We start from the raw sequence: 57,671 nt of genomic DNA, 5'->3' as shown, positions 1-57,671 counted from the left end.
CGAGGGAAGCCGCCTCTTCAGGGCCGAGGTAGGCGCGAGTTCGCTGTTCGTCGACTTGGAAGGCATCGCAACCTTGAGGGGCGGGCACAATGCGCAGAACGCGGCGGCGGCAATCGCGGCCTGCCTTGCGGTCGGGGTCGATGCTGATGCGATCCGCGAGGGGCTGAGGTCGTTTCCGGGACTGAAGCACCGCATGCAGCCGGTTGCGCGCCGCGGGAACGTGCTGTTCGTCAATGATTCCAAGGCAACCAATGCTGAAGCCGCTGCGCCGGCTCTGTCGAGCTATGACCGCATCTACTGGATTGCCGGCGGGTTACCCAAGGAAGGCGGCATCGCAAGCCTCGCACCACTCTTCCCGCATATCGTCAAAGCCTTTCTGATTGGAGAGGCGGCTCCGGCCTTTGCCGCCACGCTTGGGCAGGCTGTTCCCTACGAGATTTCCGGGACGCTCGAGCGTGCGGTCGCCCATGCCGCTGCGGAGGCTGAGGCGGAGGGCAATTCGGCTGCTGTCATGTTGTCGCCGGCTTGCGCCAGCTTCGATCAGTACAGGAATTTTGAGGTCCGCGGAGATGCATTCGTGAGCCATGTTGCCGAACTCGACGGCGTCACCATGCTGGTCGAGACGAAGAAGGGGATTTGACCATGGTAAGCCGCGCCGACCGGGGGCCACTGGCGGATTGGTTCTGGACGATCGACCGCTATTTCCTTGCGGCGTTCATCCTTCTGATGGGGATCGGCTTCATGCTGTCCTTCGCCGCATCGCCGCCGGTCGCCGAACGGCTCGGCCTCGACAGCTTTCATTTCGTGGAGCGACATGCCGTCTTCATCGTCCCGTCGCTGATGGTGATGATCGGGTTGTCATTCATGACGCCGCGCCAGGTGCGTCGAGCCGCCATCATTCTGCTGGCCGTCTCCCTGCTGATGATGGTGATGGCGCTGTTCTTCGGCGTGGAAGTGAAGGGCTCGCGCCGGTGGGTCTCCATCGGCAGCTTCTCCATCCAGCCCTCGGAGTTCATGAAGCCCGCCTTTGTGGTGGTGTGCGCATGGCTGTTTGCCGAGCATGCCCGCCAGCCGGAAATCCCCGGCAATCTCTTCGCGATCATCCTGTTCGGCATTGTGGCCGCCCTGCTCGTTGCCCAGCCCGACCTGGGGCAGACGATTCTGACCGCGGTCGTCTGGGGCGGCATGTTCTTCATGGCCGGCATGCCGTGGCTCTGGATCATGGTTCTCGGGGCAGTCGGTATCGTCGGCTTTGCCTCGGCATATTACATGTTGCCGCACGTGACCGGGCGTATCGACAGGTTCTTGACCGGCGAGGGCGACACGTTCCAGGTGGACACCGCCCGCGATGCGATCGTCCGCGGCGACTGGTTCGGGCAGGGCCCGGGCGAAGGCATCGTCAAGCGCATCATTCCCGACAGCCATACGGACTTCATCTTCTCAGTGGCGGCGGAGGAGTTCGGAATCCTGTTCTGCATGCTGCTGGTGCTCATCTTCGCCTTCATCGTGCTGCGCGGCCTCGGTCACTCGTTCAAGGAGCGCAATGATTTTGCACGCTTTGCCGTCGCGGGCCTCGTGCTGCAGATCGGCATCCAGTCGATGATCAACATCGGCGTCAATCTCGAACTCCTGCCCGCGAAGGGAATGACCCTGCCACTGATCTCCTATGGCGGCTCCTCGATGATCGCGATCTGCGTGACGGCCGGCTTCATCCTTGCGCTGACCCGGCACCGCCCGGAAAAGCGGGCGCAGGAGCGTAGCCTCTTCCGCATTGCCGGCGTTCCGGCGGAGTAGACAATGGCCAGTGGCATCATCCTTCTTGCCGCCGGTGGGACCGGCGGGCACCTTTTCCCTGCCGAGGCCCTCGGGCACGAGCTGAAGGCACGTGGCTACACCGTCCACCTCGTAACCGACAGGCGCGCCGAACGCTTCGCCGGAAGCTTTCCCGCGGACGAGATCCACGTCGTCCCCTCGGCGACCTTCGGATCGAAGAATCCCATCGCGGTGCTGCGCACGGCGTGGACCTTGTGGACAGGCCTGCGGGCCGCCCGCCGGCTCATCGGGCGGCTGAAGCCGGCCGCCGTCATTGGATTCGGAGGGTATCCGACCGTTCCGCCCCTGCTTGCTGCGACATCAATGGGCGTGCCGTCGCTGATCCACGAGCAGAATGCCGTGATGGGCCGCGCCAACAAGGCGCTCGCCTCGCGGGTACAGGCAATTGCAGGTGGCTTCCTGCCGGATGATCACGGAGCCCATGCAGCAAAGACGGTGACGACCGGCAATCCGGTGCGCCCCGCCGTCCTGCAGGCCGCCGGTTCGCCGTACCTCGCATCCCGGAGTTCGGAAGAATTCCGCCTACTCGTCTTCGGCGGCAGCCAGGGCGCACAGTTCTTTTCCTCCGCAGTACCCGCGGCGATCGCACGTCTCGACGGTGTGGATCGAAGCAGGCTTAGGGTAACGCAGCAGGCACGGGCGGAGGACCAGCAGGCGGTCGCCGATCACTATCGTGCGCTCCAGGTTCCGGCGGAGGTGTCGCCCTTCTTCGCCGACATGGCCGAACGTCTTCGCTCGGCGCATCTGGTCATCTGTCGGTCCGGAGCCTCCACGGTGTCGGAAGTTGCCGTCATCGGCCGTCCGGCCATCTTTGTTCCCTATCCCCACGCCCTTGACCAAGACCAGGCAGCCAATGCTGCTGCGCTCGTCGGGAAGGGCGGGGCAGAGGTCGTGGCGCAGGCGGAGCTCTCACCCGAATGGCTTGCACAGATGATTTCGTCGGCAATGAAGGAGCCGGAGCGGCTTGAAACTATGGCGGCTGCCGCCCGGCACGCGGGGCATCCGGATGCGTCGGCCTTGCTCGCGGACCTGGTTGTAGCTATTTCCGGGCGGAAATCGGTCGCGGAATTCAAAGGAGTGCATTCATGAAGATGCCGAAGGCCATCGGGCTCGTTCATTTCGTCGGCATCGGCGGCATCGGCATGAGCGGTATTGCGGAAGTGCTCCACAATCTGGGCCATCGTGTGCAGGGCTCGGACCAGTCCGACGGTGCCAATGTCCAGCGATTGCGCGAGAAGGGCATACCTGTCTTCGTCGGCCATCGGGCGGAAAACCTTGGAGAGGCAGAAGTCGTGGTCGTGTCGACCGCGATCAGGAAGGACAACCCGGAACTGATCGCCGCACGCGAGCGCTTCCTGCCGATCGTCCGGCGTGCGGAGATGCTTGCTGAGCTGATGCGTTTCCGAAATGCGATCGCGATCGGCGGGACGCACGGCAAGACGACGACGACGTCGATGGTCGCGACGCTCCTCGAAGCCGGAAACCTCGATCCTACCGTCATCAATGGTGGCATCATCAACGCCTATGGGACCAATGCCCGCATGGGTGAAGGCGAGTGGATGGTGGTCGAGGCGGACGAATCGGACGGGACCTTCCTCAAGCTTCCTGCGGACGTCGCAGTGGTCACCAATATCGATCCGGAGCATCTCGACCACTACGGCAGCTTCGACGCCGTCCGCGCGGCCTTCCGGCAGTTCGTCGAGAACGTCCCGTTCTACGGCTTCGGCGTGCTGTGCATCGATCATCCGGAAGTGCAGGCGCTTGCGGCGCGGATCGAAGATCGCAAGATCATCACCTATGGCGAGAACCCGCAGGCCGACGCCCGCTTTGCCAATGTTCGCATGGAAGGGACGAAAGCCATCTTCGACGTCGAGATCCGCCGCCGTCGCACCGGCCGGGTCTTCAGTTTCAAGGACCTGACCCTGCCGATGCCTGGACGGCACAATATTTCGAACGCCACGGCGGCAATCGCCGTCGCCAATCGGCTTGGCATTTCCGAGGAAGACATCCGCAAGGGGCTGGCGGCTTTCGGTGGCGTCAAGCGGCGCTTCACGCTGACGGGGACCTGGAACGGCGTTTCCGTCTTCGACGACTACGGCCATCATCCGGTGGAGATCAGGGCGGTCCTGAAGGCGGCAAGGGAATCCTGCTCGGGGCGGATCATCGCGGTCCACCAACCGCATCGTTACACGCGTCTTTCCAGTCTCTTCCAGGAGTTCGCGACCTGCTTCAATGATGCCGATAGCGTCATGCTGGCGCCGGTCTACGCTGCTGGAGAGGATCCGATCGAAGGCGTGGATTCGGAAGTCCTGGTCGGCAAGATCCGGGCCGCCGGCCACCGCAATGCGCGCTACATCTCCGGCCCTGGCGAACTTGCGCCAATCGTTGCCGGCATTGCGAAGCCGGGTGATTTCGTGGTTCTTCTGGGGGCTGGTAGTATCACGCAATGGGCGGCAGCGCTGCCCAGGGAACTGGAAAGCGTATCGGGACAGTCGTAATGAAGCAGGTGCATGGTGAAAAGCTGCTGGCCTCACTCGGTGAGGGCGTCAAGGACCTTCGTGGACGGTTGACGCCGGATGCGCCGATGGACCGGGTGACCTGGTTCCAGGCCGGCGGACTGGCAGAACTGATGTTCCAGCCGCATGACGTGGACGACCTCGTCACGTTTCTGAAGATCCTCCCGGCTGACGTGCCGCTGACGGTCGTTGGCGTTGGCTCCAACCTGCTCGTTCGCGATGGGGGTATCCCGGGCGTGGTCCTGCGCCTGTCGGCAAAGGGGTTCGGGCAGGTCGACCTTGCAGGGGACAATCGCATCCGCGCCGGCAGCATATGTCCCGACAAGCATGTCGCGGCGATGGCAATGGATCACGGCATTGGCGGTTTTGCGTTCTACTACGGCATCCCGGGCTCCATCGGCGGCGCGCTTCGCATGAATGCGGGGGCGAACGGCACGGAGACGGCGGATCGGGTGGTGGAAGTCCATGCCGTCGACCGGCAGGGCAATATCCATGTCCTGGACAAGGCGCAGATGGGCTACGGCTATCGCAAGTCGAGCGCTCCGGGCGACCTGATCTTTACCCATGCGATCTTCGAAGGCTATCCGGACGATCGTGCCAAGATTCGGCATGAGATGGATGCGGTGCGCCAGCACCGCGAAACGGTCCAGCCGGTCAAGGAGAAGACCGGCGGCTCGACCTTCAAGAATCCCGAGGGCCATTCCGCCTGGAAGCTGATCGACGAGGCGGGGTGCCGCGGGCTTGTCTGCGGCGGCGCTCAGATGTCCTCGCTCCATTGCAACTTCATGATCAATACCGGCAATGCCAGCGGCTACGATCTCGAATATCTCGGCGAAACGGTTCGCCAGCGGGTCTTCGAGCATTCAGGAATCAAGCTGGAATGGGAGATCAAGCGGCTCGGGATCTTCATGCCCGGTCGGGAAGTGAAGCCATTCCAGGGCGTCGCCACCGAATAGAGCAGCATTAGAAGTTTCTGAAAAAAAAGGCTGTCAGCCCATGCGGTTGGCGGCCTTTTTTGATGTCTTGAATCAGATTCACGATGTGGGGTGGAGCGATTGAAATTCCACGTCTTTTTCGCCTCGGTTAACGAAAGTAAACGGTTTGTTAACCATATGCCGGCAGTATGAACCTGCGCGGCGGGATCCGGAATTGCATCGGGAACAGGTCGGCGCAAGCAAGGCTGTGCAAGGATGCGTACTTTTTCCGGAGGTCGTTCGATGAGTGACAAGCATGTGGCTGTTCTGATGGGAGGGTTTTCCTCCGAACGGCCCGTGAGCCTGTCTTCCGGGGCGGCTTGCGCCCAAGCCCTCGAAGCCGAAGGCTACCGTGTCACGCGCGTCGATGTTGATCGCAACGTCTCCGGTGTTCTTTCCGATCTTCGTCCGGACGTCGCTTTCAATGCCCTCCACGGTCCTTTCGGCGAGGACGGCACGATCCAAGGCGTCCTGGAGTATTTGCAGATCCCCTACACGCACTCCGGTGTCCTCGCGTCGGCGCTCGCCATGGATAAGGGGCAGGCGAAGCATGTTGCCAAGGCCGCGGGTATCCCGGTCGCCGAGGCGCGGGTGATGAGTCGCTTCGATATCGGTAATCGCCACCCAATCGAGCCGCCCTATGTCGTGAAGCCTGTACGCGAAGGTTCGTCCTTCGGCGTGGTCATCGTCAAGGCGGACCAATCCCATCCGCCGCAAGTTCTGTCGTCGGATGAGTGGCGCTACGGCAACGAGGTGATGGTCGAGCGCTATGTCCATGGTCGCGAGCTGACCTGCGGCGTCATGGGCGATACGGCGCTCGGCGTCACCGAGGTTGTGCCGACGGGGAACGCCTTCTACGATTATGATGCGAAATACGCAGCGGGCGGTTCGACGCATATTCTTCCTGCGCAGATTTCATCGAATGTTTACCAAAAGATCCAATCCTTGGCCCTCAAGGCGCATCAGGCGATGGGCTGCCGCGGCGTGAGTCGATCCGATTTCCGCTACGACGACCGCGTTTCCGAAGACGGCGAGGTGATCTGGCTGGAGGTCAATACCCAGCCCGGCATGACCCCGACTTCGCTGGTGCCCGAAATGGCCGGGCATGCCGGCCTCTCGTTCGGTGATCTCGTCCGTTGGATGGTGGAGGACGCATCGTGTCTGCGTTGAGCGGCCAGAGTTCTGTAGGTTTCAAGGGGGGCGCATCTCGTGCCTTTCCTGCGGTGGAGGATCGTCGGGTTCTCCCGCGCCCGCTCCGTCGTATCGTTCGCTTCGCGGTCAGCCTGGCAACCGGCCGCGTTCATATTCCGCGCCATATCGGGACGGTTTCGACCTTCGCCTTCATGGGGGTTGTGGGTCTCTACGGCATGTCCGTTGGCGGACATGGCGTTGTCGTTTCGCAGGCGGTAACGGCCTCGGCGGGCTTTGCGATCGAGGATGTACGCGTCTCCGGTAACGACCAGACCTCCGAGATCGATATCCTGCAGCTCCTCGGTCTGGACGGGACGACCTCGCTCGTCGCTCTCGATATCGAGGCTGCCCGCAAGAAGCTTTCCGATCTGCCCTGGGTCGAATATGCGGAAGTCCGGAAGGTCTATCCGAAGACCATCGAGGTCACGCTCAGGGAGCGCAAGGCCTTCGGCATCTGGCAGCATGGCGACGAGCTTTCGCTGATCGAGAGGAACGGCGCCATCATCGGGCCGCTTCGGGACGGCAAGTTCGCTTCGCTGCCGCTGTTCGTCGGCCGCGATGCCGAGACGAGGGCCGCCGCCTTCGTGGAGGAACTCTCCGGCTGGCCGGAGCTAGGTAACCGGGTGCGCGCCTATGTCCGCGTCGCTGGTCGGCGTTGGGATCTGCATCTCGATAACGGCGTCGTCCTCAAGCTGCCGGAGCAGGGCGTGCAGAATGCACTCTCCGTTCTGTCGCGCCTGGAAGCGGAGCAGGGGCTCTTGGAGCGGGACATCGCCGCGGTGGACCTGCGGCTCGACGATCGCACCACCATACAGTTGTCACAGGGCGCGCTCGATCGCCGCAACGAGGTGCTGGAGCTGCGAAGCAAGGCACTCAAGAAAGCAGGAGTGCGGTCATGAGCCTCTTCGGTTCGGGTCACTTCCTGCCGCGCCTCAAGCCGCTTTCCTCCAAGCGTAGCCACGTGGTCACAGTGCTGGACATCGGGTCGACCAAGGTCGTCTGCATGATCGGCCGGCTGACGCCTCGCCAGGAGAGCCTCGTGCTTCCAGGTCGGACCCATAATGTCGAGATCATCGGCATCGGGCACCAACGTTCCCGCGGCGTGAAGTCCGGCGTGATCGCGGATCTCGATGCGGCCGAAAGCGTCGTGCGGCTTGCCGTCGACGCCGCCGAGCGGATGGCTGGCCTGACCGTCGACAGCCTGATCATCAACGTCTCCGCCGGTCGTCTTGCAAGCGACGTCTACACGGCCACGATCGACCTTGGCGGCCAGGAGGTCGAGCAGGCAGACCTGCGCAAGGTGCTGGTGTCGGCAAGCCAGCAGTCACAGCGGCAGGATCGCGCCATCCTTCATTCCCTAGCGACAGGCTATTCGCTCGATGGCGAGCGCGGCATCCGCGATCCGCTCGGGATGTTTGGCGATCTTCTCGGCGTCGACATGCACGTCGTTTCCGCCGAACGGGCGACGCTCAAAAATCTGGAACTGTGCGTCAACCGCGCTCATCTATCCGTCGAAGGCATGGTTGCGACGCCCTATGCCAGCGGCCTTGCAGCACTCGTCGATGACGAGGTTGAATTGGGATGCGCCGCGATCGACATGGGTGGCGGTACGACGACCATTTCTGTCTTCGCAGAAGGCAAGCTGGTTCACACCGATGCGATCAGCCTCGGCGGCCACCACGTCACGACCGATCTTGCACGGGGGCTTTCCACCCGTATCGAGGATGCCGAGCGCCTGAAGGTCGTCCACGGTTCTGCGCTCGCCAACGGGGCGGATGAACGCGACATGATCTCCATCCCACCGATCGGCGAGGATGATCGGGACCTGCCGACGCAGGTACCCCGCTCGCTGGTCACCCGGATCGTCCGGGCCCGCATCGAGGAAACTCTGGAATTGATCCGCGACCGGATCGAGAAGTCCGGCTTCAGCCCGATCGTCGGCAAGCGCGTCGTCCTGACGGGTGGTGCCAGCCAGCTGACGGGGCTGCCGGAGACGGCGCGCCGGATCCTGGCTCGCAACGTGCGGATCGGGCGCCCGATGGGGATTTCCGGCCTGCCAGTCGCAGCCAAGGGCCCCGCATTTTCCACGGCTGTTGGGCTGATGATCTATCCGCAGGTGGCCGAGATGGAGACGCATGCTTCGCAGGGGGGGCTGATAAGCTCCCTCGGCAGTGGAAATGGCCGGCTGGCTCGTATGGGCCAGTGGCTCAAGGAGAGTTTTTGACGTCCGTCCCAACAGGGCGGCGGCATGAAGAACAGCAATGAATCGGCCGGCGGCGATGCGGCCAGAGTTAGAAGGAACGGTACCCATGACTATCAAGCTGCAGAAGCCGGACATCACTGAACTGAAGCCCCGCATCACCGTCTTCGGCGTTGGCGGTGGCGGCGGCAATGCCGTCAACAACATGATCACCGCCGGGTTGGAAGGCGTCGATTTCGTTGTCGCCAACACCGACGCGCAGGCGCTGACGATGACGAAGGCCGACCGGATCATCCAGATGGGTGTGCAGGTTACCGAAGGTCTGGGTGCAGGTTCCCAGCCGGAAGTTGGTCGCGCCGCCGCCGAAGAATGCCTGGACGAGATCGTCGACCACCTGAACGGCACCCACATGTGCTTCGTCACGGCCGGCATGGGCGGCGGGACAGGAACGGGTGCCGCTCCGGTCGTGGCGCAGGCTGCCCGAAACAAGGGCATCCTCACCGTGGGCGTCGTCACCAAGCCGTTCCACTTTGAGGGCCAGCGCCGCATGCGGCTTGCCGAATCCGGCATCCAGGAACTGCAGAAGTCGGTCGACACGCTGATCGTCATCCCCAACCAGAACCTCTTCCGCATTGCCAACGACAAGACCACCTTCGCCGATGCCTTCGCGATGGCCGACCAGGTGCTCTATTCAGGCGTCGCCTGCATCACCGACCTGATGGTGAAGGAAGGCCTCATCAACCTCGATTTCGCCGACGTCCGCTCGGTCATGCGTGAAATGGGACGTGCGATGATGGGGACCGGCGAGGCTTCCGGCCCCGGCCGCGCCATGCAGGCCGCCGAAGCGGCGATCGCCAACCCGCTCCTCGACGAGACCTCGATGAAGGGGGCGCAGGGCCTGCTGATCTCCATCACCGGCGGTCGCGACCTCACCCTCTTCGAAGTCGACGAGGCGGCAACCCGCATCCGCGAGGAAGTCGATCCGGACGCCAACATCATCCTCGGCGCGACCTTCGACGAGGCCTTGGAAGGACTTATCCGCGTCTCAGTCGTGGCAACCGGCATCGATCGTGCCGCGGCACAGATGGACGGCCGCTTCACCGATACTCGGCCGGCCGCCGCTGCCGCACGCCCGGTGATCCGTCCGTCGGCCGCGATCGCACCGTCCGCCGCCCCGGCCGCTGCTGCACCGCAGCCGGCTCCGATCGCGCAGGCACCGAAGGCTGTGGATCCGATTGCCGAGACCATCCGCCAGGCAGAAGCCGAGATGGAACGCGAACTGGCCATCGCTGACATGCCGCGCCAAGCCGCTCCGCAGCCGGTCGCACAGCAGCCCGTTGCTACTCCGGCAGAGCCGGAGTTCCGTCCGCAGAGCCGCATCTTCGCCGCAGCGCCGGCAGAAGCTCCCGTTCTTCGGGCTCCGGCCGCCCCGGTGATGGCGGCACAGCCGGCACCGGTCGCTGCCCAGCCCGCACCCCGCATGGCGCCTCAGTTGCACCATGAGCAGGTCGCGCCGGCGATGGTTCCCGAGCCCGTTCGCATGCCGAAGGTCGAAGACTTCCCGCCGGTCGTCAAGGCAGAGATGGACCATCGCGCCCATCCGGCACAGCACGTGCAGGAAGAGCGCGGTCCGATGGGCCTCCTGAAGCGGATCACCAATTCGCTCGGCCGTCGTGAAGATGACGAGCAGGTCGCGGCTGACATGACCGCGCCGGCACCGAGTGCGGCTCCGCAGCAGCGCCGTCCGCTGTCGGCAGAGGCCAATCTCTACGCACCGCGTCGCGGTCAGCTGGACGACCATGGACGTGCCGTCCCTCAGGCCGGCATGCATCATGAGGACGACCAGCTGGAGATTCCTGCCTTCCTGCGCCGCCAGCACAACTGAGGCTGCGGCAACAGTTTGAACGAAGGCCCGGAACGGTGTTTCGGGCCTTCGCACGTTGTCGTGGGCCTGTGCGGAAAAGCTCCATGATTTCTGAAGCTTGGCCGCGTAACAATCCGAAATGAACAGTGATTTGGAATGTTCCAGCACTCTGCGTAGAAAAGCAGCAAGAAGGCAGGTGACTCGCGGATCGCGGTCACGCCTGCTGCCAAGGTCTTGATCGAGGATCAGGACTAACGCATGAGAAAGCAAGACGAATGACAATCGGACTCCTCGGTTTCCAGACGACCATTGCAGCCCCCGTCACAATGACGGGTATCGGGGTGCATTCGGGCGCTCCGGTCACCATCACCTTCCAGCCTGCGGAGGCCGGTACCGGCATCATGTTCAGCCGCAGTCTGGACGATGGCAGTTCGGTGGAATACCGCGCGGTTTCGGCACAGCTCGGACCAACCGATCTCTGCACCGTGCTGGGCGGCTCGCCGGCGAAATGGGTTGCGACCATCGAGCATGTGATGGCCGCCCTTTATGCGCTGTCGATCGACAATGTCGTGGTCGAGGTGGATGCGGGCGAGATGCCGATCATGGACGGCAGCTCCTATCCGTTCATCGAGGCGCTGGAGCAGGCCGGTATCGTCAACCTCGGCGCGAAGCGTCGCTACATCAGGGTGGTGAAGCCGGTACGGATCGATTCGGGCGCGTCCTGGTCGGAGTTCCGCCCTTACGACGGCACGCGTTTCGAAGTCGAGATCGACTTCTCCACGCCGCTGATCGGACGGCAGAGCTGGAAGGGCGACCTGACGGCCGCCTCCTTCAAGGAAGAGCTTGCCCGCGCCCGTACCTTCGGGTTCATGCGCGATGTCGAGCGGCTGTGGGCTGCCGGTTACGCTCTCGGTTCCTCGCTGGAGAATTCCGTGGTGATCTCGGACGACGACACGATCGTCAATGTCGAGGGACTTCGCTACGAGGGTGATGAGTTCGTGCGTCACAAGACGCTCGATGCCGTCGGCGACCTCGCACTGGCGGGCGCGCAGTTCATCGGTTGCTACCGTTCCTATCGTGGCGGCCACAAGATGAACGCCAACGCCCTGAAGGCTCTGCTCAGCGACCCCACGGCCTATGAGATCGTCGAGGCACCGGTCCGCAGCACCCGCGTTCGCGCCGTCGAGTTCGTACCGGTTAAGGAACCGGAAGTCGCCGCCTGGTTTGCTTAATCCAATCTTCCAGTCCAACTGGCCGCTCCTTGTGAGCGGCCTTTCTTTTTGACCGGACTTGCGGTTTTCGCGGCGGTCCTTCGTCCTTCCGGGCAGGGAACCTTGCCACAAAATTGCGTTAATGCGCCCGCATTGCGTTGCCCAGCGCCTGCTTGTAAGGCTAGAAGGCCAGTTGGTGCAGGGGCGCCATTGCGCGGGACGATCGGGAACTGTCGAATGACTTATGCGAGGTCTGTTGGAATGAAGAGAACGGCGAGGATAGCCTTCGTGTCCATGGCTCTGGCCTGCGCCGGCGTCGCAGTAACCGCGTGTCAGTCCGACAAGGATATCGACATCACCAAGCTGGGCGTCGAGACCGATCCACCTGAAGTTCTCTACAACCAGGGCCTGGCCAACATGAAGGCCGGCAACATCGCAGAAGCAAGCCGCAAGTTCGACTCCATCGACCGCCAGCATCCGTTCACGGACTGGGGTCGCAAGGCGCTCGTGATGAGCACGTTTGCCAAGTACCGGCTCGGGCGCAACGAAGATGCGATCACAACCGGGAACCGTTACCTGAAGCAGTATCCGAACACCGAGGATTCGGCCTATGTCCAGTATCTGGTTGGCCTTTCCTATTCCAAGCAGATTGCCGACGTGACGCAGGATCAGCGCGCAGCCGCCCAGACCATCGATGCCATGTCCAAGGTCGTCAACGACTATCCCGATTCCGAATACGTCGAGGATGCGCAGGCCAAGATCCGCTTTGCGCGAGACCAGCTCGCGGGCAAGGAGATGCAGGTCGGCCGCTATTACCTGGAGCGGAAGGAGTATCTGGCGGGAATCCAGCGTTTCCGCACCGTTGTGGAGCGCTATCCCACGACCAACCAGATCGAGGAAGCTCTCGCACGCCTCGTCGAGTCCTATTATGCGATGGGGATCGTGGAGGAGGCGCAGACGGCGGCGGCCGTGCTCGGCCGAAACTACCCCGACAGCCAGTGGTATGCCGATTCCTACAAGCTGCTGCAGACGGGCGGTCTGGAACCGCGTGAGAACCGTGGCTCCTGGATTTCTCGCGCAGGGGCAAAGCTCATCGGGGCCTGATCGTGCTCGTCCAGCTTTCGATCCGCGATATCGTTCTGATCGAGCGGCTGGATCTTGCCTTCGAATCCGGCCTCTCCGTGCTGACGGGCGAAACCGGTGCAGGCAAATCGATCCTGCTCGACAGCCTGTCGCTGGCTCTCGGTGGGCGAGGCGATGGCGGGCTCGTCCGGCACGGCGAGGACAAGGGGCAGGTAACGGCCGTCTTCGACGTGCCCGGGCAGCATCCCGTCCGACAGCTTCTCCGCGACAGCGGCATCGATGACGACGGCGACCTCATCTTCCGGCGCATCCAGAACGCCGATGGGCGGACTCGCGCGGCGATCAACGACCAGCCGGTCAGTGTCCAGCTGATGCGGCAGATCGGCCAGCTTCTGGTGGAGATTCATGGCCAGCACGACGACCGGGCGCTGACCGACACCAACACCCATCGCGACTTGCTCGATGCGTTTTCCGGCCTGGCCGATGAGGTGAAGCAGGTCGGGGGGCTCTATCGCACTTGGAAGGAGGCCGAGCGCGCCTTCAAGGCGCATCGGGCCAATGTCGAGGCGGCGGCGCGGGAGGCGGATTACATTCGCGCATCCGTCGAGGAGCTCGAAGTGCTAAGTCCCCGCGATGGCGAGGAAGAGGAACTGGCGGAGCAGCGCTCGCAGATGCAGAAGGCCGAGCGAATCGCCGGCGACATTTCCGAAGCCTCCGAGTTCCTCAACGGCAATGCCTCGCCCGTGCCCTTGATCGCTTCCATGGTGCGGCGGCTGGAGCGCAAGAGCCACGAAGCGCCGGGCCTGCTGGAGGAAACCGTCGAACTCCTGGATGCTGCCCTGAACAGCCTCTCCAACGCCCAGATGGAGGTCGAGGCGGCGCTCAGAAAGACGGAGTTCGATCCCCGCGAACTGGAGCGCGTCGAGGAGCGACTGTTTGCGCTGAGGGCCGCGGGACGAAAGTATTCCGTTGCCGTCGCGGACCTGCCAGCACTTGCAGAGAAGATGGTTGCCGATCTTGCCGATCTCGATGCCGGTGAAGAGAAGCTCGGCCAGCTGGAAAAGCAGGCCGCCGCCGCGAAGGCTGCCTTCGATTCCGCGGCACTGACGCTGTCGGAGAAGCGCCGGCAGGGCGCCCAGACGCTGGCGAGAGCGGTGATGGAAGAACTCCCCGCTCTCAAATTGGAACGGGCCTGTTTCATGGTCGAGATGACGGCCGATCCGCAGGCAGCGACCGCGGAGGGCATCGACACTATCGAATTTCACGTCCAGACCAATCCGGGTACGCGTCCGGGTCCGATCATGAAGGTCGCGTCCGGCGGTGAGCTTTCCCGCTTCCTGCTGGCGCTGAAGGTCGCGCTGGCGGATCGCGGTTCGGCCCCAACGCTGGTCTTCGACGAGATCGATACCGGAGTGGGCGGTGCCGTCGCGGATGCGATCGGCCAGCGGCTGAAGCGGTTGTCGGCGACAGTGCAGGTGCTCTCGGTCACTCACGCGCCCCAGGTGGCGGCGCGTGCGGCAACACATCTGCTCATCTCCAAAGGTCCCGCGGGCGAAGGCTCGGAGAAGATCGCCACGCGGGTCGCGACCATGGCGCAGGAGCACCGGACGGAAGAGATTGCCCGCATGCTCGCTGGTGCATCGGTGACCGACGAGGCCCGCGCGGCTGCAGCGCGTCTGCTGGCAGGCGGCGGCTGAAACCGGTCTCTTCCCATCCTCCGGAATTGCACTAAAAAAGCGACTCCATCTCGGAGTGACTTTCATGGCTGACGCGCAAATACCGGTTGATTCACTGAGCGAAGAACAGGCGGCAGCGGAGCTTGCTTTCCTTGCCTCCGAGATCGCCCGGCACGACGAACTCTACCACAGTCATGATGCACCAGAGATCTCGGACGCGGAATATGACGCGCTGAAGCGGCGCAATGATGCGGTCGAGAAGCGGTTTCCCCAGCTTCGTCGGGCCGACAGCCCGTCGCTACGGGTCGGTGCCGCGCCGCTCCCGACCTTCGCGCCCATCACCCATTCGCGCCCCATGCTGTCGCTCGACAACACGTTTTCCGACGAGGACGTACGCGACTTCATCAACTCCGTCTACCGCTTCCTCGGCAAGCTCCCGGACGGTTCAATCGCCTTCACCGCGGAACCGAAGATCGACGGACTGTCCATGTCGATCCGCTACGAGAACGGCCGGCTCGCCAATGCCGCTACCCGCGGCGACGGCACGACGGGGGAGAACGTCACTGCCAACATCTTGACGATCAAGGAAATCCCGAACCAGCTCCCGGACGGCGTGCCGTCCGTCGTGGAAGTGCGCGGCGAAGTCTACATGACGAAAAGCGATTTCCTGGCGCTCAACGAGAGGATGGCGGCCGAGGGCAAGCAGACCTATGTCAACCCGCGGAACACGGCCGCCGGCTCGCTGCGCCAGCTCGATGCAAAGGTGACCGCGAGCCGCAACCTTCGCTTCTTCGCCTATGCCTGGGGCGAGATTTCCGACATGCCGGCCGACACCCAAATGGGAATGGTGGAGAAGTTCCGGGAATGGGGGTTCCCCGTCAATCCGCTGATGAAGCGGCTGAATTCGGTCGAGGAGATCATCGCCCACTACACGGAAATCGGCCTGAAGCGGCCCGACCTCGATTACGAGATCGACGGCGTCGTCTACAAGGTAGACCGGCTCGACCTGCAGCAGCGGCTCGGCTTCCGCTCGCGTAGCCCACGCTGGGCGACCGCGCACAAATTCCCGGCTGAGCAGGCGTTCACCCGGGTGGAACGGATCGACATCCAGGTCGGACGTACCGGAGCGCTGACGCCGGTCGCGCGCCTGACCCCCGTGACCGTCGGCGGCGTCGTCGTCACAAATGCCACGCTGCACAACGAGGACTACATCAAGGGCATCGGCAATTCCGGTGAGCGCATCCGCGAGGACGAGCATGACATCCGCATCGGCGATACCGTGATCGTGCAGCGGGCAGGGGACGTCATCCCGCAGGTCCTCGATGTCTTGATGGAAAAGCGCCCGGCGGATGCCGTGCCTTACGAGTTTCCGAAGAAATGCCCGGTCTGCGGCAGCCATGCGGTGCGGGAGAAGAACGGAAAGACCGGCAAGCTCGATTCCGTTACTCGTTGCACCGGCGGCTTCGTCTGCCGCGCACAGGCGACCGAGCATCTGAAACACTTTGTGTCACGCAATGCCTTCGACATCGAGGGGTTGGGATCAAAGCAGATCGACTTCTTCTTCGAGGCGGACGATCCGGCGTTTTCGATCAAGACCGCTCCGGATATATTCACATTGAGGAGGCGGCAGGAGGCGTCGCCACTCACGAAGCTTGAGAACATCGAGGGCTTCGGAAGGGTGAGCGTCCGCAAGCTCTTCGACGCCATCGACGAGCGGCGATCCATTGCGCTCCACCGCTTCATTTACGCACTCGGTATCCGCCATGTGGGGGAGACGACCGCAAAGCTCTTGGCGCGCTCCTACGGGACCTATGACGCTTTCTCGGAAGCGATGCAGGAGGCGGCCGATCTGACGGGGGAGGCTTGGGAGAACCTGAACAATATCGAGGGGATCGGCGAAGTGGTGGCGCGGGCGATGGTCGAGTTCTTCAAAGAGCCGCGCAATCGCGACGTGATCGGACGTCTGCTGCAGGAGGTGACGCCTCAGGCCGCCGAACAGGTTTCCACCGCTGACAGTCCCGTCGCCGGCAAGACGGTAGTCTTCACCGGCAGTCTGGAGAAGTTCACGCGAGACGAAGCCAAGGCGCGCGCTGAAAGCCTCGGTGCAAAGGTGGCCGGTTCCGTTTCCAAGAAGACCGATTACGTCGTCGCAGGGCCGGGTGCCGGCTCCAAGCTCGACAAGGCGAGGGAGCTCGGTGTGGAGGTCATGGACGAGGACGAATGGCTGGCGCTGATCGGGGGATGATCTCGCTTTTGCCGAATCAGGGTCGCTTGCGCTAAGGCTTGGGCAGCAGAATTAGGGCCGACCTTGAAAACCATTGCCATCGACTTTGAAACCGCCAACGAAACGCGCGGCAGTGCCTGCTCCGTCGGGCTCGCCTGGATCGAGAATGGGGAGGTCGTGCGCGTCGAGGAGCGGCTGATCCGCCCGCAGGACATGCGCTTTTCCTCTTTCAACATCGCCATCCACGGCATCCGCCCGGAGCATGTCGAAGACGCGCCGGAGTTTCCGGAGGTGATGGAAGAGTTCGAGGAGGATTTCCGCGGCGCGACGATGATCGCGCACAACGCGGCCTTCGATTTCAGCGTCTGGCGCGCTTGCCTCGATCTCTATCGCCGCGGCTATCCGGAACTCTCCTATGTCTGTAGCGTCAAGATGTCCCAGAAGGTCTGGCCGCATCTCGGCTCCCACCGGCTCAACGTGCTGGCGGCTCATCTCGGGTTGAAGTTTGCGCACCACAATGCCGCCGAGGATGCCCATGTCTGCGCACGTGCGGCGATCGCAATCGGAAACTCGCTGGGGGTGTCACACATCCCCGACATTCCGGCATTGATTGGCATGAAGGTCGGCCGCCTCTTTGACGGTGGTTATGCACCCTGCACCTGCCGGCTGAAGTAGATCGGCTGCTTCCGCTTGTAACCTGCGCCGTCGCGCTTATCTGTGATCACGGATGGTTTACCGGAGTGCCCGATGATGAAACGACCTGCCTTGCTTGTCTCTGCTGCGGCACTGGCCGCTGGTCTGTTTGCGGCGGCTGCCTCTGCCGAAGTCGTCGGCAAGGTAGGGGTCGACTGGATCGGCAACGACATCATCATAGAGGCGGTCGCCGATCCGGAAGTGAAGGGTGTGACCTGCCATGTCACCTATTTCGACCGCTCGATCATCGACCGGCTGAAGCAGGGCAACTGGTTCGAGGATCCGTCCAACAGCTCAATCGCCTGCCGCCAGACCGGACCAATCGAGATCGGCGATATCGACCTTTCGCGCGGAGGAGAAGAGGTCTTCCGCCAGGGCCGTTCGCTGATCTGGAAGGACCTGCTGGTCAAGCGCATCTATGACAAGGCGAACGATACCCTGGTCTACCTCGCCCATTCGCGGCAGGTTATCGAAGGCTCGGCCAAGATGGCCATCTCCACCGTGCCGCTTTACGGGCAGGAAGTGAACTGGACCAACGGCAAGCCATAGTCGCTCACGCGATTGCTGCGGCCGCGGCGCGTCCGGCGACGCGACCTGAAAAAAGACAGCCGCCGAGGAAAGTGCCTTCAAGCGCGCGGTAGCCATGCATGCCTCCGCCTCCGAAGCCCGCCGCTTCGCCCACGGCATAGAGTCCTGGCACCGGCTGTCCGTCATTGCCGAGAACGCGTGCCGAGAGATCTGTCTCCAGCCCGCCGAGCGTCTTGCGGGTCAGGATGTTGAGCTTCACGGCGATCAACGGGCCGTGGGCCGGGTCGAGGATGCGATGCGGCCGTGCCGTGCGGATCAGCTTGTCGCCCATTGACCGCCGGGCGTTCTGGATGCCGATCACCTGCAAGTCCTTCCCGTAGGGATTGGTCATCTGAAGATCGCGCGCCACGATCTGCCGCTCTATCCCTCCCAGCTTGAGCAGATCATTACCGGCGATGCGGTTCATGCCGCGCACCAGTTCATCGAGACTATTCGCAACGACGAAATCCTCGCCATTCTCCTTGAACGCCTCGACCGGCCCCGTCGCGCGACGGCCGACGGCGCGGCGGGCTGTCAGCCGCCAGTCGCGGCCGGTGAGATCAGGATTCTGTTCTGAACCTGAGAGGGCAAATTCCTTGCGGATGATCGACTGGTTGAGGATGAACCAGGAATAGTCGTAGCCCGTGGAGAGAATGTGCTGCAGTGTCCCGAGCGTGTCATACCCCGGGAAAAACGGTGCCGGCAGGCGCTTGCCTGTGGCGTCAAGCCATATGGAGGAGGGACCAGGCAGGATGCGGATACCGTGGTTTTGCCAGACAGGGTTCCAGTTGCGCAGACCTTCCGTGTAGTGCCACATGCGGTCGCGGTTGATGATGCGCCCGCCGGCCGATTCCGTGATCGCCAGCATCCGTCCGTCGACGTGCTTCGGCACGCCGGAGACCATGAACTTCGGCGCCGGGCCGAGGCGGGCGGGCCAATCCCTGCGCACGAGGTCATGGTCGCCGCCGATCCCGCCGGACGCGACGATCACGGCCTGTGCGTGAAGTTCGAAATCGCCCACAGATGTTCGAGAACTTTCCGCCCCGCGCAACGCTGCGCTGGGCTCGAGTATCGTCCCCGCGATGCCCGTCACTGCACCGTTGGTTACGATCAGCCGGTCGACCCGATGCCGCCATAGGAAGCGGATCCTGCCATCCCTCTCTGCCTCGCGGCCACGCTTCTCAAAGGGTTCGACAACGCCGGGGCCCGTGCCCCAGGTGATGTGAAAACGCGGGACGGAATTTCCATGTGAGGTAGCCGACCAGCCCCCGCGCTCGGCCCAGCCGACGACGGGGAAGAGGCGGTGGCCCATGGCCCTCAACCAGCCCCGCTTCTCGCCTGCGGCGAAGGCGAGATAGGCTTCGGCCCAGGCACGGGGCCAGTAGTCTTCGGGACGGTCGAAGCCGGCGGATCCGAGCCAGTCCCCGCGCGCGAGCTCGTAACTGTCACGGATACCCATGCGGCGCTGTTCGGGGGAATCGACTAGGAACAGACCGCCCAGCGACCAGAAGGCCTGGGCTCCGAGATTCTGCTCAGGCTCCTGGTCGACAATGGTCACGGAACGGCCGGCATTAGCCAGTTCCGTCGCAGCCACCAGTCCCGCCAGGCCGGCGCCCACGACGATCACTTCCGATTGGGCCCGGCTCATCGATCCTCCTGTCAGGATGCTATCGCATACTCGTGCATCCATCTCCCCCAACCATAGAGGCATCGCGATATCCGCAAAGTCAAGCTCGGGCCGGAACGCGGAAAGAGCCCGCGTCGGCGGGCTCTTCCGTGTTTCGTCCTTTACGAGGCGGCTTACTTCACGTAGACGATTTTGCCGCCGTTGGCTGCCGTGTCGATCGCCAGCACATTGTCAAGTTCAATGCTGTTTTCCTGCAGTTCCGCCATGATCTCAGCGTCTGCCTGAACCTGAGCCTTGGCATCTGCCGTCATGTCTGCTGTCGGGTTGCGGAACATCTCAGGAATCGGGTTATTGGCGTCGTCGCTATCGGAGTTCTCGTCGATGCGGACGATGCGAACATCATCGCTCATGGTGGATGCGCTTGTGGAGCCAGTGGTAGTCTGCGCGAATGCAATTCCGCCGAGCGACGCGGTGGAAAGGGCTGCGGCGAGAGCAAGTGTTACGGCGTTTTTCATGTTTGTTCTCCCTAGTGGATTTCCGATCGACAAGCCTTGGCTTAGCCGAACAATTCGCTGTCCGTTGGGACACTAGGGCAACACTGGGCGGCCGAGATCGTTCCAGGCGAATCAGGCAAACCCATCACGGGCAGATAACGAAAGCGTCATCTCCGGGTTGTAGATTACCGGAGATGAGCCGTGGGATCAGGCCGCTTCGCGAGTCAGTTCGTCGGCGATTACGGTGTCGAGGTTGAGGAAGCAGACCATCGTCTTCTCCAGCGCCACGATGCCGCGGCAGAAGGCGCGCTGGGCTTCCGGGATGATTTCCGGCGCCGGCTGGAGATCTTCGGAGCGGATGGTCATCATGTCCGAGACCTGCTCGACGAGAAGACCGACCAGCTTGCCCGCGATGTCAGTCACGATGATCGCGGAGCGTTCGGATGGCTCGGTCATCTTCATGCCGAGGCGGCAGGCCATGTCGATCACGGGAATGACGGCGCCGCGCAGGTTGATGAGGCCCAGCACATAAGGGGGCGTATGAGGCATCGGCGTAACCGGCGCCCAGCCGCGGATTTCGCGGATCGCCATGATGTCGATGCAGAATTCCTGATCTCCAAGATGGAAGGAGACGATTTCGAGATAGGCTCCCGATTGCTTGATGGCGTTGCTCATTCTTTTCTCCCACCTGCCAAGGGGCTCGCGACTTATGCCGCGGACGCTGCCATTCAGGCTGCCATGGATTGTCTGGATATCGATGCGGAGTTCGAGAATGACCTCGATGACATCATGTCGGCATGGCTCGCCTGCGTCCGGTTCGAGTAGCCGCGGGACGCTGTCGGAATCCACCTTCGCGCCGCAAGCATGCCCCTCAATTATTAAGCTTCTGCTAAAACCGTGCGGCCTTCAGGCCCCTTCCAGCACAGAAAGATTTTGAGTAAGATCGCCGTATGGACATGGTTTTGCCCGCATCGCATCGTCTGCCTCTCGTCGCACTCACGATACTGGTTGGTGTCGCGGTCAGTGGCGGGGCGTTCTACGGCTGGATGCGTTACGGGTCGGATATGTTGATAACCCTCAGCGAGAACGGCCTTTCCGGTTGTCTCTGAACCTCTCCCTGTTTGAGACAAATCAGCGCGCACGGTGACGCGATCCGCTATTGATTTGCGAGCGCGGGGCCTTTCGCCTATCGAGGGTGGGCTTTGCCGCAGATGGCATGAAGAGAGAAAGACATGAAAACGCTGCGCATCATCCTCTGGGCCGCCGTAATCCTGCTTGGCGGCGTCCTCGCATGGCTGACATTCGAGGTGACACGAAGCAAGGAGCAGATTGCCGAAGGTCCTTTTGGCGTGCCGTTCCAGCTCGTGGCCCAGGATGGGCAGCCAATCACCGAAGAAGCCTTCCGTAAGAAGCCGACCGCTCTCTTCTTCGGCTTCACCCACTGCCCGGAGGTCTGCCCGACCACGCTCTATGAACTGAACGGCTGGATGCAGCAGGTCGACCCAGACGGTACGAAGCTCGCCGGCTATTTCGTGACGGTCGATCCGGAGCGCGACCCGCCCGAAATGCTCGGGCAGTACATATCGAACGTGACCGACCGCATCGTCGGGATCTCCGGCCCGCCGGAAAAGGTCATCGAAATGGCAAAGGGCTTCAAGGTCTACTTCAACAAGGTGCCTCTCGACGAGAAGGATCCGACCGGCGACTACACGATGGACCATACGGCCTCGGTCTTCCTTCTCGATGAGGAGGGCCGCTTCGTCGGGACCATCTCCTACGGCGAAAACTCTGAGACTGCCGTGAAGAAACTCGAAAACCTGATCAGCGGCTGATCGAGCGCATTGCAGTTGAAGGGGCGGTGCCTTTGTGGCATCCGTCCCGCATCCGCAACCATCCGAAAGCGCAATCTTGAGCGAGATCCGCCTCTACGTCAGCACCACCGAAAAGGATGCCGAGCGCATCCTCGATATATTCACGGACATCTTCGGCGAGGAGGACTACGCGCTCGGGACCACCGAGGTCGACGAGAAGCGGGATCTCTGGGAAGCCTCGGTCTACCTGATGGCGGACGAGGAGGAAGAGGTCCGGCAGCGCATGTCGGATGGTCTCGCGCCAGCCTTCCCCCAAGCCCTGATCGAGAGGGAGGTAATCCCCGATGTCGACTGGATCGCGAAATCGCTCGAGGGGCTGAAGCCGGTTCGGGCAGGGCGCTTTCTGGTTCACGGCTCGCATGACCGCGACAAGGTCCGTCCCAACGATGTATCGATCGAGATTGATGCCGGCCAAGCCTTCGGGACCGGGCATCACGGGACGACCGCCGGCTGCCTGGAGATGATCGATGCGGTCGCCCGGGCCCGCCCGATCCGCAACGCGCTCGATCTCGGTACCGGCAGCGGCGTGCTCGCGATCGGCCTTAGGAAGATCCGCAACATCCCCATTCTTGCCACTGATATCGACCCGGTCGCGGTTCGGGTGGCTCAGGAGAACGTCCGGCGCAACGGGATCGTGTCTGGACTGCGGCTTGTGACGGCGCCAGGCTTCCATTCGCCCGCCTTCAGGCAAGAGGGACCTTTCGACCTTATCACCGCCAATATTCTTGCCCGGCCGCTGATGCGCATGGCGCCGCAACTTGCAGCCAACGTCGCATCCGGTGGATCGGTGATCCTGTCGGGGATTCTGGCCGAGCAGCGCTGGAAGGTTCTTGCTGCCTATAACGCCGTTCATCTTCGGCATGTGCATACGCTCTGGCGCAACGGCTGGGTAACGATCCACCTGCGGCAGGGACAATAGTTGTTGCGATGCAGCATTGCGCGTGCTGCAGGAGTCGATCCGGAGAAGAGGGATAAGAAAAAGGCGGCGCCATAGGGCACCGCCTTCGCGATCAGGTTATTCCTGATCTAGCCCGCGAGCCGGGGAGGAGCGGCTCTAGCGGGTTGGTCCATATTCCGAAGGCCTGGCGGGGGAGGGAGGAGGAAAGACCGCCAGGGTTTTAAATCAGAATACGAAACCCGATCCGCCCTTGCGGCGGAGTTCTTCGCGGCTGGTTCCCATGCCCTTCAGGGTCTGGTCGTCCAGGTTCATGAGAACGTTGTTGACGTAGCGGCTGGCCTGACGCTCGCGCGCTGCGACCACGCGTTCGAAGGCAGTGCGGAAGATTGAGTTGGCCATTTTATATATCCTTTCATCGCGGGCGCTGTTCATTGCCCGTTCGATGAGTGGAATATAGTCCGGATTGTGCGGTGCAGTGAGGGGCTTCCCATCAACGGTGTTATGCGCTGGGTGCATGGCCTGTGCAATCGCCGTCCACATACAGTTAGCAGATGCACAATAGATCGGCGGACGTTCTCCCGCTCTGGCGGTGCGAGCTGCGCCCCGCTAGTATCGCGTACCCTTTGAATCACTCCTCCCGGAAAGCTTTCATGTTCCAGTCCTTCGACAGCAGGTCCCCCCCCCAGTCCGGCCGCGAGCGCGTGAGCGCCTTGCGCAGCCATTTCGACGGCCTCGGGATTGACGGGTTTCTGGTGCCTCGCGCCGACGAATACCAGGGTGAGTACGTGCCGGCGTCGGCCGAGCGGCTTTCCTGGCTTACCGGCTTTACCGGGTCGGCCGGTGTCGCACTCGTGATGCGTTCGCAGGCGGTGATCTTCGTCGACGGGCGTTATATCACGCAGCTCAAGGAGCAGGTGGACGGCAGCGTCTTTTCCGGCGGCGACCTCGTCAACGAGCCGCCGCATGCCTGGCTGAAGGCCAACGCCGCTAAGGGGTTCCGTCTCGGTGTGGACCCATGGCTGCATACGGCTGCGGAAGTGCGCAAGCTGAGCAAGGCGCTTGACGAGATCGGCGGGTCGCTGGTCTTCGTCCCGTCCAACCCCCTCGACGCAATCTGGACGGAGCGTCCGGCCGAACCCATGGGCGCGGTGATGATCCAGAGGCATGAACATGCTGGCACGCTTGCAGCCGAAAAGATCCCCATGATTGCCGCGCAGGTGAAGGAGAAGGGCGCCGCCGCCGTCATCATCACGGATCCGTCTTCGGTCGCGTGGCTCTTCAACATCCGCGGCAGCGACGTGCCGCATACCCCTCATCCGCTGGCACGGGCCATTGTGCCGGCCGAGGGCAGGCCGCTGCTCTTTCTCGACGAGCGCAAGACCGGTATCGAGGCCCGCGCCTACCTTGCCCAACTCGCCGAACAACTGCCGCCCGCGGACTTTCCTGCCCGGCTCGAGGATTGGGCGAGGCGCGGACCGATCATGCTCGATGCCGATCTCGCTCCGCTGGCTCTCAGCATCGCGATCGAGAAGGCTGGCGGAAGCGTCGTCGAGGCAACCGATCCCGCGCGCTTGCCGCGTGCCTGCAAGAACGCTGCCGAACTGGAAGGCTCGGCGAAGGCGCATCTGCAGGACGGGGCCGCCGTCGTCCAGTTCCTCTGCTGGCTCGACGGGCAGCAAGCGGGCAGCGTGACCGAGATCGAGACGGTCCGGGCGCTGGAGGCTGCCCGCGTGAAGGTGGGTGAGCAGATGCAGAGCCCGCTCAAGGACATTTCCTTCGATACCATCTCCGGGGCGGGGCCAGACGCCGCGGTCATTCATTACCGGGTGACGACGGAGACGGACAGGCCACTGAACGAAGGTGAACTCTTCCTGATCGATTCCGGCGCCCAATATATCAACGGCACCACCGACATCACCCGGACTGTCGCGATTGGCGATGTTCCGGAAGACCGCAAGCGCTTCTTCACCCTTGTTCTGAAGGGGATGATCGCGATCAGCATCGCGCGCTTCCCCAAAGGCACGCGCGGCTGCGATCTCGATCCGCTTGCGCGGATCGCCTTGTGGAAGGCCGGCGGCGATTATGCCCACGGGACCGGCCACGGCGTCGGTTCCTATCTCTCCGTGCACGAGGGGCCGCAGCGGATCGCCCGGCTGTCGACGCAGGAGCTCCTGCCTGGGATGATCCTCTCGAATGAGCCCGGCTATTATCGTCCCGGCCATTACGGCATCCGCATCGAGAACCTGATCTATGTGAAGGAAGCGACGGACATCGAGGGCGGCGACATCCCGATGCTGTCGTTTGAGACGCTCACATGGTGCCCGATCGATCGCCGCCTTGTCCTGCCGGAGCTTCTGACGGCGGAGGAGCGTGACTGGCTGAACGGCTATCACGCCGCGACGCGCGAGAAGCTCATGCCGCTGATCGAGGATGACAAGGTGCAGCAATGGCTGGTGCAGGCGACCGAGCCGGTGTGATTACCGGCTCAGTCGGCTTCTAGAGGCCGAGGATCTGGCGGCAGACCATGACTGCCGCCCAACCAACGCCGAGCATCAGCAGTCCGGGGCGGACCAGCGCGACGAGCAGTGCTGCGACCATGGCGATCTTCACGTCCCAGCCGCCGGAGAAGAAGGCGGGGGCGACGAGCGTCGTCAGCACGGCCGCAGGGACCGCATTCAAGGCGGCTTCCATACGTGGTGGAATCGTCTTCATCCGCGTGATCAGGACGTAGCCGCCGATGCGGGTGAGATAGGTCGCCACGGCTGCGCTAAGGATCAGCAGCACTGTGCCGGTGTCGAGCGTTCCTTCCATCGTCAAGCCTCTCCACCTTCTGGCGACGCCGCTTCTGCAACCGGTGCGGGGAGCGGTAGCAGGGTCGCTACAATGATGCCGGCGGCTGCGCCAAGGCTGACATGCCAGGGAGAGCCGACGAAATGATAGGCCGCGACCGATCCAAGCGCGCTCGCCAGGACGATGGGTCCAAATCCGGGGCGGCGCCGGAACGCGAGCACCATGCCAAGGAAATAGACCGGCAGCAGGATGTCGATGCCGATCGAAGCCGGGTCGCCGATCATGCGTCCGAAGAAGGCACCGAGCATGGTGGCCACGCTCCAGCTGAGATAGACCACAACACCGAAGCCGATGTACCACGAGAAGCTTACGCCCTGGCCGCTTTCGCCACGCCGCACACCTTCGGCGAAGGCCGGATCGATCAGCATGAAGAAGGCGAGCGCCTTCTGGGGCAGGGAGTAGTGGCCGATATATTTCGCCATCGCCGCCGAATACAGGATATGGCGAAAGTTGACGGCGAAGACGGACAGTACCACCAGCCACGGCTCGACGCGCTGGCCGAAAAGCTCGATCCCCACCAACTGGCTGGCTCCGGCATAGACGGTGGCACTCATCAGCAGGGTCTCGAGGAAGCTCAGGCCGTTGTCGACCGCGACCGCCCCGAACAGGGCACCGAAGGGCGCCGAGGACAGGGCAACGATAACGCCGCCCCGCAGGCCTTCTCTGAAATCACTGCGGTTCATGGGGATTCCTTCTTCCCACTCCCTTAGGCGAGAGGGAATGCCCGGCGCAATTCAATAGCGCTGATGCATCGATCGATTCTGGTGAAGTCCCGGCGAAGAGTTGGTGCTCGCCGTGGTGGTCAGTCCTTGAGAATCTGGCGGCTCTTGACGACGCCGACGCCCTTCTGCCGCATCTCCTCGATCGCGGCTTTCACGCCCTTTGGATCGATTCCGCGGCTGGCATCCTCGATGAAGCATATCTGGACGCCGGGCAGCATCTCGACCGCATCGAGTGCCGAGAACTTGACGCAGTAATCCGTGGCAAGGCCGCAGATGTCGAGTTCGTTGATCTGCTGCGCGCGGAGATAGCCCGCAAGGCCGGTGACGGCCGCCTTGTCGTTGTCGCGAAATGCGGAATAACTGTCGATCGCGGGGTTTTCGCCCTTCTGCTGAATATAATCGATGTCATCGATCTTGAGGTCGGGATGGAACTCCGCGTCGCTGGTGCCCTGGACGCAGTGGTCGGGCCACAGCATTTGCGGTCTACCGCAGAGTTCGCCCATCTCGAAGGGTTTCTTACCGGGATGTTGCGAAGCGAAGCTGCCGTGGCCTTCAGGATGCCAGTCCTGCGAGGCGACGATGACGTCGTACCCGCCTTCCTCGATCAGGCGGTTGGCCACCGGCACGACTTTCTCGCCGTCGGGGACAGGGAGGTTTCCGCCAGGGCAGAAGCCGTTCTGGATATCCACCAGCAGCAGGGCCTTCATCGTGGTTCCTCCTTCTCTGTTCTTGGCCGATTAAATACCGAGCAGTGGCAGTCGAACAACCCTCGAAGGCGTCATGGCGAACGAAAGTCGGGATGGCCCGTCGAGCGTAAGCATGCAAACCAGCAATCTAAGGCGCCTTCCACCCGGTCGTGCGAACCGCGGAACGCGCTTTGCGTGTCGGATGCCGGCGGCGGAAACATTATCCGCTGCCGGCGCGCCCGCCAGAAGAGGGTTTCTCGTTCGGAATGGCAGGCTGGGCTAAGACTCTGGGAAATTCCGGAGTGTTGCCATGTCCATTGCCAGTTCATCTCTATCGCCCCATGTCGATACCGCTTCGCCGATCGGCGTCCCGGGACTTGCCGCCCTTGTCGCGCTTGTCGCCGGCACGGTCGCGCTGGGCTACACCTACGGTGCTGCCCACGGAGCGCTCTTCCTGATCGGCGGCGCGCTCGGGATTACGCTCTATCATGCCGCTTTCGGCTTTACCTCCGCCTGGCGCGTCTTCATCGCCGAAGGCAGGGGCCGGGGTCTTCGCGTGCAGATGATCCTCCTTGCGCTCACCGTCGTTCTCTTCTTCCCCTTCCTGGCGTCCGGCACGCTGTTCGGAAACGAGGTTCGGGGCTTCGTATCGCCTGCGGGAACCGGGGTCATCATCGGCGCCTTCATGTTCGGCGTGGGCATGCAACTCGGTGGCGGTTGCGCCTCGGGTACGCTGTTCACCGCCGGCGGCGGCAATGCGCGGATGCTTGTCACGCTGTTCTTCTTCATCGTCGGCTCGCTGCTGGCGACCATCCACTTCGAGTGGTGGACGAGCCTGCCCTCGCTGCCGCCGACGACGTTGGTGAGCCTCGGTCCGGTGCCGGGTATCCTCCTCTCGCTGGCGATCTTTGGCGCCATCGCTGCCCTGACGGTCGCGGTCGAGAAGAAGCGCCACGGCGGGCTGGAAAAGCCTGAAGCAGCGGCGCGCGAAGGGTTCGCCCGCTACCTGCGCGGACCTTGGCCGCTGGTTGCCGGTGCCATTGCACTCGCCATTCTGAACTTCGCGACCCTGGCGCTCGCCGGTCGTCCCTGGGGCATCACCTCGGCCTTTGCGCTGTGGGGTGCCAAGGGCGTGCAGCTGATCGGCATCGAGCCGGCCTTCTGGGGATATTGGCAGGCACCGGCCAATGCCAAGGCTCTCTCCGAGAGCGTCTTTGCCGATGTAACCTCGGTCATGGACTTCGGCCTGATCGCCGGCGCGATGCTCGCGGCAGCACTTGCCGGTCGTTTCGCGCCGAACTTCAGGATACCGCTGCGCTCGGTTCTGGCGGCGGTCGTCGGAGGGCTTCTGCTCGGCTACGGCGCCCGCATCGCCTATGGCTGCAATATCGGCGCCTACTTCTCCGGCATCGCGTCCGGCAGCCTGCACGGCTACCTCTGGGCGGTCGCGGCCTTCGCCGGCAATGTGCTGGGCGTCAAGTTGCGTCCCTGGTTCTTCATGGAACGTGCCACCGTCCGCCGCATCGACGGCTGACCCAATGCATCGGTCCGCACCGCTGATTGGTACAGGCCATGTGGTGCGTAAATGCCGCTTTTCCAGCGCCTGCCACCGGATCGCCGCATTCCTGCTAAATTTCCGGCAGGTTTGCCCCCTAGTGGCGAAAGCATCAAATTGGGGCGGGGCGTAAAGACATTGGTTACCATATATCGTCATTCTCTAATCCAGTCGCCGGACGGCATGACGGCTTCGGGCCGCCGTTCAATGCAGATGGACATGGTCGCAGTTGCGGCTTTGGCAGAATGATCGGGTAACGAGTATCATGGCGCTAGAGATCGAGGCATTCGGCACCGCAACTCCCTCCACACCGGTTTCAAAGCGCCCTCGGCGCCTTTCGCGCATTGCCTTTGCAGGCCGGATGGCTCTTGCCACCGCGGCGCTGGGCGGCGTCTGGATGTTCGCCGCGACCACCACCGTCAGTAGCTTCGCACCCTCTTTCTCCGCGCCCGCAAAGCCTGAGTTCTCTCTCGCCCTGTCGCGGAAACCCGTTGTCGCCGACGAGGTGGAACAGGTGGAGCGCGCTGCGCTGAGGATCAGCAAGTTCGAGCGCCTCTACCGACAGCCTGCGGCGCCCAAGGCGTCTCGGCTTGAGGGCGCGCAACTTGCCGCCGTGCTCTCGCAGCGTCCTGCGAGCAACGCGGTTGTCGGGACGCTCGGCGCCGCCTTCGCATCGGCCGCAGAGGACGCCAAGTTCCAGGAGCTCGCGGCGATCCGGCCGGAGACAGAGATCGTCAAGGAGATGCTGGACGAGGCGATGAACCAGATGGTTGCGCTCGCGCCGCGTGTCGAGATGTCCGATGCGGCAATCGTCACCGCGTCCATTCCCTCCGACGTAACGGAAGATGAGAGTCTCTCCGACGAAAGCGCCGTCGAGACCGCGGCGATCGAGGCGGAAGAGGCGGGACGCGCCACCGAACTGGCCGCCCTCATGGATGACACGCTGCCGATGCAGGGGCCGCTACCGACCTCGCGTCCCGAGACGGCCGCCAAGGCGCTCGAAGCGCTGGCTGCGGCGAAGCTCGCGAAGCCGGGCCGGGCTCCCGCCGAGGACGCTGGCGAGCCGGCTTCCACCGTGCTGGCCTATGCGAAGCCCGAAAACCCGATGAAGTCGCTGCCCAAGGTGACGCCGATCCCCGATCCGGGCACGAAGAAGGTGGCGATCTACGACATCACCAATGGGGTGGTGCACATGCCGAACGGCACCAAGCTGGAAGCGCATTCCGGCATCGGCAAGATGCGCGACAACCCGAAATACACCCATGTGAAGATGAAGGGCCCGACGCCGCCCGGTACCTACAAGCTCTCCATGCGCGAGAAGCCCTTCCATGGCGTCGCGGCGATCCGCCTGACTTCCGTGGACGGCAAGCACCCGCAGAACCGTACCGGGCTCCTGGCGCACACCTACCTGCTGCGCTCCGCTCCAGGGGATTCGCATGGCTGCGTCGCCTTCAAGCACTACGACAAGTTCCTGGCGGCCTTCCGTCGCGGCGAGATCACCCACATGGTCATCGTGCCCCAATATAACGGCCGCCTGCCAGGCAAGAACCAGAACCTGCTGGTCAAGCTCTTCGGTGGTAACGACGCCTAACCGAGCAAGTCCCTGGCCGTGCGCATGAAGATGCGGGCGCCGAGCGGGATGAGGTCGTCCGGGTAGTCATAGTCCGGATTGTGCAGGGCAGGGTGCTTCTCGCCGGCGCCGAGATAGAACATCGCCGACCTCGAAACAGTGCCGAACAGGCCGAAATCTTCGGAGGCCCGCAGCGCCTCGCCCGGCTCATGGGTGACACCTTCCGCATCGAGAGACGCCCTCAGGATCGTTACCGCCTCCGGCTGGTTGTCGCAGTGGCTGAAGATCTCGTGGTAGCTTGTCTCGAGCGCCAACCCGTCCCTCTCCGCCGCCTCCCGCGCCAGTCCTTCTGCCGCATCCACCAGTGCCTGCATCTGGTCGTTCGTGGTTGTGCGTAGCGTTACCCAGAGTTCCGCATAGGCTGGCGCAATGCCGAAGGCCGGTTCTCCCAGATGCACATGTCCCACCGTGGCAAGGACGAAGTCGCCACCGGCGACCGAACCGCCGCTTAGATCCGTCAACGCCGAGATCAGTGACGCGATCGCCCGCATCGGCGATCTGCCCGTTTCCGGTGCGGAGGCATGCGCCGTCTTGCCTGTCAGCATGATCTTCAACCCGCGCGAGGCGCAGTTGGCGATGCCTTCCTTCAGCCAGACATGGCCGAGCGGCAGCCCCGGCAGGTTGTGCAGCGAGAAAGAGTAATCAGGCCGGATTTCCGCGAATCGCTCGTCAGCAATCACCGCCGCGGCACCGGCGCCGGTTTCTTCGGCCGGCTGGAACATCAGCACGACGCGGCCGCGCTGGGGGCGCTGCTTTGCAAATCCCCGCGCAAGTGCCGCAACCGTCGCCGTGTGCCCGTCATGGCCGCACATATGGCCTTTGCCGGGCAGGCGCGAGCGGTGCGGCAGGTCCGAGATCTCCTCGATGGGCAGGGCGTCGAGTTCGCAGCGAAAGAGCACGGTCGGTCCGGCTTCGTCGCCCTCGAAGACCGCCGCGACGCCCGTGCCGCCCAGTCCGGAGATCACCTTGTCCGGGGCCGTCTCGGCGAGGAAGGCCTGCACCTCGGCCGCCGTCGCCACTTCGTCGCCGGAGACTTCCGGCATGGCATGCAGCTTTCGCCGCCAGGCGGTGAGTTCGACGACGTCGTGATTGGTAAGAAACATGCCAGGCCCTCCTCGTATGCTTTACGAGACCTAGCCGCCGTTCCGATCCAGCGCAACGGGTCGCCGAGCAGAGTCGCGTGGATCACACTGACAGGTCGCTGCGCAGCGGCTGCCAGATGGAGATCTTCCGCTCGGCTGCCAAGAGGTCCGGCAGCGCTGCATGCCATTCCTCGCGATAGGGGCGGGCAAGTTGCACCGTCAGCACGTCCTCATGGCTTTGCCATGTCTCGTGCAGCAGGAAACGGGTGTCGTTCTCCGGGTCGGCATGCAGGGCCGCGTACACGAACATTGCCTCGTGGCGCATGGCGTCCAGCACTCCGTTCAGCAGCCTCAGGAAGCGCTCGCGCTCCGTGGGCATGACGTCGAACTCGATCAGGTAGGTGACGCTCATGACACGCTCCTTTCTTGGCTTTTCATCAGGCCTGCCCGGGTCTCGGCGTCTGCGGGGTAAAAGCATTCCAGCGCCAGTTCGGAGAGGGTGACACTGGTTGCGGTGCTGAAGACGGTGGTGGTCGATATGAAGCGAAGCACCCGGTCGTTTCCCGGCATGCGCAGTTCGAGCGGCACGGCAAGCAGCGGGTGGGTCCGATTCTCCTTCGGTGCCGGCGGCGCCGGATAGGCGGAAAGCTCCGTATGCAATTCTGCCAGGAAGGGATCGCCCGAGCCCTCCATCTGCACCCGCGATCGCTCCAGCACGTGGTGCCTCCATTCGCCGAGGTTTGCGATCCGGGGCGCCAGTCCCTGCGGATGGAGGCTGAGCCGCAGCACGTTGAGCGGCGGCGCCAGCACTATGGGATCAATGCCTTCGAACAGTGCCGTCGCGGCTGCGTTCGCCTGCAGCAGGGTCCACCGCCCGTCGACGGCAATGGCGGGGAAGGGCATGTGGCCCGTCAGGATGGTCTCCACCGTCTGCCGTATCTCCGTAAGCTCCGGCGCATCGAAGGCCGCTTCCGGATGAACGGGTGCATAGCCGGCCGAAAGCAGCAGGCGGTTCTGAGCACGCAGCGGCATCGACAGCCGCTCGGCGAGCCTCAGCAGCAGGTCACGGCTTGGCGAGGATCGCCCGCTTTCGACGAAGCTCAGGTGCCGGGCTGATATTTCGGCGTCGAGCGCAAGGTCGAGCTGGCTCATGCGCCGGCGGCTGCGCCATTCGCGAAGCACGGTGCCGACGCCGGTCGGGGGCGAGGGTGATTGGGTGAGGGTGTCTGCCTGGGTCATGGGCAAACCCTAGCAGAGGAGCGGCGGAATACGATTACCTCGGAGGTAATTGTTCTGCCTCCTCTGCCCCGTCAGGTTCGGGCCGTGATCAACGAAAGGAGCACGACCATGACCGATCATCTCGCCATCGCCAACGCCTATCTCGCCCTCTGGAACGAGGCGGACGACGCCGCCCGGACTGCCGCGCTCACCAGGGACTGGGCCGCTGACGCCCGCTACGCCGACCCGCTGATGCAGGGGGAAGGCCCCGCCGGCATCTCCGCCATGATCGCCGCCGCTCGCAGCCACTTCCCCGGCCACCGCTTCGAGCTTTCCGGCACCCCCGACGGCCACGGCCCCTTCACCCGCTTTTCCTGGACCCTCGTCTCGCCCAGCGGCGAGGCCGTCGCGCGCGGCATGGATGTGGCGCGGCTGGACGCGGCGGGAAGGGTGACGCAGGTGGTGGGGTTTCTGGAGGGGTAGGGGGTGGTGTCGGTGAGTGGCTTGAAGGAAGCCACCAGTCGCGGAGTTGGACAAGGCTTACTTGAACGGGGGGACCCAAGTAGGCTGACTCGTCTCTGGTGCAGGTGAGGCAGCTCTGAAAGAAAAGCAGTTGGTTGAATGAAGGCGAACTTCGGTATTCTTGACTAGGAGCATAAGCTGTGGACGTTGTTTGAGTCCTAGCTGGAGGAAACATCGGTGGCGCCACGAAGGATTGTTGCAATCGGCGTACAACTGCACTGCGATACAGTCGATCAGATCCCATTCAACTCTAAGCGAACGCTTCTCGACTGGGATATAGCGGTTTTTCTGCCCCATATATCGGACATGGTCAGTTATCATGACAGCTACCAAGGAAAAGTCTGTCTAGATGAGGGCGAAAGCTTTAGGTTGAGGGAGCGATGCGAGCATTGGAGACGGGAAATAAAGCTTGCGTTGGACGCCGGACGAACGGTGATTTGTTATCTTGAAGAGCTAAAGGAAATATTCGTCGACACGGGGGATCGCAGCTACTCTGGCACAGGAAGGAATCGAAAGACGACCCGACTGGTCTCCGCCTACTCAAACTATGAATGCTTGCCCTTCTCCTTAATGCCGATAAATGCCTCCGGCAGCGCGATTAAACTATCGCTGCAGGCAAATACGCTCGCATCCTACTGGGCGGAGTTCGGTGGAGGTTCGCGGTTCGAAGTGACATTGAACGGGAGCAAACCGTCAAGTGCCATCTTAACTAAGGCAGGGGATCAAATAGTAGGGGGAATTTACAGGACGGCCGCAGGCGGTAACTTCGTTGCTTTGCCAATGCTGGATTTTTATTCCGAGAATTTTTTTGAGGATGGTGTATTCAATGACGAAGCGGGAGCTTTCGCAGGTAAAATAGTCCATTCTTGGCTGGCTCTTGATGCCGCTTTACGAGCCGACAACGAATTGACGCCGGCACCCCAGTGGAGCCAACAAGATGCATATTCGCTAGAGGAAGAAGGTGCGCTCAGGGCGACCCTTCTTGAGGCGGAGCAAAGACTGATCGAGGCTCAGAAGCGCAAGGAAGAGGTAGCCGATGCTCTACTACAAGCGGGTTCAATGCGAGCACTGCTCTATGAGAAAGGTCTCCCTCTCGAGAAAGCTATCATCCGCGCATTGATTACACTGGGTTTCGAGGCAGAAACGTACAAGGACTCGAATTCGGAGTTCGACGTTGTCTTTCGGAGCCCGGAAGGACGCCTTCTGGGTGAGGCCGAGGGGAAAGATAATAAACCTATCAACATCGAGAAACTGCGGCAGCTTTCGATGAACATTCACGAGGATTTCGCTCGTGAAGAGGTCACTACTCCGGCTAAGCCTATATTGTTTGGCAATGGCTTCAGGCTTCAGATACCGACGGAGAGGGATGTGCAGTTCACTGCGAAGTGCATCGCTTCTGCTACGACTTCCGGAACCGGATTGGTCGCAACAGCGGATTTGTTTCGCGTCGCGAAGTATGTTGCGGATACAGGAGACGCTGACTTTGCCGCTCTATGCAGGGTCTCCCTCCTTAAGGCTGCCGGTCTACTTTCGTTTCCTGAAGTACCCGCTACGGTCGAAGCGACTATGCTGATCGGAGAGGTCTGATAGTCCTTGTCTCACACCCGCTCCACAAACCCTTCCAGCACCCGCTTCTGGCCGGCCTTGTCGAAGTCGATGGTCAGCTTGTTGCCTTCGATCGAAGCGATGTTGCCGTTGCCGAACTTGATGTGGAAGACGCGGTCGCCGACGGTGAATTGCGAGGGCGTGTCGGCGACGGATTTCGCCACCAGTTCGCCCTCGATGGTACGGGTGCGCGGGCCGCTTTCGCCGTAGCCGATGCGTTCCACCGCGTGGCCGGAGCGGGTACCCCAGTTGTCGCGGGTGGCGTTCGTCTGGTTGGCCTGGGCACGCTTCCAGCCGGGAGTGGAATAGGTGTTGGCGAAGGGGTCGGCCTTGTCGAAGCGCGACTGGCCATAGCCGCCGCGCCCGCCATAGCCGCCATAGTTGCTGTCCGACGCCGCGACATCGACGTGATGCGCCGGCAGTTCGTCGAGGAAGCGCGAGGGCATGGTGGACTGCCACAGCCCGTGGATGCGCCGGTTGGAGACGAACCAGATGTGGCAGCGCCGCTTGGCGCGGGTGATGCCGACATAGGCGAGGCGGCGTTCCTCCTCCAGCCCAGAGCGGCCGCCCTCGTCGAGCGCCCGCTGGTGCGGAAAGAGACCTTCCTCCCAGCCGGGCAGGAAGACGGTGTCGAATTCCAGCCCCTTGGCGGAGTGCAGCGTCATGATCGAGACGGCGTCGAGATCCTCGTTCTGCTCGGCATCCATGACCAGCGAGACATGCTCGAGGAAGCCCCGCATGGACTCGAATTGCTCCATGGAGCGGATCAGTTCCTTGAGGTTTTCCAGCCGTCCAGGCGCTTCAGCCGACTTGTCGTTCTTCCACATGTCGGTATAGCCGGACTCTTCGAGGATCTGCTCGGCAAGCTCGATATGCGGAATCTTCTCAAGCCGTTCCTGCCAGTTCCTGAAGCTTTGAATCACGTCGAAGAGCGCCTTGCGCGCCTTCGGTTTCAGCTCGTCCGTCTCGATGATTTCGCTCGCGGCAGCCAGCATCGGGATGTCGCGGGCACGGGCATAGTCGTGGAGCGTGCGCACCGTCGTGTCGCCCAGCCCGCGCTTCGGCGTATTGACGATCCGCTCGAAGGCAAGGTCGTCGGCCGGCTGGCAGGTAAGGCGGAAATAGGCCATCGCGTCGCGGATCTCGAGCCGCTCGTAGAAGCGCGGGCCGCCGATGACGCGGTAGTTGAGGCCGAGGGTGACGAAGCGGTCTTCGAACTCGCGCATCTGGAAGGAAGCGCGCACGAGGATCGCCATGTCGTTCAGCGCATGCCGTTTTCCGTCGGCATCGCCGCGCTGCAGCCTCTCGATCTCCTCGCCCACGGCGCGGGCTTCCTCTTCGGAATCCCAGGCTGCGTGTACCTGCACCTTCTCGTCGTCCGGGTCGCTGCGGTCGGTGAACAGCGTCTTGCCGAGCCGACCCTCATTGTGGGCGATCAGGTGGCCGGCGGCGCCGAGAATGTGTTCGGTGGAGCGGTAATTGCGCTCCAGCTTGATCACCCTGGCGCCCAGAAAATCCTTCTCGAAGCGCAGGATGTTGTCGACCTCCGCACCGCGCCAGCCATAGATCGACTGGTCGTCGTCGCCGACGCAGCAGACGTTCTGCGGCACGCCCTTCGGCCGCTGGGCGAGCAGCCGCAGCCACATGTACTGGGCAGTGTTGGTGTCCTGGTACTCGTCCACCAGGATGTAGCGGAATTTGCCGTGATACTCCTTGAGGATATCCGGGTGGTCGCGGAAGATCGCGATCGGATGGAGCAGCAGGTCGCCGAAGTCGCAGGCGTTCAGCGTCTTCAGCCGGTCCTGGTAGGCGCGGTAGAGCTCGCGGCCCTTGCCGTTGGCGAAGGCGCGCGCGTCGCCCTCGGGTATGTCCTTCGGCGTCAGGCCCTTGTTCTTCCAGTTGTCGATCATGCCGGCGAACTGGCGGGCCGGCCAGCGCTTGTCGTCCAGCCCCTCCGCCTGGATCAGCTGCTTGATCAGCCGGATCACGTCGTCGGTGTCGAGAATGGTGAAGTCGGAACGCAGCCCCGCGAGCTCCGCATGGCGGCGCAGGAGCTTCACGCCGATCGAGTGGAAGGTGCCGAGCCAGGGCATGCCTTCAACCGCGCCACCGACGAGCACGCCGATGCGCTCCTTCATCTCGCGCGCCGCCTTGTTGGTGAAGGTGACGGCGAGGATCTGCGACGGGAAAGCCTTGCCCGTCGCAAGGATGTGGGCGATGCGGGTCGTCAGCACGCGCGTCTTGCCCGTGCCAGCGCCGGCCAGCACCAGCACCGGGCCGGCCAGCGTCTCAACGGCTTCTCGCTGCTCGGGATTGAGGCCGGAGAGATAGTCGGGCATTGCACGGTTCTGGTCGCGCGCGGCCATGGCGCGGGCGGCAATGCCGAGCCCGGATCCCTGTCCCGCGGCGGCCGGTGGTGGCGCCGGTTGCGAAGGACGGCGGGGTTCCGGTTCCTCGTCGAAGAACGGAATGTCGTCGAAAACGTTACTCATGCGGGTCAATGTAGTGATTCGGACCTGAAAGGCCAGAAAAGATGTTCTGGTTTCATTCCTGTCCTTTCACCAGCCGATGGCAAAATCAAGGTATGGCCGGCGAAATGCGGGGGAGGGGCAAGGATGTACAGCGCATGCATCAGACGCGCGATCTGACATCTGCGTGAAATCCCACGATGTTACAAATCCGTAAGGATGCCGATCGCGAATTGCATGTATAGTCGCCGGCATAGATATTGCCGCTATTCGATCCGAACTACTCCCGCCGGAGATCTTAATGCGCATCTGGAAGCAACTGCTCCTCAGTATCGTTGTGGTCGTCGTCGCCCTCTGTCTCTGGGTATTCATGGTGCCCGGAGCCGGCGACACGCTGGCGAGGATGGGCGTGCCCGAGCCGATCGTCGCGGCGATCCGGCCGCAGGCGGCTCAGAACGCGGAGGCTCCCGGCGCGGGCAGGAATGGCGGGCCGGGCAGGGGCCCCGGCGGACGCGCGACCGTGGTCGTGACGGAGGCCGTGGCAACCGGAACGGTCAACGACCGGCTGGCGGCGATCGGCAGCGGAGAGGCGATCCAGTCCGTTGTCGTCATGCCCCAGGCGTCCGGCACCATCGAGGAAATTCTCGTGTCGGCGGGCGACAAGGTCACGAAGGGCCAGGTGCTGGCCCGCCTCGACGACGACGAGCAGGTGATTGCGCGTGACCGGGCGCAGGTTGCGCTTCGTAGCGCGACCGAGCGCTCCCAGTCGCTCAGCAACCTGCGTTCCGTGTCGCGGCTCGACGTGCTCGATGCGCAGATCGCCGAGGAGACGGCGAAGCTCGAAGTCTCGACTGCCGAACTCAACCTGAAACGCCGCGAAATCGTCTCGCCGATCGATGGCGTGGCAGGCATCGTGCCGGCCAATGTCGGCGACAATGTCACCACCCAGACCGCCGTTGTCACGATCGATGACCGCTCGTCGCTGCTGGTGGACTTCTGGGCGCCGGAACGCTTCGCGACCGCCATCTCCGTCGGTCATCCGGTCGAGGCGACGTCCATTGCCCGCCCTGGCGACGCCTTCACCGGCGTCGTCCATGCGATCGACAACCGTGTGGATCCGGCAAGCCGGACGCTGCGCATCCGCGCCCGCATTGACAACCCGGAGGACAAGCTACGCGCCGGCATGGCCTTCAGCGTCGGCATGCGCTTTTCCGGCGATACCTTCCCGGCCGTAGATCCGCTGGCAGTACAGTGGGATGCGGAAGGCTCCTATGTCTGGCAGGTCGTCGATGGCAAGTCGGTGAAGACGCGCGTGCGGATCATCCAGCGCAACCCCGATGTCGTGCTGGTGGATGCCGAGCTGAAGGCCGACGATGCCGTGGTGGTCGAAGGCCTGCAACGGGTCCGTGAAGGTGCCGACGTCCGTATTGCCGGGGCGTCGGAGACTGCGGAGGTGGCGAGCCAATGACATCCCACGACAGCCAGACGCCCTCGCAGCAGGACCCCGGCCAGAGCTTCACGGCGCTCTTCGTCCGCCGGCCGATCCTCGCCGCCGTTCTCAACACGCTCCTTGTCGTCGCAGGTCTTGCGGCCCTTTTCGGGGTCGAGGTGCGTGAGCTTCCGGATGTCGATCAACCGGTTATTACCGTGCGGACGTCCTATGACGGGGCCTCGCCCCAGACGATCGACCAGGAATTGACGCAGGTCATCGAGGGGGCGGTGGCGCGCGTCAGCGGGCTCAAATCTATCTCGTCGGAATCACAGTTCGGCTCCAGCCGGGTCACGATGGAGTTCTCCGATACTGCCGACCTTGCCGTGGCAGCGAACGACGTGCGCGATGCGCTCGGCCGCATCACGAACCAGCTGCCGGACGATGCCGACGAACCGCGCATCATCAAGGCGGATTCGGACTCCCAGGCGATCATGCGGATTGCCGTCACCTCCAGCACCCTGTCCATGGAAGACCTGACGCTGCTCGTCGACAACGAGGTCACCGACAGGCTGGCTTCCGTCGATGGCGTTGCCGACGTCGAGCTCTATGGCGATCAGGAAAAGATCTTCCGCGTCGACATCAATCAGGCGGCCCTTGCCGGTCGTGGTCTGACGGTCGGCGACATCTCGACAGCACTTTCGACCGCTGCCCTCGACGTCCCGGCAGGCTCGCTGGAGAGCAACCGGCAGAACATCGTCGTGCGAGCCACGGCAAACCTGACGACGCCCGAAGATTTCGAGAGCGTCCTCATCAAGGACAATATCCGGCTGCGCGACGTCGCGACGGTGACGCTCGGTCCCGATGACGGCTCGACCGTGCTGCGCGCCAATGGTGTCCAGGGGGTCGGCCTCGGGATCATCCGCCAGGCGCAGTCGAACACGCTGAGTATTTCCGACGGCGTCAAGGCAGCGGTGACGGAACTGCAGGAGAACTTGCCTGAGGGTACGCGCATTGCCATCACCAGCGACGACGCCGTCTTCATCGAGGGCGCGCTGCACGAGGTGGAGATCGCGCTCGGCCTCTCCGCCACGGTGGTGCTGATCGTCATCTTTCTCTTTCTGAGGGACTGGCGGGCCACCCTCATCCCCGCCGTCACCATGCCGGTGGCGCTGATCGGTACCCTCGTCGCCATCTATCTCGTCGGCTTCTCGATCAACATCCTGACGCTGCTCGCTATCGTGCTCGCCACCGGCCTCGTCGTCGACGATGCCATCGTGGTTCTCGAGAATATCGTGCGCCGGCGTGCAGAAGGCATGGGACCAAGGGCGGCCGCCGTCCTTGGCACGCAGCAGGTCTTCTTCGCGGTCATGGCGACCACGGCGACCCTCGCCGCGGTGTTCATCCCGCTCTCCTTCCTACCCGGCCAGATGGGCGGGCTGTTCCGTGAATTCGGCTTCGTGCTTGCCTTTGCGGTTGCGCTGTCGTCGGTCACGGCGCTGACGCTTTGTCCGATGCTGGCCTCGCGCATGCTGTCGAAACCGATCAGGGAAAGCGAGAGCGGCCCGCTGTACTGGATCGGCGAAAAGTTCGCGGGCCTCTATGCCGGCATCCTGCGCCGCTGCCTCGATGCGCCGCTGGTCGTCATTGCCGTCTCCGTCCTGATCTCAGTTGCGGCATACGGGGCCTTCGGCTCCGTTCGCAGCGAACTGACGCCGCGGGAAGACCGGTCGATGGTGATGATGCGGCTTTCCGCCCCGGAAGGCGTGAGCCTAGACTACACGCGCGACCAGATGCAGCGCGTCGAGGAAAACCTGCAGCCGCTTCGCGAGTCCGGCGAAATCTCCAACATCTTCTCCATCTCGGGCTTCGGCAGCAACACGAACAGCGGCTTCATGGTGCTGACGCTGGCGCCCTGGGGTGAGCGCGAGCGAACCCAGGATCAGATCGTCCAGGATATCAACGCGGCGGCGCAGACAGTGCCGGCACTTCGCGGCTTTGCCATCCAGTCGAACAGCCTGCGCATCCGCGGGGCCGGCAACGGTCTCCAGGTGGCCATGGTCGGTAGCGACCATGCCAGCCTGACCCAGGCTGCCATCCAGCTCGTCTACAAGATGGAAGACAGCGGTCTGTTCGAAACGCCGCGGCTGTCGAACGAACCAACCCAGGCGCAGCTTTCGGTGGCAATCGACCGCGAGCGCGCCTCCGATCTTGGCATCGACATCACCGGACTTTCGGCTGCCATGCAGGCACTGCTCGAAGGCCGGTCCATCGTCGATGTCTTCGTCGAAGGCGAGGCGCTCCCGGTCAAGCTCACCTCCAACACGCAGCCGATCGACGACCCGACGGACCTCGAGAACATCTTCCTCAAGGCGGCCGACGGAAAGATCGTGCCGATGTCGACGATCGCGACCCTGCAGGAAGGCGCTGTGGCCCCCGAGCTCAACCGCGAACAGCAACTGGCGGCCGTGTCCTTTTCCGGCAACCTGCGCGACGGCGTGACGCTCGGCGATGCGGTACAGGCGGTCGAGGAGATGGCCGAGCCGCTGCTGCCGGCCGGTGCACGGCTGATGCCGCTGGCCGAGGCAGCGACGCTGGAGGAGAACTCCTCCGGCATGCTGATGACCTTCGGCTTTGCAATTGCGATCATCTTCCTGGTGCTCGCAGCCCAGTTTGAAAGCGTCCTGTCGTCCCTTATCATCATGTCGACGGTCCCGCTCGGGCTCGCCTGCGCCGTGTTCGCGCTGATCCTGACGGGCACCAGCCTGAACGTCTACAGCCAGATCGGCCTTGTTCTACTCGTCGGCGTCATGGCCAAGAACGGCATCCTAATCGTCGAATTTGCCAACCAGCTGCGCGACCAGGGCGCAGGCGTGCGCGAGGCGATCGAGCGGGCGTGCAGCATCCGTCTTCGTCCCGTGATGATGACGATGATCGCCACCATCATCGGCGGCGTTCCGTTGATCCTCGCCCAGGGGGCGGGTGCAGAGGCGCGCATCGCACTCGGCTGGGTAATTGTCGGCGGGCTCGCGCTCGCGACGTCCGTCACGCTGCTGATCACGCCCGTGGCCTATCTGTTGATCGCGCGCTTCTCCAAGCCCCACGTCCATGAGGAGCGGCGGCTGCATCAGGAACTGGTGAATGCCACCCAACGGCAAGCCAACGAGGATGGTGATCGTCCATTGCTTGCAGCGGAATGATCGTCGGACGGATGCGCCTGGATTGTCACGCCGCATCGAACCGCCTGCCGCCTCGCCGTTCTGGACAAACCCGCATCTGTTCCCTAACCGGTACTGGACATATTTGCGGGAGATATTGCTATGGGGCTGAAGGACGTGAGACCGGGCATCCGGAACGAGGAGGGGATTGGCAAGGTCCTCGGCATCCTCAAGCAGTCCTTCGGAGAGCGCTTCCAGACCGGCCAGGCGTTCCGCGACCAGCATGCCCACACCACCAGTTACCTTCCCGCGCAGCTGCCGGACGGCGTCATCTTCGTAGAAAGCGCAGATGATGTGAAGAGCGTCGTCAGGGTCTGCGCCGCCCATCGGGTGCCAATGATCCCGTTCGGCACCGGCTCTTCCCTAGAAGGGCATATCAATGCGCCGAACGGCGGGATCTCCATCGATTTCTCGCGCATGAACAGGGTTCTCGAGGTTAATGCCGAGGATCTCGACGTGGTGGTCGAGCCGGGTGTCACCCGCGAGCAACTGAATACAGAACTCCGCGCCACTGGTCTGTTCTTCCCGATCGATCCGGGCGCCAATGCCTCGATCGGCGGGATGACGGCAACGCGTGCCTCCGGCACCAATGCCGTCCGCTACGGCACGATGAAGGACAACGTCCTGTCGCTGACGGTGGTCACGGCGAATGGAGAGGAAATTCGCACAGCGCAGCGCGCTCGAAAGTCGTCTGCCGGTTACGACTTGACCCGCCTCTTCGTCGGTTCCGAGGGCACGCTCGGCGTCATCACGTCCATCACGCTCCGCCTGCAAGGTATTCCCGAAAAGATCGGTGGTGGCGTCTGCGCGTTTCCGTCGGTCAAGGCGGCCTGCGATGCGGTGATCATGACGATCCAGATGGGAATCCCAGTCGCTCGCATCGAACTGCTCGACGAGATGCAGATGCGCGCCTGCAACAGCTATTCCGGCCTCTCCTACGCGGAGAAGCCGACACTGTTCCTGGAGTTTCACGGGACGGAGGAAACCGTGGCGCTCCAGTCGGCGCAGTTTTCGGAGATCGCGGCCGAGTTCGGCGGGGACAGCTTCAGCTATACCCAGGACGCCGAGGAACGCAATCGGCTCTGGAAGGCACGGCACAATGCCTACTGGGCGTCGCGGGCATTGGCTCCGCATCTCAACGGCCTCTCGACGGATGTCTGCGTCCCAATATCGCGGCTTGCCGATTGCGTCGTCGAGACCCAGGCCGATATCGCCGAACACGGGTTCCTCGCGCCGATCGTCGGGCATGCCGGGGACGGCAATTTCCATGTGCTCATCCTGTTCGACGACAAGGACCCCGATGACGTCGCGCGTGCCGAGGCCTTTGTCGCGCGTCTGAACGCGCGGGCGCTCGCCATGGGCGGCACATGCACCGGCGAGCACGGCATCGGCCAGGGGAAGATGAGCTTCCTGGAGCAGGAGCTTGGCGATGCCGTTGATCTGATGCGTTCGATCAAGAAGAGCCTTGACCCGGACAATATCTTCAATCCCGGCAAGATCTTCGCGCTGAACGCGCAGGGCTGAGCGGGCTCGCAATGCCTTGACTTGCCCCGCTGCAGGGTGGGACTAGTCTGTTACTCAACCCAGGGAGAGACGCACGGTGCTCGGACGCATCCTACTGACGGCTGGTGGTCTTCTCGTAGTGGCGCTTTTTGCGGCTCTGCTTGCGCCATTCTTCGTCGACTGGACCGACTTCCGGGTAGAGTTCGAGCAGCGGGCAAGCCGCATCCTCGGCAAAAAGGTCGTGGTGCACGGAGACGTGGACGCCCGCATCCTGCCGTTCCCGTCGGTGACACTACACGATGTGCGGGTCGGACAGGACCGGGACGGTCAGCCGCAACTGCACGCCGCGCGGTTCTCCATGGACATGGAACTTGCGCCCTTCCTTTCCGGCGAGGCGCGGATATTCGACATGCGGCTCGAGGAGCCGAAGGCGCGGGTCCGGATATTGCCCGACGGAACGCTCGACTGGATGCGGGGGAGCCGCGCCGACATCCCGCTCCGGACGGTAGTGATCGAAGGCGTCAACATCACTAACGGTTCGATCGACATCATCGATGAACAGAGCGGACAGACGCGCCAGCTTGCCAACCTCAACGCGGATCTCTCGGCCGCGTCGCTTGCCGGTCCCTGGCGCGGCGAGGGCTATGGTTCTCTCGATGGCGAGGAGGCGGCATTCACACTGGCAACGGGGGAGGGCGATGCGGCCAACCGGACCATGCCGCTGCGCCTTCGCATCCTTCCCGATGCGGTACCAGCAGCCATTGAGCTCGACGGTCATCTCGTTCTTGCCGAGGATCGCCCGGCCTATAACGGACGCTTTGCGACGAACGCGCTGGAGGAGGAGGATGAGAGCGAGCCGGTGCAGGCGCCGCCGCCCGGCCCACGGCTGAAGGGTAGCTTCGAGCTCACAAATGAGCGCATCAGGATACCTGACTACCGACTTGAAGTGGGACCACTCAACAACCCCTACGTGGTGACCGGCGAGGCGACGCTCGACACGGGCGAGGCACCGGAATTCCTGCTGACGGCCGACGGCCAGCAGATCGACGTCAATCGGCTGGGTGAGGGCGAGCGTGCGAAGACGGGACGGGATGCGGCGGCTTCCGCGCAGCGGCGGATCCAGGCCGTGATCGATGTCGCCGCGCAGATTCCGATCCCGCAGGTCCCGGGGCGCGCAAGCTTCAGCCTGCCCGCCGTCGTTGCCAATGATACCACCGTACGCGACATCCGCATCGACGTCCGCCCCGCAGGGACTGGCTGGACGGTCGACAGTTTCGCCGCAACCTTCCCGGGCCGCACTCAGGTGGAGGCCAAGGGTGCGCTCACGTTGGCGGATGATGTCTCCTTCGTCGGAGACATGCTCGTCGCGTCCAACCAGCCGTCTGGCTTGGCCGCCTGGCTATCCGGTTCCGTGGATCCTGCCATCCGGCAACTGAAGACGGCCGGCTTTTCGGCAACTGTCAACCTGACGCAGGAGTTGCAGCGGTTCGCCAATCTGGAACTGGCCGTCGGGCCAGCAAGCCTTCGCGGCAGCATAGAGCGGCATGCGCCGGCCGAGGCGGGTCCCTCGCTGACCGTCGAACTCGCCGGCAACGAGATCGATCTCGACGCCATGCGCGCACTCGGCTCGCTGATCACCGGTAATGATGCCGGGGAGGATGTTTTGGATCATTCCATCGGGGCAAGCCTGAAGGCCGAGCGGTTCACCGCCTTCGGCGTCGGCGCCCGGGATGTCGAGACGGTCTTCACGCTCTCGGAAGGCGAACTGGCGCTGGAACGACTGACGGTGGGTGATCTGGCAGGTGCGTCGATGGAGGCGCAGGGGCAGCTTCAAGGCTCGTTGCTGGATTACAGCGGAAGCGGATCGATGACGATGCGGGTCGGTGAGGCTGCCGGGTTCATCGCGATGCTACACAATCGCCTTCCAAAGCACCCGATTCTCGATCGGCTTGCGGAAAACAGCAGATGGTTCGATGACACGCGGCTCGCTGCTGACATTCGCGTCGGCGGGGAAACGGCAGGGCTTTCCGCGACGATCACTGGAACCAGCAATGGAAGCGCCGTGAACGCCGAACTGGCACTGCCAACGGTATTCAATCTGACCGGCAGCCGTGAGGGGTCGCTTTCGGTTCAGTTGGAGAATGACCAGACGGCGGTACTCCTCGGGCAACTGGGACTTGACCCTCTGCCGCTCGGCGATGACGGGCCGGCGCGGGTGTCGCTGGATCTTCGCCAGGAAGGTGATCAGCTCTCAGTGGCAAAGCTGTCCTTCTCGACGGACCGAACGCAGTTCCACGGGGAAGGCGAGGTGGAACTGAGTTCTTCGGCATTCGGCACAGGCCAAGGTCGCCTCACCCTGCGCTCGGAAGATGTGGAGCCGTACCTGCTGATGACCGGCATCGGAATTCCGCAGTTCGGCACGGGCTTGCCTACCACGATGTCGACGGAGATCAGCATCTCAGCCGACAACGTCCGCCTGGACAAGCTCGCCGGTGAGTTCGGTGGGAACCGGGTTGCCAGCGACACTCTAACCCTTGATCGATCCTCCTCCGTCACGATGCTCAGCGGGGACCTGGCCGTCGACAGCCTCGACCTCGCCTGGCTCGCCGAGGCAGTCTATGGGCCGGTTCAGGAGCCCGAGACGGGGCAGCTTTGGGAAAAGCCTTTCTCCATGCCGATCTTCGGGACGAGCGAAGCCCGCCTGAAAGTCCGCGCCGCGATGTTCCGTCCAGGGATGATGGGCGATATCCGTGACTTCTCGGCCACGATTGAACATCGCAATGGCGGGATCGCGATCGAGGACGCTGCGGGCACGTGGCAGGGGGGAAAGATCGGCGGGCGTCTTGCGATCAACAATGGTGAAGGCACGGGGATCTTCCAGACAAGGTTCACGGTTGAGGATGCCGACCTTGCAGCACTCGTCTGGGACGGCCAGGACGGCCCGATTGCAACCGGCCGGTTCAGTGCGCTGGTGGCAGCCGAGTCCACCGGAAATACGCCCGCTGACTTGTTGGATGCGCTCAACGGTTCCGGCGAGATCACCATCGCAACGCTCACCATCAACCGCCTTGATCCTGAAGCGCTGCCGCCATTCCTTGAAGAGGTCGACAAGCTGGAGGGGGAGGTGACGGAGGAGAGGATACGTCCGCTGGCGGAGCAGTTTGTTCGCCGAGGCCAAGCGACGTTCCGCGAAGTAGTGATCCCCTTCACCATCACGGATGGGGAGGCGAGGGCGCAGAACGTCACGGCCGACGCCGGCAACAGCAGGGTCAGCGGCGAGGTGAGGGTTGATCTTCTCGAGCAGGCCCTGCATGGCGAGCTCGCGATCGCCTACGAGCCGGGCGACGAGGGGCTGGCGGGAGGCGAGCCAATGGTCCGCTGGCTCTATTCCGGCGATCTTGAGAATCCGTCGATCGAGTTCGACGTGGCACCGCTGACCAACTTCCTGTCGCTACGGGCATTCGAGCGCGAGCGTCGTCGCGTGGAGATGCTGCAGGCGAGCGTGCTCGAGAAACAGCGGCTCCGGCGCGAGGTGGCACTTTATCGCTTCCTGGAGGCGGAGCGCCAGGCAGCGCGGGAAAGGGCCGAGGCGGAAGAGCGGGCGCGACGCGAGGAAGAGGAACGGCAACGCGCGGAGGCGGCTGCAAGGGCGGAGCGAGAGCGAGCCGAAGCGGCGGCCAGGGAGGCGGAGGCTCGAAGGGCGGAGGAGGCGCCACCAGCCCTTACGGTACCACCCGTCCAGGAACTGATCGCTCCCGGCGGCGCACCTCTAGAGCCGCCCGTGTTCCAGAGCCTGCCCGGCGTCGAGCAATAGCACTCAACGAAGGTCGGATGCGTTTTTTTCCTGGTGCCATCGAAGGACATGCAGCCGCAGCGCAGAAGACAGATTGCTGTCCGGCGCTCTGGCATCGTCGATCGAGGCAATGAGGCCGGCGATGCTGAGACCACGTTCCGCGGCGATGCGTTTCAGCTCCTCCCAGAATTCGTCCTCGAGGGAGAAACTGGTACGGTGGCCATGCAGTGTTGCAGAATGTTTGCGGATCACCGGCGCCTCCTGTCGAAAGCAAAGGTCATACCCTGCTGGACGTCCGAACGACCTCGCGTCTTCGGAGTGCGCCGTTCAGTCCCGATCGTCCTGCCTTTCCAGTCGTCCCTGGTCAAGCGAGCGCTCGGCCTTGCGGTTCAGCGCCTTCGTCAGTGTCTTTTCCGTCTTGCTACGACCAAAGGTGAGCCGGTTCTGATCGGCCTGCCTCTCCTTCTCCAGGCGCTGCTTCGCCTTCCGGGCCTGGCGCAGATTGACGACGTCACCGCTCATGGCCCGGCAACCCTATTGCTTCTTTCGGAAGGAATCGAGCGACACGACTGACGCCGGCTTCTTTTCCTCCCCTTCCGCCTGTTCGACGGCGTCATGCCTTGCGGCACTCTCAACGGGAATGGCAGTGATCTCGGCCGCGGAGTTCTCGTCCTCTTCCGCCAACGGCACCTCGAACTCGAGCTCGAAATTCACCGACGGATCATAGAAACCGCGAATCGCATTGAACGGGACCACCAGCCGCTCCGGCGTATCAGAGAAGGACAGGCCGATCTCGAACTGGGTGTCGGATACCTTCAGGTCCCAGAACTGGTGCTGGATGACGATCGTCATCTGCTCGGGATACTTCGTCTTGAGATGCTGAGAGATGCGAACGCCCGGGGCGCCGGTCAGGAAGGTGATGAAGAAATGGTGGTCGCCTGGCAGCCGACCCGTGGCAGCAACTTCGCTCAGCACCTTTCGGATAACACCGCGCAATGCGTCCTGCGCCAAGATATCGTAGCGGATATGATCCTGCCCCATGCGGTTCTGTCTCTCAGTTCTGAATGCTTTCTCGAAGCATCCTTATGCCATGCCAGCCATACGCGGAAAAGCGCCCGCTTGATGGCCAGTGCATATAATTTCGCAAAAAGGGAGAAGGTGAAGGCTTCTGTTGCCAGGTGCCTTCGGACCCCGCCTAAGAGTGCGACCCCTTAGGACTTGATTTGAAGTGTCACACCGCCATTAGGCAGCGAGACGAGCTTCCGCATAGTTGTCGTTTGCAACTACTATTGTGACCCGATAACGGCGGTATCATGCCGAGCAAAAGTTCGATCTTTACACCCTTGTCGATCCTATTTCGCCCCCATCAGAAGCCGGTCGTCTCGGTAGACCGGTTTTTGGTGGAGGCGCCGGGTACCGCCCCCGGGTCCAATAGGCTTATTTCATCGACCGTTTATCGCCATAGCCGGACCGAAGCCCGGCAAGGCAGATATAGGGATTTCCTTACGCCGTGAAAAGGGGTGCGAACTCGAATAGATCGCATCCTCGACCCGTTCGGATGCAGGTACCCTAACTTCGGGGGATAGACATCCCGGATGTCCTGTCGGCGCTTGGTTCCGGATGCTGCGGCCTGTAGGATGCCTACCGAACATAGTGGCAGTGAAATCATGCGGCAATATCTCGACCTTCTCCGACATGTGATGGATCACGGCACCGACCGTGGAGACCGAACCGGGACCGGCACTCGCTCCGTCTTCGGCTACCAGATGCGCTTCGACCTCGAGGAGGGCTTTCCCGTCCTGACGACGAAGAAGCTGCACCTGCGGTCGATCATCCACGAGTTGCTCTGGTTCCTGCGCGGCGATACCAACATCGCCTATCTGAGGGAAAACGGCGTCACCATATGGGATGAATGGGCCGACCAGAATGGCGATCTCGGGCCGGTCTACGGTGCCCAGTGGCGATCATGGCCGGCGCCCGACGGTGGCCATATCGACCAGATCGCCAATGTGATCGAATCACTGAAGACCAACCCGAACTCCCGCCGCCACATCGTTTCGGCGTGGAACCCGGCGCTGGTTGACGAGATGGCGCTTCCGCCCTGCCACTGCCTGTTCCAGTTCTACGTGGCGGACGGCCGGCTCTCCTGCCAACTCTACCAGCGGTCCGCCGACATATTCCTCGGCGTGCCCTTCAACATCCCGTCCTATGCTCTCCTGACAATGATGATGGCGCAGGTGACAGGGCTCAAGCCCGGCGATTTCGTCCACACTCTCGGCGATGCGCATCTCTACAGGAACCACTTCGAGCAGGCAGAGCTGCAACTGACGCGAACCCCGAAGCCCTTGCCGACCATGCGCATCAATCCGGCGGTGAAGGATCTCTTTGCCTTCCGCTACGAGGATTTCACGCTGGAGAACTACGTGGCCGATCCCAGCATCAAGGCACCGATCGCGGTATGACTGTTCCCGTCTCCATCGTCGTCGCGGTCGCGCAGAACGGCGTCATCGGCCGCGATGGCGGCATGCCCTGGAAACTTTCGACCGATCTTCGGCGCTTCAAGCAGCTGACCATCGGCAAGCCAATCGTGCTCGGTCGTAAGACGCTGGAATCCTTCGGCGGCAAGCCGTTGCCTGGACGCCCCCATGTCATCATAACCCGGAACCGTGATTTCAGCGTGCAGGGTGCTGTAACAATTGACGGCGTGGAGAAGGCTTTGGCCAAGGCTCAGGAAGTTGCTGCCGAGACCGGTGCTGCAGAAGTCTGCGTGATCGGTGGTGGCGAGGTCTACCGGCAGGTGATGAACCTCGTCGACGTGCTCTATGTCACACATGTCGAGGTTGCCGTTCCGGACGGAGACACGTTCTTTCCGCCTATCGATCCCGCTGTATTCGAGAAGGTCGAGGAGACGCTCGTTCCAGCGGGTGAGCGGGACGACTATCCGACCCGTTTTGCGATCTATCGCCGTCGCCCCGCGACAAACTGAAACATTTCGTTACCAAACACCCCGAAGTTATTGACGCGTCGTTGAAAGCACCGGCCGGCCTCCCTATAACGGGGGCAGGACGAGGGAGCTGCGCTTCCACGTATATGGGAGTGGCAAACAAAGAGGTTTTGATGCCCTGGAGCAATCAGAATGGCGGCGGCGGCCCGTGGGGCGGCGGCGGCGGCAATAATCAGGGCCCATGGGGTGGCGGTGGTTCGAACCGTCCTCGGGGCGGTGGCGGAAGCGGAAGTGGTGGTCCTCCGGATCTGGAAGACCTGATCCGCCGCAGCCAGGACCGTCTTCGCGGGATCGTTCCCGGTGGCTTCAACGGCGGGGCTGCGGTCTTCGTCATCCTCGCGATCGTTGCGTTCCTAGCGATCCAGTCCGTCTATACCGTTCAGCCGGATGAGCGCGGCGTGGAACTTCGCTTCGGCAAGCCGAAGGAAGAAATCTCCATGCCCGGCCTGCATTTCCATTTCTGGCCCTTCGAGACCGTCGAGATCGTCAAGGTCACCGAGCAGCAGCAGAATATCGGTGCTGCAGGCAGCGCCCAATCCTCCGCTGGCCTCATGCTGTCTGGCGACCAGAACATCGTCAACGTGCAGTTCTCGGTACTCTATACGGTCAGCGACCCCAAGGCGTATCTTTTCAACCTGGAAAGCCCTTCCGCCACATTGCAGCAGGTCGCCGAGAGCGCCATGCGCGAGGTGGTCGGTCGTCGCCCGGCGCAGGACATCTTCCGCGACAATCGCGAGGATATCTCGACCGAGGTCCGCGCGATCATTCAGGGGACGATGGACACCTACGGTTCCGGCATCTCCATCAATGCCGTACCGATCGAGGATGCAGCCCCGCCGCGCGAAGTAGCCGATGCCTTCGAAGAAGTGCAGCGCGCCGAGCAGGATGAGGACCGTTTCGTCGAAGAGGCCAACCAGTACGCCAACCAGCAACTGGGTCAGGCTCGCGGTCAAGCCGCGCAGATCCGCGAAGAGGCGGCAGCCTACAAGGATCGCGTCGTGAACGAGGCACAGGGTGAGGCGCAGCGCTTCATCTCCATCTATGACGAATATGCCACCGCCCCAGAGGTCACGCGCCAGCGTATCTTCCTCGAGACCATGGAGACGGTCCTGAAGAATTCCAACAAGATCATCATGGATGAGCGGCAGGGCGTCGTTCCGTACCTGCCCCTCAACGAACTGAACCGTGGCAGCAGCCAGCAGGGGGATAACCGATGAGTTCCAATCGCCTCCCAGCTATTTTGATCGGTCTCGCGATCCTGCTATTCCTCATTTACTCGTCCGTCTTCGTGGTGAACGAGCGGGAGCAGGCTATCGTTGTCCGCTTCGGTGAGATTCAGGACGTAAAGGCGGAGCCTGGCCTGTACTTCAAACTGCCCTTCGCCTTCATGGACGCCGACCGGGTGCAGTATGTTGAGGACCGGGCGCTTCGCTTCGACCTCGACGACATCCGCGTCCAGGTCCGCGGCGGTGCCTTCTACGAGGTTGACGCGTTCGTGGTCTACCAGATCAGCGATCCCCGGCGGTTCCGCGAAACGGTTTCCGGCGACCGGGAGGCTGCCGAGGCCCGTCTTCGCACCCGTCTCGACGCCGCTCTTCGCCGTGTCTATGGTCTGCGCAACTTCGATGCAGCCCTGTCGGACGAACGGTCGCAGATGATGCAGGAAGTCAATGCACAGCTGCGCGATGCGGCCGAGTCGCTGGGCCTTGCAGTCCGTGACGTCCGTATCCGTCGCACAGACCTTACCCAGGAAGTCTCGCAGCAGACCTTCGAGCGGATGAAGGCCGAGCGTCTTGCCGAAGCCGAACTGATCCGTGCCCGCGGTAACGAACTGGGCCAGACGCGGCGCGCGATCGCCGACCGTCAGGTGGTGGAGATCGTCTCCGCTGCCCAGCGAGACGCCGAAATCATCCGAGGCGAAGGCGATGCCGAACGCACGAAGATTTTCGGCGAGGCATTCGGTCGCGATCCTGGCTTTTTCGAATTCTACCGGTCGATGCGGGCCTATGTCGCCTCCATCGCCGATCAGGGCACGACCATGGTCCTGTCGCCGGATTCGGAGTTCTTCAAGTACCTGAACAATTCGCAAGGGGGCTCGGCTGGTGTCTCCAGCCAGACACCGGCGGCTCCGCCCGCTGCGGCGGGCGCTTCGCCAGGTGTTCCTGCGGCACCTGCAAATGGTGGTTGATGCAAGAGGCGGCTCCGGCCGCCTCTTTCATTCGAGCATCGTTCTTGCTGCCTGCATGTCTCACGAAAAAGGCAATTTCTTCGGTCTTCAATCCGCCCTATCTTGCGGGGAAAGTCAGCAGGACGTGCTGTGGCGGCATAGCCTCAGTCAGGATATTCGATACAAGGGGGGCCCGATGGCTCAATCGGTTCTATGGTCGTTGAAGCGTTCCGTCGCAGCGGTCGCCATTATCGCTATTGCCGCCGGGGCACAGGCACAGACAGGCGGCCCACCAGCCGATGCACCGCAGCCGCCACAGAATGGCACCCCAGCGCAGGAAGCCGCTCCCCCGTCTGCACAGGAAACGCCTCAACGAGAAGCTCAGGATCTGGCACCGGACGCGATGCTGCCGGCGCCGCCGACTGGGGCGCCGACCGTCACGACAGCGCCCACGACAGGACCAGCGATAGGCTCGGGTCCGGCCTCCGTCGCCGATCTGGCCGAGGGTCTGCTGGATGCCGTGGTGAACATCTCCACCTCGCAGAGTGTCGGGGGCGCGGGGGCGGGACCCCAGGCACCGCAGACGCCGGATGGTTCGCCATTTGAAGAGTTCTTCGATGAGTTCTTTGACGGCGATGGGAGCCAGGGGGGAAATCAGAAGGTCAATTCGCTCGGTTCCGGTTTCGTTATCGACCCGTCCGGCTTCGTCGTCACCAACAACCACGTCATCGAGGATGCAGATGATATCGAAGTGGTCTTCCCGGACGGCAGCAAGCTGAAGGCGACACTGGTCGGGACCGACCCCAAGACCGATCTCTCGGTCCTGAAGGTCGAGCCGCCGGCGCCGCTCAAGGCGGTCCGTTTCGGCGATTCGCGCCAGATGCGGATCGGTGACTGGGTGATGGCGATCGGCAACCCGTTCGGGCTTGGCGGATCGGTGACCGTGGGCATCATTTCGGCGCGAGGCCGCAACATCAACGCCGGCCCCTATGACAACTTCATCCAGACTGATGCGGCCATCAACAAGGGCAATTCCGGTGGACCGCTCTTCAACATGAAAGGTGAGGTGATCGGCATCAATACCGCGATCATCTCCCCGTCGGGCGGGTCGATCGGCATCGGTTTCGCCGTGCCTACGGAGCTTGCACAGAACGTCGTCAACCAGCTGATCGAGTTCGGCGAAACGCGGCGCGGCTGGCTCGGCGTGCGGATTCAGCCGGTGACCGATGAGGTGGCGGAAAGCCTGGGGCTGGACAGTGTGCGCGGCGCACTGGTCTCAGGCGTGGTCAAGGGCGGTCCGGTTGATGACGGTTCGATCCGGGCGGGCGACGTGATCTTGACCTTTGACGGCGTGCCGGTGCGGGAGATGCGCGACCTGCCGCGCGTGGTGGCTGAAAGCCCGGTTGGCAAGGCTGTCGACGTAACGGTTCTGCGTGACGGCAAGGAAGAGACGGTCAAGGTCACGCTTGGACGGCTGGAGGACAGTCCTCCGGACGAGGACGCCGAGGAAGGCGCCACTCCCGAAGGTGAGGAGCCGATGCCCGACGGTGGGGAGCAGGGTGAGGATCAGAATGGAGAGGCCGAGCAAGGTCCTGCAGTCGCCCTCGGCATGACAATTGCGCCGCTCGACGACGAGAGGCGAGCCGAGTTTGGTATCGACGATAGCGTCGAAGGTGTCGTGATAACGGATGTCCAAGATGGATCGGCAGCGGCGGACAAGGGCCTGAAGCGGGGTGATGTGATCGTGGAGGTCGCACAGGACTTCGTCGACAGCCCGACGGCGGTGACGGATCGGATCGATGCCCTGAAGGCGGAAGGACGTCGCAACGTCCACCTGATGATCGCCGATCCGACAGGCGCACTGCGCTTCGTGGCCGTGCCGCTCGAGTAGTCAGCGTCCTAGAGAGCCTGCCGTGGCAGCATAGACGACGTGCCGCTTGAGATGGGGATGCGTATCTGGAACCCGTGGATGGTCAAAATCCATCTGCGGCCACGGGCGCATGCCGATGCGCTTCATCACCGCCGTCGACCGATGGTTCGCCTCGACGGCGAAGGCAAGCAGGGCTGGGATAGCCTTCTCCCTGAACGCAAAGTCCATCAAGGCGCGGGCGGCTTCCGTGACATATCCGTTGCCCCAAAAGCGAGTGGCCAACCGCCAGCCGATCTCGACCGTCTCGGCCGGAAAGATCTCCGGCATATTTGGGTGGGAGAGGCCGCAGAAGCCAATCGATTCGCCCGAACTCTTCAGTTCGAGGGCATAGAAGCCGAGACCGGTATCCCGGATCGAGCCGTTGAGCTTGTCGAGGAGCGCGTCCGATTCCTGATGGCTGCGGCGGAATGGGAAGAATTCCATGACTTTGGGGTCGGCATTGATCTCACGGAAAAGGTCACGGTCGCTCTCCGTCCAGCTGCGAACGCGAAGCCGCGGTGTCTCGAGGATGATCCACGGCGGGTTGTTCAGGGTCATGGGATCGCAAAATCCGACTTGCGATAGCCCTGGATGTAGAGGAGCGCCGTCAGGTCGCCATGGTCGGCCCGCATCCTGGCCTGGGCCGCTACGGTTGGCTTGGCGTGGAGCGCGACGCCCGAGCCGGCAAGGTTCAGCATGCCGAGGTCGTTGGCACCGTCGCCCACGGCAATAACGTCGTTGGTGGAGATGCCGAGCCGGGCGGAGATGTCGATTACGGCGTCGATCTTCGCCTGCTTGCCGAGGATGGGCTCTGCCACCTTGCCGGTCAGGACGCCGTCTTCCGCGAGCAGAAGGTTGGCGCGGTTCTCGTGGAAGCCGAGGCGGGCGGCAATCGGATTGGTGAAGACGGTGAACCCGCCGGATACCAGCGCGGTATGGAAGCCGTTCTTCCTCATCGTCGCGATGAGTTCCGGTCCGCCGGATGTTAGCGTGATGCGCTTGTCGATGACGTCGTCGACGACCGAGATAGGCAGGCCCTTCAGGAGTGCGACCCGCTCGCGCAGGGCGGGCTCGAAGGCAATCTCGCCATTCATCGCGCGCGCCGTGATTTCCGCCACCTTGTCCTTGAGGCCAACGACATCGGCGAGTTCGTCGATGCACTCCTGGCCGATCATGGTGGAGTCCATGTCGGCGATCAGAAACTTCTTGCGGCGCGTCTCGGCCTCCTGGATCACGAGATCGACCGGGATTCCCGCCACGGAATCCCGAAGCTTCTGTTCTGCGGCCTCCACGTCGGTGCCGTCGCGCAGCGCAATATCGCAGGCAATCCCGTCCGCCAGCCAGTACAGTCCAGCAGCGTTCACCGCCTCGGCCGCTGTCTCGCCCGCTATTGCGGACAGAACGGCATTTGACGGATGGGCGATGAGCGTGGCAACGAAAGCCATATGAAGGACCTTGCAAGAAATTTCGACGCGATCCTGATAACGGGGCCGACCGCCAGCGGCAAGTCGGCGCTTGCACTGCGGTGTGCGGTCGAAACGGGAGGCGTGGTCGTCAATGCCGACAGCATGCAGGTCTACGACACCTTGCGTGTCCTGACCGCGCGTCCATCCGAGGAGGAGATGGCCGGCATCCCGCATCACCTCTACGGTTATGTTCGGGCGACGCATTCCCATTCGACGGGCGAATGGCTGCGCGATGTGGCGGAGCTTCTGCCGCGGCTGCTCGACGAGGGGAGGATGCCGATCTTCGTGGGCGGCACCGGCCTCTACTTCAAGGCCCTGACCGGCGGCCTGTCCGACATGCCCGAGATCGCACACGATGTTCGTTCGGGTTTGCGTCAGCGACTGAAGGAGGAAGGGGCGGAGCAGCTTCATGCGGAGCTTACGGCCCTCGATCCCGCTGCTGCCGCAACACTCAGGCGGGCGGACGGGCAGCGGATTGTGCGGGCGCTCGAGGTTCTGCACGCGACCGGCCGTTCCATCCTCGACTATCAGGGAAAGCCTGGGCCCGTTGTCGTCAAGGGCGAGCGGGCATTGAAGGTGGTTGCGCTTCCCGATCGGGCGGTCCTGCACGAGCGGATCAACAGGCGCTTCGAGCAGATGTTCGATTGCGGTGCCGTGGAGGAGGTAGAGGCGCTCCTCGCACTTCATCCCGATCCCGATGTTCCCGCCATGAAGGCGATCGGAGTGGCCCAGATCACGGCCATGCTCAAGGGGCAGATGACGGCCGGGGAGGTCATCGAGCGCACATCGGCGCTCACGCGCCAGTACGCGAAACGGCAGATGACATGGTTCCGCAACCAGATGGACGAGAGCTGGAGGAGGATCGATCCGTCGGAGCCTCAGTCCCTGTTGTCGTAGAGGCTGCTCAGCGGCTTCTTCAGCAAGGTGTCGCGAAGGGAGCCCTCCCGACGAAGCGGCTGGGAGGAGCGCAGTCCGCCGTCGGCACGCAGGGAGCGAAGGGCCGCTGGCGCGCCGTCATCGGTGACAGGTTGGCGATGGGCCGGTGACGGTTCATACGAGGTTGAAGGCGGCGCGGTGGGCGATCGCGTGGCGCCCGGCAGCATATCCGGACGGTAGCGCTCGGCCCTGGTTGTGTCGGCCGGTCTGGATGGAGTCGGTTGAGGAGCTGGTGTGACACTGCGAGCCCAGCGGTCCAGTTCCATTTCGCCAATGCCTGAATCCCCTTCCAGGTCGTTAGCATCGCTTCTCCGGACTGCATCGTCGGCATGATCCGACCCGGGGCGGCAGGGCCCCAGTTCGGGTGCGCTGACGGAGCGCATCCTTGCAACGACGCTACGAAGGTCTACTGTATCCGGCGTTTCCTCGCTGCCCTTGTCGAGGACACCGTTCGCCTTCGGCAGATATCGCTTCTCCACACGGGAAAACTGCAGGCGCATCGGTACGGCTATCGCTTCGCCGAATGCAATCGCTTCGCCATTTCCGAGCGACGAAAGGAAGCTCAGCGTGGAAATGGAGGAATTCGGGATTGCGGAGCGAATAATTTCCTGGTCGCGGTCGTTCGAAAGGCGCATCGCGAACAATGTCGAGCATTGCGACAGGATCGTCTGGTCCAGTTCGCCCGGTCTCTGGGTGATGACGCCGAGCGACACGCCGTACTTGCGACCTTCCTTGGCAATGCGGGCAATCGCCTGGCGGGTCGGGAAGAAGCCCCGCTCGGGATCCGCAGGGACATAGCGGTGGGCCTCCTCGCACACGACCAACATGTGGATGGCGCCGTTGCTCCAGAGGGCGAGCTCGAAAGCCATCCGACAGAGTATCGATGCGATCGAGTTGACCACTTCTGAGGGAATGCCTGCGAGCTGGAACGTGCAGATCGGCTTGTCACCGCCCGGAATGCGGAAGATGTGGGCGATGGTCTCCAT

At 63.0% G+C, this 57,671-nt stretch carries 49 protein-coding genes and 1 other RNA gene (2 of these 50 cut by a window edge); 32 read left to right on the top strand and 18 right to left on the bottom strand.

What is annotated here, in order from left to right:
- The 15 genes from murD to NT26_RS10230 all read left to right on the top strand — a co-directional run.
- Positions 1-640, top strand: partial view of a UDP-N-acetylmuramoyl-L-alanine--D-glutamate ligase gene (gene murD / locus NT26_RS10300; RefSeq protein ID WP_052638713.1) — the end only. Its footprint begins 767 nt before the window's first position; only the last 640 of its 1,407 coding nucleotides appear in the window; the start codon falls outside the window, past its left edge; the stop codon is at positions 638-640.
- 2 nt (positions 641-642) lie between these two features.
- Positions 643-1,794, top strand: coding sequence for a putative lipid II flippase FtsW (ftsW, locus tag NT26_RS10295; protein ID WP_052638711.1), 1,152 nt, complete (start codon positions 643-645; stop codon positions 1,792-1,794).
- Positions 1,795-1,797: 3 nt separating this feature from the next.
- Positions 1,798-2,922, top strand: a complete 1,125-nt coding sequence (murG, locus tag NT26_RS10290; protein WP_052638710.1) for an undecaprenyldiphospho-muramoylpentapeptide beta-N-acetylglucosaminyltransferase — start codon at positions 1,798-1,800, stop codon at positions 2,920-2,922.
- Positions 2,919-4,331 carry a UDP-N-acetylmuramate--L-alanine ligase gene (gene murC / locus NT26_RS10285; protein WP_052638709.1) on the top strand — a complete coding sequence of 471 codons (1,413 nt, stop codon included), beginning with the start codon at positions 2,919-2,921 and terminating at the stop codon, positions 4,329-4,331. The genes murG and murC overlap by 4 nt, the downstream gene beginning before the upstream one ends.
- On the top strand, positions 4,331-5,305 hold the full coding sequence (murB, locus tag NT26_RS10280) for a UDP-N-acetylmuramate dehydrogenase (RefSeq protein ID WP_052638708.1): 975 nt from the start codon (positions 4,331-4,333) through the stop codon (positions 5,303-5,305). The genes murC and murB overlap by 1 nt, the downstream gene beginning before the upstream one ends.
- 261 nt (positions 5,306-5,566) lie before the next feature.
- Positions 5,567-6,493, top strand: coding sequence for a D-alanine--D-alanine ligase (locus NT26_RS10275; protein ID WP_052638707.1), 927 nt, complete (start codon positions 5,567-5,569; stop codon positions 6,491-6,493).
- Positions 6,490-7,413 (top strand): cell division protein FtsQ/DivIB, encoded by a 924-nt coding sequence (locus NT26_RS10270; RefSeq protein ID WP_052638706.1) that lies wholly within the window; start codon positions 6,490-6,492, stop codon positions 7,411-7,413. The genes NT26_RS10275 and NT26_RS10270 overlap by 4 nt, the downstream gene beginning before the upstream one ends.
- Complete coding sequence (ftsA, locus tag NT26_RS10265; protein ID WP_052638705.1) at positions 7,410-8,738, top strand: cell division protein FtsA; 1,329 nt, start codon at positions 7,410-7,412, stop codon at positions 8,736-8,738. Before NT26_RS10270 ends, ftsA begins: the two co-directional genes overlap by 4 nt.
- Positions 8,739-8,823: 85 nt before the next feature.
- The gene (gene ftsZ / locus NT26_RS10260; RefSeq protein ID WP_052638704.1) at positions 8,824-10,599 is read left to right on the top strand and encodes a cell division protein FtsZ; all 1,776 of its coding nucleotides are present in this window, start codon (positions 8,824-8,826) and stop codon (positions 10,597-10,599) included.
- 254 nt (positions 10,600-10,853) lie between these two features.
- On the top strand, positions 10,854-11,810 hold the full coding sequence (lpxC, locus tag NT26_RS10255; RefSeq protein ID WP_052638703.1) for a UDP-3-O-acyl-N-acetylglucosamine deacetylase: 957 nt from the start codon (positions 10,854-10,856) through the stop codon (positions 11,808-11,810).
- 216 nt (positions 11,811-12,026) lie between these two features.
- Positions 12,027-12,893 carry an outer membrane protein assembly factor BamD gene (locus NT26_RS10250; RefSeq protein WP_052638702.1) on the top strand — a complete coding sequence of 289 codons (867 nt, stop codon included), beginning with the start codon at positions 12,027-12,029 and terminating at the stop codon, positions 12,891-12,893.
- A 2-nt stretch (positions 12,894-12,895) separates the two neighbouring features.
- Entirely contained in the window at positions 12,896-14,569 is a 1,674-nt protein-coding gene (recN, locus tag NT26_RS10245; RefSeq protein ID WP_052638701.1) for a DNA repair protein RecN, read from the top strand.
- Positions 14,570-14,633: 64 nt separating this feature from the next.
- Positions 14,634-16,793 carry an NAD-dependent DNA ligase LigA gene (gene ligA, locus NT26_RS10240; protein ID WP_052638700.1) on the top strand — a complete coding sequence of 720 codons (2,160 nt, stop codon included), beginning with the start codon at positions 14,634-14,636 and terminating at the stop codon, positions 16,791-16,793.
- Positions 16,794-16,856: 63 nt separating this feature from the next.
- Positions 16,857-17,447 carry a 3'-5' exonuclease gene (locus tag NT26_RS10235; protein ID WP_052638699.1) on the top strand — a complete coding sequence of 197 codons (591 nt, stop codon included), beginning with the start codon at positions 16,857-16,859 and terminating at the stop codon, positions 17,445-17,447.
- Positions 17,448-17,522: 75 nt separating this feature from the next.
- Positions 17,523-18,014, top strand: a complete 492-nt coding sequence (locus tag NT26_RS10230; protein WP_052642040.1) for a CreA family protein — start codon at positions 17,523-17,525, stop codon at positions 18,012-18,014.
- Positions 18,015-18,018: 4 nt separating this feature from the next.
- Here NT26_RS10230 and NT26_RS10225 read toward each other — a convergent pair whose 3' ends face one another.
- The 3 genes from NT26_RS10225 to NT26_RS10215 form a co-directional block, all read right to left on the bottom strand.
- Positions 18,019-19,680: an FAD-binding dehydrogenase gene (locus NT26_RS10225; RefSeq protein WP_052638698.1), complete on the bottom strand. Its 1,662-nt coding sequence runs from the start codon at positions 19,678-19,680 to the stop codon at positions 18,019-18,021.
- Positions 19,681-19,832: 152 nt separating this feature from the next.
- Complete coding sequence (locus NT26_RS10220) at positions 19,833-20,174, bottom strand: hypothetical protein (RefSeq protein ID WP_052638697.1); 342 nt, start codon at positions 20,172-20,174, stop codon at positions 19,833-19,835.
- Between the two features lie 186 nt (positions 20,175-20,360).
- The gene (locus NT26_RS10215) at positions 20,361-20,828 is read right to left on the bottom strand and encodes a chemotaxis protein CheW (protein ID WP_052638696.1); all 468 of its coding nucleotides are present in this window, start codon (positions 20,826-20,828) and stop codon (positions 20,361-20,363) included.
- Positions 20,829-21,385: 557 nt separating this feature from the next.
- Between NT26_RS10215 and NT26_RS10210 the strand changes: the two genes are divergently transcribed.
- Together NT26_RS10210 and NT26_RS10205 are read left to right on the top strand one after the other, a co-directional pair.
- Positions 21,386-21,985 carry an SCO family protein gene (locus tag NT26_RS10210; RefSeq protein WP_052638695.1) on the top strand — a complete coding sequence of 200 codons (600 nt, stop codon included), beginning with the start codon at positions 21,386-21,388 and terminating at the stop codon, positions 21,983-21,985.
- 76 nt (positions 21,986-22,061) lie between these two features.
- Positions 22,062-22,943: a 50S ribosomal protein L11 methyltransferase gene (locus NT26_RS10205; protein ID WP_052638694.1), complete on the top strand. Its 882-nt coding sequence runs from the start codon at positions 22,062-22,064 to the stop codon at positions 22,941-22,943.
- 204 nt (positions 22,944-23,147) lie between these two features.
- Here the strand turns inward: NT26_RS10205 and NT26_RS23005 are convergent, their stop codons facing one another.
- Positions 23,148-23,321 (bottom strand): hypothetical protein, encoded by a 174-nt coding sequence (locus tag NT26_RS23005; RefSeq protein WP_052642038.1) that lies wholly within the window; start codon positions 23,319-23,321, stop codon positions 23,148-23,150.
- 251 nt (positions 23,322-23,572) lie between these two features.
- Here NT26_RS23005 and NT26_RS10195 point away from each other — a divergent pair, with 251 nt between their 5' ends.
- Positions 23,573-25,399, top strand: coding sequence for an aminopeptidase P family protein (locus NT26_RS10195; protein ID WP_052638693.1), 1,827 nt, complete (start codon positions 23,573-23,575; stop codon positions 25,397-25,399).
- A gap of 19 nt (positions 25,400-25,418) precedes the next feature.
- On the opposite strand, the gene NT26_RS10190 is transcribed toward NT26_RS10195, so the two are convergent.
- From NT26_RS10190 to pncA, 3 genes are all read right to left on the bottom strand, one after another.
- Positions 25,419-25,733 (bottom strand): AzlD family protein, encoded by a 315-nt coding sequence (locus NT26_RS10190; RefSeq protein WP_052638692.1) that lies wholly within the window; start codon positions 25,731-25,733, stop codon positions 25,419-25,421.
- A 2-nt stretch (positions 25,734-25,735) separates the two neighbouring features.
- Positions 25,736-26,455: an AzlC family ABC transporter permease gene (locus tag NT26_RS10185; protein ID WP_052638691.1), complete on the bottom strand. Its 720-nt coding sequence runs from the start codon at positions 26,453-26,455 to the stop codon at positions 25,736-25,738.
- A gap of 119 nt (positions 26,456-26,574) precedes the next feature.
- Positions 26,575-27,201 (bottom strand): bifunctional nicotinamidase/pyrazinamidase, encoded by a 627-nt coding sequence (gene pncA, locus NT26_RS10180; RefSeq protein WP_052638690.1) that lies wholly within the window; start codon positions 27,199-27,201, stop codon positions 26,575-26,577.
- A gap of 289 nt (positions 27,202-27,490) precedes the next feature.
- Between pncA and NT26_RS10175 the strand changes: the two genes are divergently transcribed.
- Together NT26_RS10175 and NT26_RS10170 are read left to right on the top strand one after the other, a co-directional pair.
- Positions 27,491-28,714, top strand: a complete 1,224-nt coding sequence (locus NT26_RS10175; protein WP_052638689.1) for a YeeE/YedE family protein — start codon at positions 27,491-27,493, stop codon at positions 28,712-28,714.
- Positions 28,715-29,096: 382 nt separating this feature from the next.
- On the top strand, positions 29,097-30,326 hold the full coding sequence (locus NT26_RS10170) for a DUF2778 domain-containing protein (RefSeq protein ID WP_244467690.1): 1,230 nt from the start codon (positions 29,097-29,099) through the stop codon (positions 30,324-30,326).
- Here the strand turns inward: NT26_RS10170 and NT26_RS10165 are convergent.
- The 3 genes from NT26_RS10165 to NT26_RS10155 form a co-directional block, all read right to left on the bottom strand.
- Complete coding sequence (locus NT26_RS10165; RefSeq protein WP_052638687.1) at positions 30,323-31,468, bottom strand: amidohydrolase; 1,146 nt, start codon at positions 31,466-31,468, stop codon at positions 30,323-30,325. The two genes, NT26_RS10170 and NT26_RS10165, sit on opposite strands and share 4 nt — an antisense overlap.
- A gap of 82 nt (positions 31,469-31,550) precedes the next feature.
- Positions 31,551-31,859: a putative quinol monooxygenase gene (locus tag NT26_RS10160; RefSeq protein WP_052638686.1), complete on the bottom strand. Its 309-nt coding sequence runs from the start codon at positions 31,857-31,859 to the stop codon at positions 31,551-31,553.
- Positions 31,856-32,686, bottom strand: a complete 831-nt coding sequence (locus NT26_RS10155) for a helix-turn-helix domain-containing protein (RefSeq protein WP_052642036.1) — start codon at positions 32,684-32,686, stop codon at positions 31,856-31,858. The genes NT26_RS10160 and NT26_RS10155 overlap by 4 nt, the downstream gene beginning before the upstream one ends.
- A gap of 108 nt (positions 32,687-32,794) precedes the next feature.
- Between NT26_RS10155 and NT26_RS10150 the strand changes: the two genes are divergently transcribed.
- Positions 32,795-33,148: a nuclear transport factor 2 family protein gene (locus tag NT26_RS10150; RefSeq protein ID WP_052638685.1), complete on the top strand. Its 354-nt coding sequence runs from the start codon at positions 32,795-32,797 to the stop codon at positions 33,146-33,148.
- 216 nt (positions 33,149-33,364) lie between these two features.
- On the top strand, positions 33,365-34,774 hold the full coding sequence (locus tag NT26_RS10145) for a hypothetical protein (RefSeq protein ID WP_052638684.1): 1,410 nt from the start codon (positions 33,365-33,367) through the stop codon (positions 34,772-34,774).
- Positions 34,775-34,785: 11 nt separating this feature from the next.
- On the opposite strand, the gene NT26_RS10140 is transcribed toward NT26_RS10145, so the two are convergent.
- Positions 34,786-37,284 (bottom strand): ATP-dependent helicase, encoded by a 2,499-nt coding sequence (locus tag NT26_RS10140; RefSeq protein WP_052638683.1) that lies wholly within the window; start codon positions 37,282-37,284, stop codon positions 34,786-34,788.
- 277 nt (positions 37,285-37,561) lie between these two features.
- Between NT26_RS10140 and NT26_RS10135 the strand changes: the two genes are divergently transcribed.
- The 4 genes from NT26_RS10135 (at position 37,562) to NT26_RS10120 (ending at position 47,224) form a co-directional block, all read left to right on the top strand.
- Positions 37,562-38,728, top strand: coding sequence for an efflux RND transporter periplasmic adaptor subunit (locus NT26_RS10135; RefSeq protein ID WP_052638682.1), 1,167 nt, complete (start codon positions 37,562-37,564; stop codon positions 38,726-38,728).
- The gene (locus NT26_RS10130) at positions 38,725-41,889 is read left to right on the top strand and encodes an efflux RND transporter permease subunit (protein WP_052638681.1); all 3,165 of its coding nucleotides are present in this window, start codon (positions 38,725-38,727) and stop codon (positions 41,887-41,889) included. The genes NT26_RS10135 and NT26_RS10130 overlap by 4 nt, the downstream gene beginning before the upstream one ends.
- 120 nt (positions 41,890-42,009) lie before the next feature.
- Positions 42,010-43,431, top strand: coding sequence for an FAD-binding oxidoreductase (locus NT26_RS10125; protein ID WP_052638680.1), 1,422 nt, complete (start codon positions 42,010-42,012; stop codon positions 43,429-43,431).
- A gap of 76 nt (positions 43,432-43,507) precedes the next feature.
- Entirely contained in the window at positions 43,508-47,224 is a 3,717-nt protein-coding gene (locus NT26_RS10120) for an AsmA family protein (protein WP_052638679.1), read from the top strand.
- Positions 47,225-47,227: 3 nt separating this feature from the next.
- Here NT26_RS10120 and NT26_RS10115 read toward each other — a convergent pair whose 3' ends face one another.
- The 4 genes from NT26_RS10115 to ssrA all read right to left on the bottom strand — a co-directional run bounded on the left by NT26_RS10115 (position 47,228) and on the right by ssrA (position 48,724).
- Positions 47,228-47,455 carry a ribbon-helix-helix domain-containing protein gene (locus NT26_RS10115; protein ID WP_052638678.1) on the bottom strand — a complete coding sequence of 76 codons (228 nt, stop codon included), beginning with the start codon at positions 47,453-47,455 and terminating at the stop codon, positions 47,228-47,230.
- 75 nt (positions 47,456-47,530) lie between these two features.
- Positions 47,531-47,725, bottom strand: coding sequence for a DUF4169 family protein (locus NT26_RS10110; RefSeq protein ID WP_052638677.1), 195 nt, complete (start codon positions 47,723-47,725; stop codon positions 47,531-47,533).
- A gap of 12 nt (positions 47,726-47,737) precedes the next feature.
- Entirely contained in the window at positions 47,738-48,244 is a 507-nt protein-coding gene (locus NT26_RS10105) for an SspB family protein (RefSeq protein ID WP_052638676.1), read from the bottom strand.
- A 116-nt stretch (positions 48,245-48,360) separates the two neighbouring features.
- Positions 48,361-48,724: a transfer-messenger RNA gene (gene ssrA / locus NT26_RS22165) on the bottom strand.
- Positions 48,725-48,870: 146 nt separating this feature from the next.
- Between ssrA and NT26_RS10100 the strand changes: the two genes are divergently transcribed.
- The 5 genes from NT26_RS10100 to NT26_RS10080 all read left to right on the top strand — a co-directional run bounded on the left by NT26_RS10100 (position 48,871) and on the right by NT26_RS10080 (position 54,265).
- Complete coding sequence (locus NT26_RS10100; RefSeq protein ID WP_052638675.1) at positions 48,871-49,665, top strand: thymidylate synthase; 795 nt, start codon at positions 48,871-48,873, stop codon at positions 49,663-49,665.
- The gene (locus NT26_RS10095; RefSeq protein WP_052638674.1) at positions 49,662-50,189 is read left to right on the top strand and encodes a dihydrofolate reductase; all 528 of its coding nucleotides are present in this window, start codon (positions 49,662-49,664) and stop codon (positions 50,187-50,189) included. The genes NT26_RS10100 and NT26_RS10095 overlap by 4 nt, the downstream gene beginning before the upstream one ends.
- Positions 50,190-50,320: 131 nt before the next feature.
- Positions 50,321-51,424 carry an FtsH protease activity modulator HflK gene (gene hflK, locus NT26_RS10090; protein ID WP_052642034.1) on the top strand — a complete coding sequence of 368 codons (1,104 nt, stop codon included), beginning with the start codon at positions 50,321-50,323 and terminating at the stop codon, positions 51,422-51,424.
- On the top strand, positions 51,421-52,395 hold the full coding sequence (gene hflC, locus NT26_RS10085; protein ID WP_052638673.1) for a protease modulator HflC: 975 nt from the start codon (positions 51,421-51,423) through the stop codon (positions 52,393-52,395). Before hflK ends, hflC begins: the two co-directional genes overlap by 4 nt.
- A 175-nt stretch (positions 52,396-52,570) precedes the next feature.
- Positions 52,571-54,265, top strand: coding sequence for a DegQ family serine endoprotease (locus tag NT26_RS10080; protein WP_052638672.1), 1,695 nt, complete (start codon positions 52,571-52,573; stop codon positions 54,263-54,265).
- On the opposite strand, the gene NT26_RS10075 is transcribed toward NT26_RS10080, so the two are convergent.
- Positions 54,266-54,841, bottom strand: a complete 576-nt coding sequence (locus NT26_RS10075; RefSeq protein ID WP_052638671.1) for a GNAT family N-acetyltransferase — start codon at positions 54,839-54,841, stop codon at positions 54,266-54,268.
- Positions 54,838-55,728 (bottom strand): phosphoserine phosphatase SerB, encoded by an 891-nt coding sequence (gene serB, locus NT26_RS10070; RefSeq protein WP_052638670.1) that lies wholly within the window; start codon positions 55,726-55,728, stop codon positions 54,838-54,840. The genes NT26_RS10075 and serB overlap by 4 nt, the downstream gene beginning before the upstream one ends.
- Between serB and miaA the strand changes: the two genes are divergently transcribed.
- Positions 55,729-56,646: a tRNA (adenosine(37)-N6)-dimethylallyltransferase MiaA gene (gene miaA, locus NT26_RS10065; RefSeq protein ID WP_052638669.1), complete on the top strand. Its 918-nt coding sequence runs from the start codon at positions 55,729-55,731 to the stop codon at positions 56,644-56,646.
- On the opposite strand, the gene NT26_RS10060 is transcribed toward miaA, so the two are convergent.
- Positions 56,628-57,671, bottom strand: the 3' portion of a protein-coding gene (locus tag NT26_RS10060) for an ATP-binding protein (RefSeq protein WP_052638668.1). 1,041 nt of this gene lie beyond the right edge of the window; 1,044 of the gene's 2,085 nt are visible here — the last part of the coding sequence; its start codon lies off the right edge, out of view — the gene reads right to left on this strand; the stop codon is at positions 56,628-56,630. The genes miaA and NT26_RS10060 overlap by 19 nt on opposite strands.

It is taken from the genome of Pseudorhizobium banfieldiae (assembly GCF_000967425.1).
In the GTDB taxonomy this organism is placed as follows: Bacteria; Pseudomonadota; Alphaproteobacteria; order Rhizobiales; family Rhizobiaceae; genus Neorhizobium; species Neorhizobium banfieldiae.
Note: the sequence above shows the minus strand (reverse complement) of the source record. Positions and strands in the feature narration are given on the sequence as shown.

Coding starts and splice junctions, on each gene's coding strand:
- NT26_RS10130 (WP_052638681.1), top strand. CDS start 38,725: ATGACATCCCACGACAGCCAGACGCCCTCGCAGCAGGACCCCGGCCAG.
- NT26_RS10175 (WP_052638689.1), top strand. CDS start 27,491: ATGTCCATTGCCAGTTCATCTCTATCGCCCCATGTCGATACCGCTTCG.
- NT26_RS10140 (WP_052638683.1), bottom strand. CDS start 37,284: ATGAGTAACGTTTTCGACGACATTCCGTTCTTCGACGAGGAACCGGAA.
- lpxC (WP_052638703.1), top strand. CDS start 10,854: ATGACAATCGGACTCCTCGGTTTCCAGACGACCATTGCAGCCCCCGTC.
- NT26_RS10110 (WP_052638677.1), bottom strand. CDS start 47,725: ATGAGCGGTGACGTCGTCAATCTGCGCCAGGCCCGGAAGGCGAAGCAG.
- hflC (WP_052638673.1), top strand. CDS start 51,421: ATGAGTTCCAATCGCCTCCCAGCTATTTTGATCGGTCTCGCGATCCTG.
- murC (WP_052638709.1), top strand. CDS start 2,919: ATGAAGATGCCGAAGGCCATCGGGCTCGTTCATTTCGTCGGCATCGGC.
- NT26_RS10275 (WP_052638707.1), top strand. CDS start 5,567: ATGAGTGACAAGCATGTGGCTGTTCTGATGGGAGGGTTTTCCTCCGAA.
- NT26_RS23005 (WP_052642038.1), bottom strand. CDS start 23,321: ATGGCCAACTCAATCTTCCGCACTGCCTTCGAACGCGTGGTCGCAGCG.
- NT26_RS10230 (WP_052642040.1), top strand. CDS start 17,523: ATGAAACGACCTGCCTTGCTTGTCTCTGCTGCGGCACTGGCCGCTGGT.
- ligA (WP_052638700.1), top strand. CDS start 14,634: ATGGCTGACGCGCAAATACCGGTTGATTCACTGAGCGAAGAACAGGCG.
- ftsZ (WP_052638704.1), top strand. CDS start 8,824: ATGACTATCAAGCTGCAGAAGCCGGACATCACTGAACTGAAGCCCCGC.
- murB (WP_052638708.1), top strand. CDS start 4,331: ATGAAGCAGGTGCATGGTGAAAAGCTGCTGGCCTCACTCGGTGAGGGC.
- NT26_RS10220 (WP_052638697.1), bottom strand. CDS start 20,174: ATGAAAAACGCCGTAACACTTGCTCTCGCCGCAGCCCTTTCCACCGCG.
- NT26_RS10105 (WP_052638676.1), bottom strand. CDS start 48,244: ATGGGGCAGGATCATATCCGCTACGATATCTTGGCGCAGGACGCATTG.
- NT26_RS10075 (WP_052638671.1), bottom strand. CDS start 54,841: ATGACCCTGAACAACCCGCCGTGGATCATCCTCGAGACACCGCGGCTT.
- NT26_RS10195 (WP_052638693.1), top strand. CDS start 23,573: ATGTTCCAGTCCTTCGACAGCAGGTCCCCCCCCCAGTCCGGCCGCGAG.
- NT26_RS10095 (WP_052638674.1), top strand. CDS start 49,662: ATGACTGTTCCCGTCTCCATCGTCGTCGCGGTCGCGCAGAACGGCGTC.
- NT26_RS10125 (WP_052638680.1), top strand. CDS start 42,010: ATGGGGCTGAAGGACGTGAGACCGGGCATCCGGAACGAGGAGGGGATT.
- hflK (WP_052642034.1), top strand. CDS start 50,321: ATGCCCTGGAGCAATCAGAATGGCGGCGGCGGCCCGTGGGGCGGCGGC.
- ftsW (WP_052638711.1), top strand. CDS start 643: ATGGTAAGCCGCGCCGACCGGGGGCCACTGGCGGATTGGTTCTGGACG.
- NT26_RS10215 (WP_052638696.1), bottom strand. CDS start 20,828: ATGAGCAACGCCATCAAGCAATCGGGAGCCTATCTCGAAATCGTCTCC.
- serB (WP_052638670.1), bottom strand. CDS start 55,728: ATGGCTTTCGTTGCCACGCTCATCGCCCATCCGTCAAATGCCGTTCTG.
- murG (WP_052638710.1), top strand. CDS start 1,798: ATGGCCAGTGGCATCATCCTTCTTGCCGCCGGTGGGACCGGCGGGCAC.
- pncA (WP_052638690.1), bottom strand. CDS start 27,201: ATGAAGGCCCTGCTGCTGGTGGATATCCAGAACGGCTTCTGCCCTGGC.
- NT26_RS10190 (WP_052638692.1), bottom strand. CDS start 25,733: ATGGAAGGAACGCTCGACACCGGCACAGTGCTGCTGATCCTTAGCGCA.
- NT26_RS10100 (WP_052638675.1), top strand. CDS start 48,871: ATGCGGCAATATCTCGACCTTCTCCGACATGTGATGGATCACGGCACC.
- NT26_RS10160 (WP_052638686.1), bottom strand. CDS start 31,859: ATGAGCGTCACCTACCTGATCGAGTTCGACGTCATGCCCACGGAGCGC.
- NT26_RS10250 (WP_052638702.1), top strand. CDS start 12,027: ATGACTTATGCGAGGTCTGTTGGAATGAAGAGAACGGCGAGGATAGCC.
- NT26_RS10080 (WP_052638672.1), top strand. CDS start 52,571: ATGGCTCAATCGGTTCTATGGTCGTTGAAGCGTTCCGTCGCAGCGGTC.
- NT26_RS10170 (WP_244467690.1), top strand. CDS start 29,097: ATGGCTCTTGCCACCGCGGCGCTGGGCGGCGTCTGGATGTTCGCCGCG.
- NT26_RS10185 (WP_052638691.1), bottom strand. CDS start 26,455: ATGAACCGCAGTGATTTCAGAGAAGGCCTGCGGGGCGGCGTTATCGTT.
- NT26_RS10165 (WP_052638687.1), bottom strand. CDS start 31,468: ATGTTTCTTACCAATCACGACGTCGTCGAACTCACCGCCTGGCGGCGA.
- ftsA (WP_052638705.1), top strand. CDS start 7,410: ATGAGCCTCTTCGGTTCGGGTCACTTCCTGCCGCGCCTCAAGCCGCTT.
- NT26_RS10135 (WP_052638682.1), top strand. CDS start 37,562: ATGCGCATCTGGAAGCAACTGCTCCTCAGTATCGTTGTGGTCGTCGTC.
- NT26_RS10150 (WP_052638685.1), top strand. CDS start 32,795: ATGACCGATCATCTCGCCATCGCCAACGCCTATCTCGCCCTCTGGAAC.
- NT26_RS10225 (WP_052638698.1), bottom strand. CDS start 19,680: ATGAGCCGGGCCCAATCGGAAGTGATCGTCGTGGGCGCCGGCCTGGCG.
- NT26_RS10155 (WP_052642036.1), bottom strand. CDS start 32,686: ATGACCCAGGCAGACACCCTCACCCAATCACCCTCGCCCCCGACCGGC.
- NT26_RS10210 (WP_052638695.1), top strand. CDS start 21,386: ATGAAAACGCTGCGCATCATCCTCTGGGCCGCCGTAATCCTGCTTGGC.
- miaA (WP_052638669.1), top strand. CDS start 55,729: ATGAAGGACCTTGCAAGAAATTTCGACGCGATCCTGATAACGGGGCCG.